Origin of the sequence: Curtobacterium sp. ME26 (assembly GCF_903970945.1) — a bacterium.
GTDB classification, from domain to species: Bacteria; Actinomycetota; Actinomycetes; order Actinomycetales; family Microbacteriaceae; genus Curtobacterium; species Curtobacterium citri.
The window spans coordinates 1-56,168 of sequence record NZ_CAJCKG010000010.1 but is presented as its reverse complement, the minus strand read 5'-3'; the positions used below and the strand labels follow the sequence as shown (position 1 = coordinate 56,168).

Sequence of the window (56,168 nt, the reverse complement as noted above, 5' to 3'; positions counted from 1 at the left end):
CGGTACCCGGCGGTCGTGGCCGAGTTCGCGGAGGCCTTCGCCCGGCGGTACGCCGGCGTGGTCGACCACGTCACCCCCCTCAACGAACCGATCACGACGGCCTCGTTCGCCGGGCTGCGGGGCGTGTGGCCCCCGGGCCTCACCGGCTGGGACGGGTGGACCCGGGTGGTGCTCGGCATCGTCGACGGCATCCAGCGGACCGTCCGCGCCGTCCGGGCGGCGAACCCGCACGCCGTGATCGTGCACGTCGAGGCGAGCACGCTCGTCCGACCGGTGGACGGCGGCACCGCGGTGGTGGCGGAGGCAGCCCTGCTCGAACTGCTCGGGACCGTCCCGACCGACCTGGTGCTCGGACGGGTCACGGCGGAGCACCCCGCGCACGACTGGCTCCTCGGCCACGGGGCGACACCCACCGCGCTGCGGGCGCTGGTGGAGGGCGCGGTCGCCGTCGACCTGCTCGGCGTGAACTACTACCCGGACCTCACGCCGCGGCAGCTCACTCTCGAGGACGGCCGGGTCGTCCAGCACGCGCACGACCGGTGGACCGCCGGGCTCGTCGAGGCCCTCCGTCGGTTCGACGACCGGTACGGGATCCCCATGGTCGTCACCGAGACCTCGATCGAGGGCGACGACGACCGTCGCTCGGCCTGGGTCGCGGACGCAGCCGACGCGGTGCACGGGCTCGTGGCGGACGGCGTCGACCTGCGCGGGTTCACCTGGTGGCCGCTCTTCGACTTCGTCGACTGGTCGTACGCGGCGGGTGGGCGGAACGTCGAGGAGTTCGTGCTGCCGGCGGACGTCGTGGCCGACCGCGCGGCGAGCGACCGGAAGACGCCGTACCTGCGCCGCATGGGGCTCGTCCGGCTCGAGGAGGCGGCGGACGGAGTGCTCGACCGTGTGCCGACCCCGGCGGCGGAGCGGTTCCGGGAGCGGGCGACGGCCGAGGTCGGCGCGGCACGGACCCCGTGACCGGCTGACCCTCGGTGCGACCGCCGCGCTCGCCGTGGGTGCGGCATGATGCTCGGTGACCGGTTCCGCGTGGCACCGGCCGAGGACGGCGGTGGACGCACCGCCCCTGACGAGGGAGTCGAGATGGGGACCGTGTTCAGCGAGGCGGAACGCGCCGCGATGCAGCAGGCCGCCGACGAGCGCCGGGCGACGAGGGGTCTGAAGGGTGCGGCGAAGCGGGACGCCGAACGCGAGGCCTGCACCGTCGCCATCGAACAGCTGACCGGCTTCGACCGGACCCTGGCCTCCCGGTTCCACGTCCTGGTGACGGAGGTCGCGCCGCACCTCGACCCGAAGACCTGGTACGGCTTCCCGTCGTACGCCCGGGACGGCAAGGTGGTGACGTTCGTGCAGCCGGCCGCGAAGTTCGGGTCCCGGTACGCCACGGTCGGGTTCCAGCAGGACGCGGCGCTCGACGACGGCGCGATGTGGGCCACCTCGTACGCGGTCGTCGAGTGGACAGACGGCGTCGAGGAGCGGCTCCGCGACCTCGTCCGCCGGGCCGCGGGATCCGACCCGGGCGAGGACCGGTGACGGCGGTCGGCTCCGGTCGGGGCGGCGACCGGTGACGGCGGTCGACGAGGGCCTGCTGTACGACCTGTGCAGCCGCGCGCGGATCGTGCAGGTGCGGTCCGTGTCGTCGGAGGCCGGCCTGCGCGGGCTGACGGACCTGGTCCGACGCGCGACGGGGTGCACGGACACTCACTCCCACGAGCGCGTCGCCGCGATGATCGAGTCCGCCCCGCGGCCCGTCGGGTTCCGGTACGGAGTCGAGCGCGTCGAGCGCGTCAGCACCGCCCGGACGACCCCGCCGGAGTCGTGGTCCGAGGACGAGCGGCACGACCACCGGGCCGCGCAGGACGCGTTGCTCCGCGCGGTGGGGCGGGACTCCGGCGAGCCCGTCGCCGGACCGCTGGGGATCGCGCGGAACGTCGTGGAGCAGCTCCTGCTCCGCTGGTTCTAGCGCTCGCACCGCCGCAGCCGCCCGGCCGCCCCGGCCCCGCTCCGCCTACTCGTACCGGAGCGCCGCCACCGGGGCTGCCCGGACGGCCCGTGCGGCCGGACCGAGCGCGGCGGCGAGCCCGGTCGCCGACGCCCCGACGAGCACGACGACCACCAGCCACCCCGGCACGACGGGGGCGATGAGCGTGGCACCCTTCGTGGCCCCGAGCAGCGTGTACGCCCCCGCCCAGCCGTAGGCCGTGCCGAGCAGGACGCCGAGCACGACGGCCACGGCGATGGTGATCGCCGTCTCGACGAGCACGAGCGCGCGGACCTGCTGCCGGGTCGCGCCCACCACCCGGAGCAGGCCGAGCTCACGGCCGCGCTGCGCGATCGTCAGCGCGGTGACCGCGACCACGCCGGCGGCGGCGATGACCCCGGCCGCGCCGACGAGACCGGTGAACATGACCGCCAGTTGGTCGAACTGCTCCTCGATGCCGCGGTAGTACTCCGGGTCGCCGGCGGCCTGCTGCGAGAGCATGCTCGCGTACGTCGCGAAGCCCACCGCGAACGTCGCCATGAGCGTGACGGCGATGAGCAGGCCGACGGTCGCACGGGCGGTCCGCCTCGGTGCACGCAGGGAGTTGCGCGCGGCCATGGCGGGGACGACCGAGCGGGCGGTCGCGGCAGCCACCAGGCGGAGGACGGCGGGCAGCAGGACCGGCGACGCGACGACGACCCCCGTGAACGACAGGGCACCGCAGCCCACGGCGAGCAGCAGCGCGTCGACGGTCGACGCCCCGAGGACGACGGCGACGCCGAGCCCCGTGGCGCCCGACAGGAAGAGCGCCGCGGCGGTGACCGTGCGTCCCACGGACCGGGTCGTGCCGGGCGGCGGCTCGACACCGGACTCGAGCGCCCGCAGCGGCGGGATGGCGAGGACCGCCCGCGAACCGATGCGGAACGCGAGCGTGGTGATCGCGGCGACGAGCAGCCCGACCGGCAGGAGTACCGGCGGCGCGAGCACGCCGAGCGGCGGGAGCGTCCCGGCCGCGGCGGCGACGGCGAGGGCGGCGTCGGCGACGAGCGTGCCGAGCACGGTCCCGACGACGGCACCGACGAGTCCGCTGACCAGACCGGTCCGGGTGACCTGCCGGCGGAGCCGGGCGCCGGTCGCGCCGAGCAGGCGTTGCAGGGCGAGGGACCGGGCCTGGCCGGCGATCACGGTCGCGCAGGTGTTCGACGCGACGACGGCGCTGACGTACAGCGCGACCCCGATGAACACCCACGCCACGACGGGCAGGATGAGGGCGACCGTGGCGCTCGACCCGGTGCGGTCCCCGAGCTCGACGATCCGCCGTGCGGCGGCCGCCCCGGTCACCACCAGGGCGCCGAGCCCGGCTGACAACGCGGCGACCGAGACGGTGGCGGGGTCCTCGACGAGGAGCCGGAACGGGAGGCGGTGGTCGCCTCGCCGACGCCGGCCGCGGTGACGGGGCACGCTCAGGACCCGCCGTCGCCCGGGTTCGGCGTCCACGCGACCCAGCGGTCGCCCTTCGCGGTCATCGACCAGCCGCCGCACTGCAGCACGGACGTCGCCTTGTAGACGTCGGGCGCGCCGTCGGCGTCCATGGTCGGCGCCGACTTCCGCGGGGTGGTCCGGCAGCCGTCCGCGGTCACGCCGGCACGGCTCGTGAAGACCAGCGTCGTCGGTGCGGTGTCGGAGGGACCGCCGCCGGTGCCCGTCACGGAGGTGATCGCCGTCGCGTCGTCCGGCAGCCACGCGGGAGCGGACTCCAGGTCGGCGCGGCTGGACGCCTCGGAGGTCAGGCGGTCGTGGGCGGCGTCGCCGAGGGCGGAGCAGCCGGTCAGGGTGACCGCGGCGAGCGCGAGCGCGCCCACGGTCAGGACGGTCGTGGTGGTGCGGGGCATGTCGGGCCTTTCGTGGTGTGTGCTCTGATCACATCGGACCGCGCCGGCGCGGGGATCGGCTCAGAGGAGGACCGTCGTGCTCCTGCGGGATGACATCGGCGGACCGTGCTACTCGAACATCGATGCGACCGCCGCGTACGGGTCGCCGTCGACGACGTGTGCCGACCGCCGCGCGGGCCAGTGCGTCGTACCGTCGTCCGACCAGCACGGCACGACGTGGAAGTGCAGGTGCGGCACGCTCTGCCCGGCGTCGGCGCCGGAGGCCTGCAGCAGGACGGTGCCGGTCGCGTCGAGGGCGCCCCGCATCGCGCGGGCCACCCGTCGCGCGAGCGCCGTGCACGCGGCGAGCGAGGTGGGGTCGGCGCTCAGCAGGTCCGCGGTGTGCGCGACCGGCACCACGAGGGTGTGCCCGGGGGCGAGGGCCGAGTCGGGCAGGGGTGCGAACGCGACCGCGTGCTCCTCGCGCTCGACCCACGTCGCGGGGGCGCTGCCGTCGATGATGCGGCAGAACGGGCAGGTGTCCATCGGCCCAGTCTGGGGCAGTGGGGGACAGCGACCGCACATCCTGCGGACCGCGGGGAGGGGTCGGCCTAGCGTGGGATCGTCATGGCAGCCGAACACCGCAGATCCGTCGAGCCCGATGGGGCTCCCACCGTCGCGCACCACACCGCGCACCACGCCGCGACCGCCGAGCACCCCGAGGCGGAGCAGGCCGAGCAGCACCCCACCGAGCAGTCTTCCACCCAGCAGGAGCCTGCCGACCGGCGCGGCGGCCCTGGGGGTGGCGGCGACGAGCCGGACCCGAACCGCTGGAAGGCGCTCGTCATCTGCCTGCTCGGCGGCGGCATCGTGCTGCTCGACGTGTCGATCGTCAACGTCGCACTGCAGTCGATCTCGAGCGGCCTGCCCGGCGCCTCGCCCGAGGCCGTGCAGTGGATCCTGTCCGGCTACGCCCTGGCGTTCGGTCTGCTGCTCGTCCCCGGCGGTCGTCTCGGCGACGCCTCGGGCCGCCGGCGGATGTTCGTCATCGGCGTCGGACTGTTCACGGTCGCGAGTGCGCTGTGCGGGTTCGCGCCGAACGGGCTCGTCCTGGTGATCGCTCGCCTCGTGCAGGGCTTCGCGGGCGGTCTGCTCACACCCCAGGTGACCGCGCTCATCCAGCAGCTGTTCCGCGGCAAGGAGCGCGGCACCGCGTTCGGGCTGTTCGGTGCCACCGTCGGCATCGCGACCGCGATCGGCCCCCTGATCGGCGGGCTGCTCATCACCGCGTTCGGCACCGAGAACGGCTGGCGCTTCGTCTTCTTCGTGAACCTGCCCGTGGGACTCGTCACGATCCTCCTGGCCTTCCGCTACCTGCCCGCCGCGGCGACGAAGGAACGCGGTCGCCGGCACGACTTCGACCCGGTCGGCATCGTGCTGCTCGGTGCCGCGGTGGTCGCCCTGCTGCTGCCGTTCGTGCAGTCGGAGCAGTGGAAGAGCAACGCGAAGTGGTGGCTGGTCGTCGCCGCAGTCGTGTTCGCCGTCCTGTTCGTGCTCTGGGAGCGCCGCTACGGCCGGACGAAGGAGCCGGTCATCGACCTCGGGCTCTTCCGCCGTCGGTCGTTCTCGCTCGGCGTCGGCCTGGCCACGGTCTACTTCGCCGGCTTCACCCCGCTGTTCTTCGTCCTGACGCTCGCGCTGCAGTCCGGCCTGCACTACTCGGCCCTGCTCGCCGGCCTGGCCTCGGTGCCCTTCGCGATCGGTTCCGGCGTCGCCTCGACGATCGGTGGACGGGTCGTGCACCGATTCGGCCGGCAGCTCATCGTCGTCGGCACGGTCCTGGTCCTCATCGGGCTCGGCGGTGTCGTGTGGGTGGTCGCGAACCACTACGGACCGAACCTCGGCTGGTGGCTGGTGCTGCCGCTCCTGGTCGGGGGCATCGGCTCCGGGCTCACGATCTCGCCGAACCAGACGCTCACGCTCTCCGAGGTCCCGGTGGAGCAGGGCGGCTCGGCCGGCGGTCTCATCCAGGTCGGCGCCCGCGTCGGGTCGGCGATCGGCATCGCGGCGGTCGGCAGCGTCTTCTACTCGGCGCTCGCGAGCACGAAGGGCGACTACGCGCAGGGGCTGCCGCTGGGGCTCGGGGTGTCCCTGGCGTTCGTCGCGGCCGCGCTCGTGGCGGGCATCGTCGACGTCGTGGTCGGCAAGGTCCGGCACACGGAGGCGACCGTCTGACCAGCCGTCAGTCCGCAGTCGGGAGGCGGTACTTGAACCCCACGTGCGAGTCGACGAACCCGAGCCGCCGGTAGAACCGGTGCGCGTCGACGCGCGCGGCGTCCGAGGTCAGCTGGACGAGGGACGCCCCGAGCTCGGGCGCCGCGCGGTCGACGACCCAGCGCATCAGCGCGCCGCCGATCCCGAGGGACCGACGGCTGCTGGACACGCGGACCGCCTCGACCAGCAGCCGGGTGCTGCCGCGACGGGCCATGCCGGGAATGCGTGTCAGCTGCAGGGTCGCGACGACGGAGCCGTCGGCGTCGACCGCGACGAGGAGGTCGTTACCGGGGTCGCGGATGACCTCGTCGAGCGCCGACGCGTACGCCCCGACGTCGTCCGTGGCCGCCGTGTCACCGCGTCCGGCACTCACCGGGTCGTCGGCGAGCAGCCGCACGATGGCACCCAGGTCGTCCGACGTGGCGCGACGCAGGACCGTCGCCCGGTCGGGGACCTCGAGCGGGGCGGGGAGACTGAGGTGTTCGATCACGGTGACCAGTCTGGTCGGCGACCGGGTCCGGCGCTCCCGACGAGCGACGTCCCGCCTGCGCACCGGTAGCCTGCCCGGATGCGCTCCCGCCTCCGCCGACAGACGCCCGCGCTCGTGCTGGCCGCCCTCGCCGTCTGCGCGGTCGTCGTCGCCGTGCTGGCCGAGCGGACCGCGTGGCCGCTCGCACCCGCGTTCCCGTGGGCGCACTCCGGCGACTTCGCGCTCGTCGCGACGCGCAGCCAGTTCGACGCGGCGCAGGCCGCCCGGGTGGTGGCCTGGTGCTCGGCGGCGCTCGCCGGGGTGCTCGTCCTGGCGTCCGTGGTCGCCGCCCTGGCGCGCCGCTGTCGGTCCTGACCGCAGGGCCGTCACGGCGACCCGGTGGCGGACGGGAGGCGCGGCGCCGGCCCGGCACCGCGCCTCCCGTCCGTCGCGTCGCCCCCTCTGTCAGGCCAGCTGGCCGGACGGCGGGCGCGCGTCATCCCGCAGGATGATCCGCGGGGTGCTCCGCGCCCCCTAGGTTTCGGACAGCGGGGGCGTGTCCCCGCGGCCGAGCCAGGGAAGGCACCGTGACCCGACACACGAAGCGATCGTCCGCGATCCGATCCGCCACCGTCCTCGCGGTGACCGCCGTCCTGACGGGCGTGCTCGCCGCGCCCGCCCATGCCGCCCCCGCGGACGCGGCGGCGGTCGCCCCCGTGGCGCAGGGCGACGACTGGAGCGTGACCCCCTCCGCAGGCGGCTACGACGTCACGCTCGACCTCGATGCACCGTTGCCGATCCGGGCCGCGGCGCCCGTGCTCCTGGTCGACGGACACGACGTGGGCGTCGGCCGGACGAGCCTCGACCAACGACGGGTGACCGTGACCACCACCGACCCCGCGGTGGCCCGGGCCGACGACGTGTCGCTCGCGTGGACGAGCGACGTCGACCCGTCCGCGCCGTCGGGCACACCGAACGCCCCGCAGGCCGCGCCGTCCGGGACCCCTGCGCCGTCCGACGCTCCTGCGCCGAGCGACGCGGATCCCGCAGCGGCCGGCCCGTACACCGTGGCGCGCGCCGACTACGACCTCGGCGACCAGGTGGAGACCCTGCGCGGCTTCGGGGGCAACCGCAAGGGCGAGATGCGCGCCGCGGTGTTCCTGCCGGAGGACGCCCCGGGGAAGCGTCCGGTGGTCGTGTTCCTGCACGGCCGGCACGAGGCCTGCGTGGGCGGGACCCCGAGCAGCGCCGGGTGGCCGTGCGGCCGTCGGCAGACCGAGATCCCGAGCTACCGCGGCTACGACGCCGCCGCGACCGCGCTGGCGAGCAACGGCTACGTCGTCGTCTCGGTCTCCGCGAACGCGATCAACGCGCTCGACGGCACGTACGCCGACGACGGCGGAGCCCTCGCCCGCGGGCAGCTCGTGCTCGACCACCTCGACCTGCTCCGCCGTGCGGACGCCGGCCAGGAGCCGCGCCTGTCACCGCTGCTCGTCGGCAGGCTCGACCTCGGCGACGTCGGACTCATGGGGCACTCGCGCGGTGGCGACGGCGTCGTCCGGGCCGCCCTGCTCAACGAGCAGCGCGCGCAGCCGTTCGGCATCAGGGCCGTGATGCCCCTCGCGCCGACGGACTTCGGGCGGACGACCCTGCCCGACACGGACACCGCCGTCGTCCTGCCGTACTGCGACGGTGACGTGTCCGACCTGCAGGGCCAGCACTTCTTCGACGACTCCCGTACCGCGTTCGGGGACGACGTGCTCCGTTCGTCGATCCTCGTGATGGGCGCGAACCACAACTTCTTCAACACCACGTGGACGCCGGGGAAGTACCCGCTGGCCTCGTCGGACGACTGGTGGGACGACACCGACCCGGTGTGCGGGACGTCGTCGTCGACCAGCACCCGTCTGTCCGCCGATGCGCAGTCCGCCGTCGGCACGAGCCTGGTCAGCGGGTTCTTCCGACTGACGCTCGGCGGCGAGCAGCAGTTCCTGCCGTACTTCGACGGCAGCGGACGGCAGCCGGCAGCACTCGGGTCGGCCGACCTCCGCGTCAGCGCGTCGCTGCCCGGTGCGAGCCGCCGCGACCTCGCGCTGTTCACCGCTGCCGACCGGGCCGTCACCACGACCGGCCAGGTCACCGCGACGACGTGCGCCAGCGCCACGGCCGTGCAGGCGAAGCCGGCACTGCCCGCCTGCGTCGCGTCGTCGTCGAACGCACCCGACTTCACGCCTGCCTGGCTCGCACCGGCCGTGCCCGCCACCCCCTCGCTGCACGTCGTCCCGACCCGGACCCCGACCGGCGGCCAGGTGCACGTCGCGGTGCCCGCCGACCGCGGCGACCTGTCCGGGTTCTCGGCACTGTCCGTCCGGATCGCCCCGGACGACGGATCGCGCACGAACGCCGACGTGACGCTCAGCGTGCGGGACGCCGCCGGGCACGTCGCGTCGCAGCGGCTCGCCGACGTCAGCCGTTCCGGGCAGCGGCTGCCCGGGTCACGGAACGCCCCGCGGAAGACCCTGCTCCAGCAGGCGCAGGTCCCGCTCACCGCCTTCACCGGCGTCGACCTGACCGCGGTGCGCGAGGTCACGGTCGACGTCCCCGCGGGCAACGGCGGCGTGTTGCTCAGCGACCTGTCGGTGCTCCCGGCGTCGTCCGTCTGGCACCCCGCCGTGGTGGACCGTCCGACGGTCCGGATCGCCGACCGCACCGTCGACGAGGGTTCCGGCCGGGGCACCGTCCGCGCCGCCGTCGTGCTCTCGCGCCCCGCGCAGCAGACCACGACCGCGTACTTCGACCTGTCCGAGGTGTACGACGAGCACCTCACCCCGACCATGCAGCCCGTGGTGTTCCGACCGGGGGAGGTCTGCAGGGCGGTGAGCGTGCCGCTGCTCGGCGACCGTCGCCCGTCCACCGCGCCGACGACCGGCTACCCGATGACCGTGAGCAACACCCAGGGCGGCGCCGTGCTCGGCGACGGGGTCGGCACGCTGACCGTCCGCGAGGACGACGGCGTCCGTGACGACCGTGGTCGCACCGTCGCCTCGGCCGTCCCCGTGGGCACGGCCGGTGACGCCTGCGCCGAGGCCACCGCGGCCCCGACCACCGTGGGGACGAGTGCAGCGACCGTGCAGCGCGGGAAGCGGGTGACCTTCAGCGCCTCGGGCTTCCGCGCCGGCGAGTCCGTGCTGTTCCGGGTCGACCAGGGCGTCGCCGGTCGTGTGACGTCGGACGGTCGTGGTCGGGTGTCCCTCGCCTGGACGGTCTCGGCGTCGACGGCGGTCGGGAAGCACGCGGTCTCCGTGTCGGGTGCGGGGTCGAAGCGCGTCGGGTCCGGTAGCTTCGCGGTGCGGAGGTGACCCGGGCCGTCCCCGGGACCGGCGGAGGGGGAAGCATGGACGACGTGTCGGAGCAGCGTGGAGCACGGCGGCCGACGGTCGTGACCGTCGCGGTCGCGATCTGGTGGACGGTGCTCGCCGTGCGGACCGTGGAGGTCGTCGTCGGGATCGTCCGGCTCGACCGCGAGGACCCCGCACTCGTGCCGGCCGGGCTGGTCGGCGCAGTGCTCGGGATCGGCTTCTGCGCGCTGCTCGCGTGGGGCGCGCTGCGCACGGCACGTGGCTCCGGGACCGCCCGGTTCTGGCTCGCGCTGGTCAGCGCCTTCGCGGTGCTCAACGTGGTGATCGCCGTCTTCGCTGCGGAGCCGAGCTGGACCGTGCTCGAGCCGCTCGCGCTCGGCGTCGCCGCGGTCCTGACCTACCTGCCCTCGGCCCGGCCGTGGTTCCCGAAGGCCGAGCGTCGGCCGCGCCGGGTCGAACCGCGGACGATCGGGTGGGACCCGCAGACCGGGGAGCGGATCACGGAACAGCACGGGAGCGACGGCAGGGGCTGACCCGTCTGCCCGGTGACGGTCCGACACGCCGGACCGGGAACCCGTCGGCAGTCTGCGGACACCACCTGACATGAACCAGATCACGGGGGACCGGGCCGACTGGGCCCTGAGCCTCGCGGGCGACGGGCAGGCCTTCGGCAGGGTCTTCGACCGGCATGCCGCGAGGCTCCGGCGGCACGCGGTCGGCCTCGTTCCGACCTCGGCGGTCGCCGACGCGGACGACGTCGTCGCGATGACGTTCCTCGAGGCGTGGCGCCGCCGGGACACCGTCCGTTTCGTCGACGACTCCCTGCTGCCGTGGCTCCTCGTGACGGCGACGAACACGGCGCACAACGTCACCCGGTCGACTCGTCGGCACCGTGCCTTCCTCGGCCGGTTCCCGGTGCCCGAACCGGCGCCGGACCCCGCAGAGCAGTTCTCCGACGGCGGCGCGGTCGCCGCGATGGGTCGGCTCTCGCTCGACGACCAGCGCGTCCTGACGCTCTGTGTGCTCGAGGGGCTCGGCGAACGCGAGGCAGCCGCCGTCCTCGGCGTGCGGCCCGGGACGGTGAAGTCCCGACTCCACCGGGCGAAGGCCCGGCTCCACCAGCGGTACACAGCCACAGCGGAACCCCTCGGAGGCGCACTGTGAACGACGACTTCTCCCCACGCCTGACCGCGATGCGCGATGCGCTCGTCGCCGAGGTCGACCGGACCGGCGCTGCCGGCACCACTCCGGTCCGGCGCCGACGCCCGACCCGGGCCACGGTGCTGGCCGTCCTCGCGGCGTTCGTGGTCGGTGGCGGGCTCACCGGCGGCTTGACCGCGGCCGCGCTCCCCGGAGCAGACCCGGACGCCGCCGTCGAGAGCCAGCTGGCGACATCCGCGCGCTACCAGGTGGAGGAGAGCAACCACGCGACGGTGCTCGGGACCCCGACCTTCCTCGTCACGCACGGCGACCGGACCGTCACGCTGGACGACCGACCGCGCGGTGCCGACGCGATCACGGTGTCGTGGACGTGCCTGGACCGGGCGGACCTCCGGGTGGCGGTCGACGGGACGCGCGTGGACGTCGGCGACCCGTGCCTGCCCTCGACCGAGGACGTCGACCGCACGTCGTGGAGCATGACCCCCGTGGATGGCTCCGGCAACAGCACGGTCACGCTGTCGGGCTCCGGGCCGGCGCGCTACGCCGTGTGGGTGTCGTGGGTGCAGCGGGCGACGATCGCTGAGCCGTCGCCGCAGCAGGACGCCGAGACCGCCGACGGGGTCGTCACGCTGCAGGAGTACACCACGGCCTTCAACCGGCTGCAGGCGTGCATGGCGCAGGCGGGGCACCCGATGGGTGAGGTCCCGCTCACGTACTCCGCCGACGGGCTCTGGAGCTCGACGCCGGGCGGCGACGGACCCTGGTACCAGTACGGCATCGCCTCGGAGAGCGTGGAGGCGTTCGATACCCAGTGCTACCCGCGGGAGTTCGACGACGTCGACACGATCTGGCAGGGCGAGCACCCGATGCCGTACGAGCCACCCGTGGATCCGGCGCTGCGCGACTGACCGGCCGGCACCGCAACGGACGGGAGGCGCGGTGCCAGCTGGCACCGCGCCTCCCGTCCGACGGTCAGACCGTCCGTCGCCCGTTGCGACATTGCACTCGTCGAACGACAGCTGTTCTGTCGCACCATGCTCGTGCATCGGATGCGTGCGCATGATGCGACAAGACCGCTGTCGAACGACAGCGGTCTTGTCGCAGGACGCGTGCCGAACGGGCCGGCGTGCCCGCGCCGGCGCCTCACACCCCCGCGGGCACCGCCACCCGCGTCAACCGCACCGGCACCGCCTTCGACACCGGCGTGTTGCTGCCCTTCGCCGCGCTGTCGAGCGGCACGAGCACGTTCGCCTCCGGGAAGTACGCGGCCGCGCAGCCCCGGGCGCTCGGGTACGCCACGACGCGGTAGTCCCGCAGCACCCGCTCGACGTCGTCGTCCCACACCGTCGCGACGTCCACCCGGTCGCCGTCCTGCAGCCCGAGCTCGGTGAGGTCGTCCGGGTTCACGAAGACGACGTGCCGCCCCTTCTTGATGCCCCGGTACCGGTCGTTCAGGCTGTAGATCGTGGTGTTGTACTGGTCGTGGGCGCGCAGCGTCTGCAGCAGCAGGGTGCCCTCGGGGCGCTCGACGTGCTCCAGCTCGTTCACCGTGATCATCGCCTTGCCGGTCTTCGTGGCGAACGACCGCGAGTCGCGGGGACCGTTCGGCAGGACGAAGCCCTCCTTGCTCGCGGCGCGGCGGGAGTAGTCCTCGAAGCCGGGGACGACGTGGCTGATGTGGTCGCGGATGACGTCGTAGTCGTCACGCATGCCCTGCCAGTCGACGGCCACGCGGTCGCCGAGCGTGGCCTTCGCCAGCTCGCAGACGATCGCGACCTCGGACAGCAGGCCCGGGGCGACCGGCGGCACCTGGCCGTGGCTGCCGTGCACGGAGCAGACGGTGTCCTCGACGGAGACGAACTGCGGGCCCGCGGCCTGCACGTCGATCTCGGTGCGGCCCATCGTGGGCAGGATCAGGGCTTCGTCGCCGACCACGGCGTGCGAGCGGTTGAGCTTCGTCGACACCTGCACGGTCATCTCGGTGCCGCGGAACGCCGCCTCGGCGAGCTTCGAGTCCGAGATGGCGGCGACGAGGTTGCCGCCCATCCCCATCCAGAACTTGATCTCGCCGCGCTGCATCGCCTTGATGCCCTTGAGCGCATCGACCCCGTGCTCGCGCGGCGGCTCGAAGTGGAACTCCTTCGCCAGTGCGTCGAGGAACGAGTCGGGCATCTGCTCCCAGATGCCCATCGTGCGGTCGCCCTGCACGTTGCTGTGCCCGCGGATCGGCGAGGCGCCGGCGCCCGGACGGCCGATGTTCCCGCGGAGGAGCAGGAGGTTGATGATCTCCTTGATCGTGTCGACGGCCTTGGTGTGCTGCGTGATGCCCATCGCCCACGTGATGATCGTCCGATCGGAGCGCAGGTAGCGCTCGGCGAGCTCGTCGATCTCCTCGAGGGTGAGCCCGGTCGCGCGCACGACCTCGTCGTCGTCGACCTGCAGGACGTGCTCGACGAACGCCTCGTACCCGCTGGTGTGCTCGGCGATGAAGGCGTGGTCGACCACGGTGCCGGGGGCGGCGAGCTCGGCCTGCACGACGCGCTTCGACAGCGCCTGCAGCAGCGCCATGTCGCCGCCGAGCCGGATCTGCACGAACTGGTCGGCGATCTCGGTCCCGCGGCCGACGATGCCCCGGACCTTCTGCGGGTTCTTGTAGCGCTTCAGGCTCGACTCGGGCAGCGGGTTCACGGCGACGATCTCGGCACCGTTCTCCTTGGCGTCCTCGAGCGCGGTGAGCATCCGGGGGTGGTTCGTGCCGGGGTTCTGGCCCATCACGATGATGAGCTCGGTCTCCTCGAAGTCGTCGTACGCGATGGTCGACTTGCCGATGCCGACGACCTCGGCCATCGCCAGGCTCGTCGACTCGTGGCACATGTTCGAGCAGTCGGGCAGGTTGTTCGTGCCGAAGGCCCGGACGAACAGCTGGTAGACGAAGGCCGCCTCGTTCGAGGTGCGCCCGGACGTGTAGAACGAGGCCTGGTCGGGGGAGTCGAGCCCATTGAGCTTGTCGGCGATGATCCGGAACGCCCGCTCCCAGCTGACCGGCTCGTAGTGGTCCTTCCCCGCGGGCTTCCAGACCGGCTCGGTGATGCGGCCCTGCATGCCGAGCCAGTACTCGGTCTTGTCGGCGAGGTCGTCGACCGAGTGCTCCGCCCAGAACGACCGCGGCACGAGCACCGGAGTGGCCTCCCACACGACCGCCTTGGCGCCGTTCTCGCAGAACTCGGCGGTCTTGCGCTTGTCCGGGTCCGGCCAGGCGCAGCTCATGCAGTCGAACCCGCCCTTCTGGTTCAGGTTCAGCATGAGCTTGGCGGTGCGCGCGACGCCGAGCTGCTCGATCGCCGGGGTCATCGAGTGCAGGACACCGGGGACGCCGGCCGCCCAGTCCTTCGGCTCGCCGACCGTCATCTCGGCGTCGGTCACGTCGTCCTTCGGGGGCTGTTCGGTCACGGTGCGCTCACTGTCTCTCGCTGGGGCTCTGCGGTGCGGGCGGGCTCGACGATCCGCTCCGGTCGGCTGTAGACGACCATGCTCTGGCCGCGCAGGAAGCCGACGATCGTGATGCCGACCTCCTTCGCCAGGTCGACGGCGAGCGACGACGGTGCGGACACCGCGGCGAGCACCGGGATCCCGGCCATCGACGCCTTCTGCGTCAGCTCGAAGCTCGCCCGCCCGGAGACCATGAGGACGGAGCCGCTGAGGGGCAGCCGTCCCTCCTTCACCGCCCAGCCCACGACCTTGTCGACGGCGTTGTGCCGCCCGACGTCCTCGCGGAGGACGAGCATGCGCCCGGTCCGGCCGTCGAACAGGGCCGCCGCGTGCAGGCCGCCGGTCTTCTCGAAGACGTCCTGGGCCTCGCGGAGCCGGTCCGGGAACGTCGCGAGGAGGCCCGGGTCGAGCACGAGGTCGTCGTGCTGCACCGCGTGCTGCGAGGTGGTCCGGACGGCGTCGATGCTCGCCTTGCCGCACAGGCCGCAGGAGCTCGTCGTGTAGAAGGCGCGCTCGAGGCTCGGGTCCGGCGCGGGGACGCCCGCGGCCAGCGTCACGTCGAGCACGTTGTACGTGTTCAGGCCCTCGTCGGTCGCGCCGGCGCAGTACCGCGCGGCGGCGAAGTCGTCACCGCGGGCGATGACGCCCTCGGACACCAGGAACCCGGCGGCGAGGTCGACGTCGTTGCCCGGGGTCCGCATGGTGATCGCGAGCGAGTTGCCGCCGACGCGGATCTCGAGCGGTTCCTCGACCGCCAGCAGGTCGTCGCGCACGGAGCGCGACGTCGCGACCGTGATGCGGGTGACGCGCTTCCGCGCGGTGATCCGGCTCATGGTCCGGGTCTACCATCCAGGTCCGACTGCCGCCAGGGCGGTGCGGATCTCGCCGTCCTGCCTGTCCCGGTCCTCAGGTCCACGGCAGTCGGACGGGAGGCACGGCATCGCCCGCCACGCGGCCCCCGGACCCGACGACCAGCAGACCGTCCGCGTCGGCCAGGCCGCGCAGCATCGCCGACGTCTGGTGGGACGCCGGCACGGCACCGTCGGGCGTCGCCCGGTACGCGAGCACCAGTCCTCCCGGACGGTCGTTCGGCACGTCGACCGCCAGTCCGACCGACCCGGTCGGCTCGAGCGGGCGTCCGAGCAGCCCGGCGACGAGCGGCCCGCCGAGCAGCACGAGGCCGACCATCGCGGCCATCGGGTTGCCGGGCAGGCAGAGGTACAGGGTGGCGCCCCGGCGGGCGAGGAGCATCGGGCGTCCGGGGCGCACGTCCACCCGGTCGACGAGGAGCTCGGCGCCGATGCGGTCGAGCGCACCGCGGACGTGGTCGGTCGACGACCCCGCCGTGCCGCCGGTGGTCACGACGAGGCGCTCGCGGGCGGTGTCCAGGACCCGGGCGGTGTGGTCGGCGTCGTCGGACACCCGCTCGGTGGCCACCGGCTCGGCGCCGAACGAGCGGAGCACCGCGGGCAGCGTGTGCGTGAAGACGTCGCGGACCTGCCCCGGGCGCGGCACGCCGCTGCCGACGATCTCGTCCCCGAGCACCGCCACCCGGGCGGTCGGGGCGGGCGCGACGAGCACGTCGTCGACGCCGGAGGCCGCGGCCAGTGCTGCGCGCGGCGGGGTGAGCACCGTGCCGCCGGCGAAGAGCACCTGCCCGAGCGCGACCTCCTCGCCCGCCGGTCGGACGTGGCGACGCGTCGAGGGCGTGTGCCGGACGAGGAACCCTGCGTGGTCGACCGCGGCGTCCTCGGAGCGGACCACGGCGTCGGTGCCCGGCGGCACGGGGGCCCCGGTCGTGATCGGCCGAGCGTGCCCGGGCGTCAGGCGTTCGTCCGACGGCACCGCACCGGCGACGATGGCCGCCCCGAGCACCCACGGGCCGTCACCGGCGACCGCCCAGCCGTCCATGGCGGCACCGTCGTGCCCGGGGACCGCGCCCGGTGCGAGCAGGTCGCCGACGAGCGTCCGTCCGAGCGCACCGGCCAGGTCGAGCCGCACCGGACCGGCACCGAGGTCCCGGACGGCGGTGTCCGCGGCGAGCCGACCGCCCTGCTGGTGGGCCTCGGCGCGGGCGTCGTCCCAGGGGAGCAGGACCGCCGTCACCGGGCGTCGGGCTCGGAGGACCCGGAGGGCTCGGGGGATGCGGAGGGCTCGGAGGATGCGGGGGCCTCGCCGCGGGCCAGGGCCAGGCGCGTGGCGGTCGCCGCGGCGTCGCTGACGTCGGCGCTCGACCCGCCCCGGAGGCCCGCGGCGTACCCGACCAGGAAGGTGGTGAGCGGGGCGGCCGGACGGGCGACCCCGTGCGCGGCGTCGCGGGCGAGGTCGAGCACGACGTCGCGGTCGAGCGTGAAGTCCTCGGGGAACCCGAGCGCCTCGGCGAGCTCGGCGGTCCATGCGGCGAGGACGTCGTCAGTGGTCATGCGGTCAGTCAAGCAGCCCCGACCCGTCGGTGACCCGCCTGGCATCGGCCGGTTCGTCCACGTCCGCACAGAGTCCGGCATCCAGCGGGACCTCGACGATCCTGAGGTCCGCGGTCAGCCGCCGGACCGCCGCACCGTCGGGGTCGCCGAGCGCCCGGACCGCCGCGTGCAGCGCGTCCGAGCGGTACAGGGCGAGCAGCGGTTGCCGGCGCCCGCCCTCGTCGACCGCGACGAGCCCGTCGGCGTCGTCACCCGCGTCGTCGGCCGCGCCGAGCAGCTGCGCGACGGCGGCCTCGGGGCGGACCAGGTCGCACGCGAGCACGAGCGTCCACGGTGCCGGGTCGGCGACGGCGGCGAGGCCCGCGGCGATCGCGGCGACCGGTCCGCCGAAGGGCGGGTCCTCGCGGGCGTGGACGACCCCGTCGGGGGCCGAGCGCCCGTCGCGGAGCCCGACGAGCACGACCGTCGCTGCCCGTCCGGCCGCGGCGACCGCGTGGTCCGACAGTGTCAGGCCCCCCGAGACGAGCGCCGTCTTGTCGGCCCCACCCATGCGCGACGCCCGCCCACCGGCGAGCAGGACGGCGTCGTGCGCCACGCTCACCGTCCCGGCCATGCCTGCACCCTAGCCACGGCGGCCCGCAACCGACGGCCCGAGCGGGACCACGGGGTCAGGAGCAGCGCTCCAGCGTGGAGGCCGACCCGCCCCTGCTCTGCCATGGCTGCGACTGCCCCAGGGCGGACCCCCACCGCTGCACCACCCGGCACCCGAGGTCCGTGGCGGCCTGGCGAACGGGGTCGGTCGGAGGCGTCCCGGCCGCGACGACCAGGAGGCGGGTGCGACCCGACCGCACGAGGGACTCGACCTGCGCCGTGGTGAACACCGGCACCTGCCCGGAGAACCCGCCGTCCGTCAGGACCTCGTCCCCGGTGGCACCGATGACGTCCGCGGCGAGCCGCCAGGAGTCGGTGAGGAAGAGCGGTGCGCCGTCCCGGCCGCCCCCGTCACGCCGTGCAGCGGCGACGAGCTCCCGGTCCTCGCCGGGCAGGGTCGTCTGTCCGCCCCACGGGTCCGGCGCGGAGACCGAGAAGCCGGTGGTGTCCGTGTGCCCCGGTCCGCGGCCGACCGGCGAGCGGCCGATGGCGAGCGCCCGTGTCGGGGCCCCACCGGAACGGGCGAACGCCCCTTGCGCGACACCGACCGAGGCGTCCGACCCGCTGCCGTCGCGGGACGCGTCGAGCACCTGCAGCGAGAAGCACGCGGGTCCCAGCACCACGGCGGCGACGAGCAGGCCGGCGGCGGCCCTCCGGCTGCCGACGACCCGCGTCGAGGGCGCACCCGCCGCCCGGCGCCACCGCACGAGGAGCGCGACGAGGGCGGCCACCGTGGCACCGACGGCGAGGACGGCGAGGAGCGTCGGCTCCGAGGACGCGCGCGCGAGCCACGCCCACCACGCGCCCTGGACGACGAGCAACGCGACGGGCACCAGCCGCAGCCGGCGGTCGGGTGCGTCGACGAGCCTCGCGGCGCTCCACCACCCGAGCGCCGCGAGGGCTGCGAGCTGGACGCCGATGCCGGCGACGTACGCGGTGTGCGGGAGGGTGAGGGCGGACAGCACCACGAACCCGGTGCCCAGCCACACGACCAGGGTGAGGAACGTGGCGGTGGGGACCCGGGCCTCCCGGACGGTGCGCCCCGGCCACCAGCGGACCGCACCCACGACGATGCCGGTGAGCGCTGCGGGCCACGACCAGCCGACCTGCGAGGCGTAGGGCGGTGTGACGAGCTGCAGCAGGGAGTGACCGGGCCGGTGCCCGGCGACGGCACGCCACGCATCCGCGGCGTGGGCCGAGGCGTGCCCGAGCGCGCCGACCGCACCGGGCCACGCGCCGGGCAGGAACCGGTCGACGCCGTTGTAGCCGAACACCATCGCGAAGACGCTGTCGTCGGTCGACCCGTCGACGTACGGGTGGTCCGCCGTCGGCAGCAGCGCGACGACCACCGACCAGCCGAGGCTCGCGACGACCGTCGCGCCGACGAGCACCGCGACGTACCCGACGGCGCGGCGCCGGCGCGGCCCGGGACCGGTGGTGGCGAGGACCGTGCCGAGCACCAGCGCGGGCAGCACCATCCACGCCTGCAGCATCTTCGCCTGGAAGCCGACGCCGACGGCCAGTCCCGCCGTGAGCAGCGGCCACCACGTCCGGGTGAGCGCGGCCCGCTGCCACCAGACCAGGGCGACGGCCAGGGCCGCCGTGAGCAGACCGTCCTCCATCGGGTGCCCGAACATCGACACGAAGATCGGGGTCCCGGCGGCCAGGGCGGCCGCGACCAGGCCGGCACGGGCGCCGAGCCACCGGAGCACGACGACCGAGACCGCGAGGGTGGTGACGGCCCCCTCGACGACCTGCGGCAGCGCGAGCGAGGCCGTGGACATGCCGAACAGGTGGATGCTGATCGCCTGGGGGACCGCGAAGCCCGCGAGCTTGTCGAGCGTGACGGTCGCGCCCGGGTCGAACGAGCCGGACATCAACGCGGGCAGGGACTCCGACATCGACCGCGCAGCGGCCGCGTAGAAGGACAGGTCGCCGCCGCGCCCGAGGTTCCAGCTCGAGAGCACCGCGCCGAGCACCACGATCGCGGCGAGCGTGGCACGCTCCCCGCGGGTCTGCCGCCACCAGCGGGCGGGGTCGTTCGTCGTCATGCGGCGAGCGTCCCGCCGGAGTCGATGGAGGAGCCGTGCACGGGGAGGCCCGGTACCGCGGGTTCGTTCAGGTGCGGTACCGGGTGCTGGTGCGGGTCGCGGTCGCCGGACGATCTGCACTCGGGGCTGGGCAACCGGCCGAGCACCCGCTATGTTCGGCCGCACAACAAATCCTGGACAGACGATGACGTCGTAAGGAGCACCATGACCGGAGCGACCACGAGCACGGGCGGGTCCCCGCAGCAGGCCGTCGCACACCGCACGGGCGAGACGGTCCTGACCGTCGTCGACCACCACGGGACGCCGCTGGCGGACACCGAGGTCACCGTCGAGCAGACCCGCCACGCCTTCGGTTTCGGCAACATCGGCTTCGACTTCCTCGAGCTGGCGAACGGTGAACTGACCGGGAGCGCGGCCGCCGCCGCCGAGCACCTCGCCGACCTGTACACCGACGTCTTCACCACCGCGACGCTGCCGTTCTACTGGGGTCGCTTCGAGCCCGAGCGCGGCCGACCCGACACCGCCCGGCTCCGGCGCACCGCCGAGTGGTTCCGCGACCGCGGTGTCGCGCTCAAGGGGCACCCGCTCGTCTGGCACACCGTGCAGCCGGACTGGCTGCTCGGTCTGCCCCTCGACGAGGTCGAGCGGCTGCAGCGCGAGCGCATCCGCCGCGAGGTCGGCGAGTTCGCGGGGCTCGTCGACACCTGGGACGCCATCAACGAGGTCGTCATCATGCCGGTGTTCGACAACGGCGACAACGCGATCACTCCGCTCGCCCGGGCGAAGGGGCGCATCCCGACGATCCGGATGGCCTTCGAGGAGGCGCGCGCGACCAACCCGCACGCGACCCTGCTGCTCAACGACTTCGACCTGTCGAGCGCGTACGAGTGCCTGATCGAGGGCGTGCTCGAGGCCGGCGTGCAGATCGACGCCATCGGGCTGCAGACCCACATGCACCAGGGGTACTGGGGCGAGGAGACGATGCTCGCGATGGTCGACCGGTTCGCCCGCTACGGGTTGCCGCTGCACCTGACCGAGACGTCGCTCGTGTCGGGTGACCTCATGCCCGCGCACATCGTGGACCTCAACGACCACCAGGTCCCCTCGTGGCCGTCGACGCCCGAGGGTGAGGCCCGGCAGGCCGACGAGGTCGAGCGGCACTACCGGAGCCTGGTCGGGCACCCGGCGGTCGAGTCGGTCACGTACTGGGGGATCACCGACGCGGGCGCGTGGCTCGGTGCGCCGATCGGCCTGGTGCGCGCGGACGGGTCGCCGAAGCCGTCCTACGAGGCACTGCGGCGGTTGATGAAGGACGAGTGGTGGACGGCGCCGACCGTGCTGCGCACGGACGAGCGGGGCCGGGTGTCGGTGCGGGGGTTCCGGGGGGAGTACCGGGCGGACGTGCGTGGTGCGTCGACGGCGTTCGCCGTCGGTCGTGCACCGGGGCAGCAGGAACTGGTCGCGCCCGCCGGGTGAGCGGACGGCGGACGGGAGGCGCGGGGCGGGGCCGCCACGCGCCTCCCGTCCGCCGGGTACCGGGTCCTGACTGCGCGATCCGTACCGGACCGGTCGTACCGGGCCGCCGCCGCGCTACGCTGCTGCCACCCACCACCGGCGGCCGTCGACGAGCGCCCCGAGGACAGCGACGTCCTCCCTCCGCGCGAGCGGCCACGTGTCTGCAAGGAAGCAGGTCAGCGTGTCCTCATCCATCAACTCGTCAGCCGGGAGGACCCGCACGGCGGGTCGCGCGCTCGGCATCGTCGCGGTCGTCGGCGCCGCGGCACTCGGCGTCGTCGGCCCGGCGCAGCTCGCCGTCGCGGCACCGCTCACGCCGCCGCCCACCGACCTCGGTCCGAACGTCCTCGTCTTCTCGCCCGACATGCCCCAGGCCGACATCCAGGCGAAGGTCGACGCCGTCTACGACCGGCAGGTCGACGACGAGATGGGCACCGGCCGGTACGCGCTGCTGTTCCGGCCCGGCGTCTACGGTTCGGCGTCCGACCCGCTCGACGTCCGCGTCGGGTACAACACCGAGGTCGACGGCCTCGGGCAGGACCCATCCGGTGTCACGATCAACGGCGGCGTCACCGCGACGGGTCGCAACGGCAGCGGCTCGCTCGACACCTTCTGGCGGTCGGTGTCGAACCTCACGATCAAGGTCGTGCCGACCGCGGACGCCTGCCACACCGGCAACGAGATGTGGGCGGTGTCCCAGGCCGCGCCGATGCGGCGGGTGGACGTGAAGGACTACACGACGTTCATGCCGTACTGCGAGAGCCCGAACTACGCCAGCGGGGGCTTCGTCGCCGACTCCCGGCTCGAGGGCGGGGCGCTCAACGGGTCCCAGCAGCAGTTCTACGTCCGCAACACGGACCTGGGTGCCGGCTGGTCGAACGGCGTCTGGAACCAGGTGTTCTCCGGCGACCTGAACGCCCCGGCGCAGTCGTTCCCGGTGCCGCCGTACACGACGCTCACCGCGACCCCGGTCTCCCGCGAGAAGCCGTACCTGTACGTCGATGCCGCGGGTGCCTACCGGGTCTTCGTCCCGAGTGCGCGGACGAAGTCGGTCGGCACGAGTTGGGCGGACGGGCACACGGCCGGTACCTCGCTGCCGATGAGCAGCTTCTTCGTGGCACACCCGGGTGACCCGATCGCGCGGATCAACTCCGCACTCGCGCAGGGGAAGAACCTGCTGATGACCCCCGGTGTGTACGACGTCGCGCAGAGCATCGCGATCAAGCGGGCCGACACCGTGGTGCTCGGACTCGGCCTGGCGACCCTCACGGCGCAGAACGGCGCCGTACCGATGACGGTCGCCGACGTGCGTGGGGTCGACATCGCCGGCCTCACCTTCGACGCCGGGACCGTGGACTCGCCGACCTTGCTGCGCATCGGAAGCGGCCACGACAAGGGCGGTCCGCACGTCGCCAGTGCCGCCGACCCGACCGCGCTGCAGGACGTCTTCTTCCGTATCGGCGGCCCGCACGTCGGCAAGGCGACGACGAGCCTCGAGGTGAACTCGGACCACACGATCCTCGACGACGTCTGGGCCTGGCGCGCCGACCACGGGGTCCCCGGATCCGTCGGATGGACCGTGAACACCGCCGACACGGGAGTCGTCGTGAACGGCGACGACGTCACCGCAACCGGGCTGTTCGTCGAGCACTACCAGAAGTACAACGTTGTGTGGAACGGCGAGCGCGGACGGACCGTGTTCTTCCAGAACGAGCTACCGTACGACGCACCCGACCAGGCTGCGTGGCGCCACGGGAAGGTCGACGGCTGGGCCGCGTACAAGGTGGCGGACTCGGTCAGGACCCACGAAGCGTGGGGCCTCGGCAGCTACATCTACACGAACGTCGACCCGAGCCTCCACGCGACGCAGTCGTTCGAGGTGCCGGACCGACCGGGTGTCGTCATGCACGACCTGACGACGGTCGCCCTCAACACGAACGCGGGGACGATCGACCACGTGATCAACGGCGAGGGGACCGCCGCGACCGGGGCGGTGTCGGGACAGCCGCAGACCGTGACCACGTACGCGAACGGGGTCGCGCAGTAGCGGGAGTCCGTCGCTCGTCGGCGGACCGGCGGCCGGGGCCTTAGCGGTCGTCGACCCCGAGGAAGCGCAGCGCTCGGCGGACCGTCTCCTCCTGCGGGCGGGTGCTGTCCACGACGAGTCGGTCGTCCGTGCGGGGCTCGTACCGGTCGGCCGTGCGCTGCACCTGTTCCCACGTCGGGAGCGTGAAGCCGGGAAGGTCGTTCGCCCGCTGCTCCACCCGTCGGCGGTGCTCGTCGAGGTCCGGGCAGACGACCTCGATGACGCGGAGCGGCACGCCGGCCTCGCGGGCGGTCGCGACCCAGCCGGCGCGGGCGGCCTCGACGCCGCTCACGGCATCGGCGAGCACCGTCCGTCCCCGTCGGAGGTTCGGGATCGCGACCGCGTGCATCACCGAGTACGCGGCGATCCCGGACTGCTCAGGCGGGATGTCGTACCTCCACATCGCCGCCTCGATCGCATCGACCCGCAGCGACAACGCGGGGAGCACCGCGGCGATCGCCGCGGAGAGCGTGGACTTCCCGGCTCCCGGGAGCCCGCAGACCTGGACCAGCACGGTCGACCCCTTCGTCGGTGTGGACCCACTCTCCACCAGGGGCGATCCGTCCGCGCGGGCACCCGCGTGCCGTCAGTGTCCCAGCGGAGCGACGATCGACTGCGCGGCGGCGCGGGCTGCTGCCGCCCACGGCCGCGACGGATCGGCCTGCGCGCTCGCCATGGCGCCGTCGTAGAGCAGGCAGAGCTGCAGCGCGGTGGCGTCCGGGTCCGGTGCGTGTGCCTCGGTCAGGAGGCCGCTGAACAGGCTCCGGACCCAGTCGCGGTGCTCGAGCGTGACGGCGTGGCTCGGGTGGTCTGCCCCGTACTCCGCTTCCACGTTGATGAAGGGGCACCCGCGGTAGCCGGGTTCGTCGAACCACTCGCCGAGCATGTCGAACACGGCCGCGATGCGCTCGCGGGGGTCCTGCCCGCGGCTCGGGAGTTCCTGCGCAACGTGGTCCTGCCACGCGGTGCTGCGATCCCGCAGGTACCGCAGGACGAGGTCGTCCTTCGTCCGGAAGTGCGTGTAGAGACTCGCCTTCGAGATGGACGCCTCGGCTGCGACCTGGTCGACACCGACCGCGCGGATGCCCTGTTCGTAGAACAGCCGGTCGGCGGTGGCGACCGCCCGCTCGTAGGCAGGTCGGCGGCGCTTCGGGGCGGTCTCGGTCATGGTTTGACTTTACTGCACCGATCTGTACAGTTTCCAGTAGGTAAACCAAACAGATCTGTTCAGTCAAGGAGCAACGGCATGAAGAAGACCGCACTCGTCACCGGATCGACCAGCGGGATCGGCCGCGCGACAGCCGAGCGACTCGGCGCGCAGGGGATGCACGTGATCGTGTCCGGCAGGCACGAGGAACGGGGTGACACGGTCGTGGCGGCCATCCGCGCTGCCGGCGGGACCGCGGACTTCGTCCGTGCCGACCTGCGCGACGCCGACAGCGCCCGTGCACTCGCGACTGAGGCGCTCCGCATCGGCGACGGTCGCGTCGACGTCCTCGTGAACAGCGCGGGCATCTTCCCGTTCGGCGCCACGGCCGACACCTCCGAGGAGGGCTTCGACGCCGTCTACGGCCTGAACGTGAAGGCTCCGTACTTCCTCGTCGCCGAGCTCGCCCCGGGCATGGCCGAGCGGGGTGAGGGGGCCGTCGTGAACATCACGACGATGGTCGCCGAGTTCGGCGCCTCAGGTATGGGACTGTACGGCTCGACCAAGGCGGCCCTGGTGCTGCTGACCAAGTCGTGGGCGGCGGAGTTCGGTCCGTCCGGCGTGCGGGTCAACGCGGTCAGCCCCGGGCCGACCCGGACGGAGGGGACTGCGGCGATGGGCGAGGCGCTCGACCAGCTCGCGGCAGCCGGTCCGGCCGGTCGCCCCGGCACCGCGGACGAGGTCGCGGAGGCGGTCGTCTTCCTCGCGACGGACGCTGCGTCGTTCGTGCACGGCGCCGTCCTGCCGGTCGACGGCGGGCGGATCGCGGTCTGACCGCGCGGTGTCGGACGGGAGGGGCGTGGCGGACCGCCGCGCGCCTCCCGTCCGATCCTGTCGGCGACCACCGGTTCGGAGGGCAGTCAACGGGGTGTTGCGCGATCCCGGGCGGACCCGGCGACCTCGGCTTCCCAGAGGACCTCGCCGTCGACGATTGTCGTCGTGGGCGTGAGTCCGATCCGGCGCGCCACCCGTGACGACGCCGTGTGGTCCGCCCGGATGGACGCCCTGGTCCGTCCGACGCCGAGCGGCCGCAGCCACGACGAGACCGCGGTCGCCGCTTCGACGGCGAAGCCGTGCCCCTGGGACGCCGGGGTCACGAGCCAGGCCAGGTCGGCCGTGAGCGAGGCGGCCTCCCCGGTGACCGTGGCCTGCACGAAGCCGATCGCCGGCTGCTCGTTGCCGGTCGGTCGGAGGACCCAGTTCAGCCACCCCGCGCTCCCGTCCGCGGACCGGCCCCGAACCTGTCGCGCGTACCGGGCGCGGAGTTCGCGCAGCGTCGGCGGTCCACCACCGGTGAACCGGTACAGGTCGCGGTGTTCGAGCACGCCCGCCAGCTCGTCCGCGTGCTCGACCGCGAGGGGTTCGAGCGCGAGGCGGGGAGACCACAGGGTACCGCGACGGGCCAGGACACACCTGGAGCTCGCAGACGGATCGGCCTCGCGTGACGCCCGTCCGGGCTCGCCGCACCTCGCCGCACCTCGCCTCGGGAGGTCGCCGGTCAGCCGAGGTCGAGCGTGCGCCCGAACGTCCGGGTGACGGGCGGTCCGGCGAGCACTGCACCGAGAGCGTTCGCAGCACCCTCGGGCGTCGCACGCCACGCGACGTAGGCGTCGTGGTCCGCGGCCGTCGCCCAGCGCTCCAGCACCACGGCGCGGTTCGTGTCGGCGTCGTCGACCAGCACCTCGAGCGACTCGTTGCCGGGGAAGCCTGCCGTCTGGGCGAGGGTCTCGCGGACCGCCGCGTCGATGGCGTCCTGGTCGACGTCGTCGCGGAACTGGACCTCGAGGAAGACCGTCTGGGTCACGGGTGCACCTTTCGTCTGCGGTGGCCGGCTGTCGGCCACCCGTCGAGCCAACCGCGTGGTGCCCGCCGGTGTTCCGAGGCTGCTCGTCGCCCGCTCCCGCAACACGCAACGTCGGCGGTCGCTCGCAGCGCGATCGCGCTGCGAGGAGCCGCCGAGGTTGCGTTTCGCGAGCCGGTCGCGACTCCGGACGACGAAAAGCTTCCGAAGGAAGGTTTTGCGTGCTACCGTCCTCTTCACCTAGCACCGCTAGGTATTCAGAGGGCCCCCGCCCCCGATGACTCGAGGAGGAGTCATGTCGACACCGACGTCGAAGGAAGAACCGCAGTCCGGTCTCGCCGGTACCGCGAACCCGCCGGTCACCGCCGCCGCGGGAGCGACGAGCTCCGACCCCGCCGCCGCGTCGCGTGCGTTCTCGGTCGAGGGCCTCACCCAGTCGGTCAGCACCATGCGCGTCGGTGCCGGCTACCTGTGGGCGCTCAGCCTCGCCCAGTTCGGCCTGTTCGCCGCACTGCTCACCCCGGTCTTCGTGAGCATGTCGATCAAGGCGACGCAGCTCAACCCGGACAGCCCCGAGACGATCGTCGGTTCGGTCCTGCCGTTCGGTGCCCTCGGCGCACTGCTCGCGAACCCCCTCGCCGGGGCGCTCTCCGACCGCACCCGCACCCGCTGGGGCCGCCGCCGGCCCTGGATGGTGGCCGGTGTCGTCGTCTTCGTCGTCGCCCTCGCCTGGCTGGCGTTCTCGCCGGACGTGCTGCAGCTCACGCTCGCGTGGGTCCTCGCCCAGGTCGCCGCGAACGCGGTCCTCGCGACGCTGACGGCGAGCTTCGCCGACAACGTGCCCGAGTTCCAGCGCGGCAAGGCGTCGAGCGTCATCGCCCTCGCGCAGAACACCGCCATCCTCGCCGGCCTCTACCTGGCCGTGTACCTGGTCGGGAACCTGCCGGTCCTCTTCATCGCCCCGGGCGTCCTGGCGATCGTCGTGATCCTGGTCTACGCGTTCGTCGCCCGCGACGACCTGCCGTCGACCACGAAGCCCTTCAGCTGGTTCACCCTGATCGCCTCGTTCTGGACGAACCCGATCAAGAACCCCGACTTCGGGCTCGCCTGGTGGGGCCGCTTCCTCATCACCTTCGGCACGTTCATGTTCACGACGTACCGACTCCTCTACATGCAGGAGCACCTGGGCATCGAGAGCCTGCAGGAGGCCACGGCGACCGTCGCGTTCGGTGTGCTCCTGTACACGGTCGCCCTGCTCATCAGCGCCGCAGTCTCCGGCTGGGTCTCGGACCGCGTGCGCCGCCGCAAGGTGTTCGTCTGGGGCTCGACGGCCCTCACCGCGGTCGGCCTCGTGATCCTCGCCCACATCGACACCGTCGGCGGGTTCTACTTCGCCGAGATCGTCCTCGGGTTCGCCTACGGCATCTACGCCGCCATCGACACCGCGCTCGTCGTCGACGTGCTGCCCGACCCGGAGCGTCCCGGCAAGGACCTCGGCGTCATCAACATCGCCAACGCCCTGCCGCAGTCGCTCGCCCCGGCGGTCGGCCTGTTCCTGCTCGGCATCGGCGGCGGCCAGAACTACACCCTCATGCTCTGGGGTGCCGGCGTCGCCGTGCTCCTCGGTGCGCTCGTCATCCTCCCGATCAAGAAGGTCCGGTGACCCCCGTGCGCCCCACCGTCTCCCTGCAGCTCTACACGGTCAACGCCGCGCTGGAGCCCGACCTCGACGCCGGCGTCGCCCGGCTCGCCGCGATCGGCTTCGACACCGTCGAGGCGTTCGCCTTCGTCGACCGGGCCCCGCAGCTGAAGCAGGCCTTCGACGCGCACGGCATCAGCGCGAAGACCGGTCACGCCTTCCTGGTCGAGGAGTCCGTCCCGCTGCCGGACGGCACCTCGATGACCGCGCCGTCGCACGCCGACACCTTCGCCGCGGCGCAGGTACTCGGCATCGAGATCGTCATCGACCCGTTCGTCGGACCCGCCGCCTGGACCACCCGCGAGGGCGTCGAACGTGTCGCCGCTCGCCTGAACGCCGCTGCGGAGGAAGCCGCCGCCCACGGCATGCGCGTCGGCTACCACAACCACGACCACGAGCTCCGCCCGCACATCGACGGCAAGCCCGCGCTGCAGGTGCTCGTCGAGCTGCTCGACCCCCGCGTCGTGCTCGAGCTCGACCTGTACTGGGCGACCGCCGCCGGCATCGACGTGGTCGCGTTCGTCCAGGAGCTCGGGGACCGCATCGTCGCCGTGCACGTCAAGGACGGGCCGATGCGCGACGGGATCTCCACCGCACAGGTGCCGACCGACCAGACCCCGGCCGGCCAGGGTGACGTCCGCCTGGCCGACGCGCTCGCCGCGGCCCCGGCCCTCGAGTACGCCGTCATCGAGTTCGACGGCTTCGACGGCGACGTCTTCGACGGTGTCGAGCAGTCCTACCGGTGGCTGCGCGCCACCCTCGCCGGATCCGACGAGACGGCCGCGACCGAGGTGTCCGCATGACCCGCACCGGCCGCGTCGGCGTCGGCTTCATCGGCGCCGGCATGATCAGCGAGCAGTACCTGACCAACCTCACCACGTTCCCCGACGTCGAGGTCGTCCGGATCGGCGACATCGACACGGAGCGTGCCGCAGCATCGGCCGCGAAGTGGGGCGTCGCGGCCTCCGGCACCGGTGACGAGGTCCTCGCCGACCCCGACGTCGAGATCGTCGTCAACCTGACGTTGCCCGCCACCCACGTCGAGGTCTCGACGGCCGCACTCCGTGCCGGCAAGCACGTGTGGAGCGAGAAGCCGATCGGTGTCGACCGTGCCAGCGCGGCCGGCCTGGTGGCGCTCGCCGACGAACTCGGCCTCAAGCTCGGCATCGCGCCCGACACGGTGCTCGGCACCGGCTGGCAGACCGCCAAGCGCGCGATCGAGGCAGGCGCGATCGGCACGCCCCTGACCGCCGTCACGAGCTTCCAGTGGCAGGGGCCCGACGTGTTCCACCCGAACGCGTCCTTCCTCTACGCCAAGGGTGCCGGGCCGCTGTTCGACATGGGCCCGTACTACTTCACAGCGCTCGTGCACCTGCTCGGCCCCGTCGAGTCGGTGGTCGCGACGGGCACGAGGTCCTGCGACACCCGCCAGCTCGTGGTCGGCCCCAACGCCGGTCAGGAGTTCCCGGTCGAGGTGCCCACGCACCTCTCCGTCCTGACGTCCTTCGAGCAGGGCGGTAACGCCCAGTCGCTGCTGTCGTTCGACACCCCGCTGTTCCGGCACGGCGTCTTCGAGGTGAACGGCACCGAGGGCACCATCGTGCTCCCGGACCCGAACACCTTCGGCGGCGGGCACCCGATCCGGATCGCTCGACCGCTGGGTGCGGACGTGTCGTTCCCGATCGAGCAGGAATGGGAGACGCTGTCCGACGAGGAGCCCACGGTCGGCCGCGGGCTCGGCATCCTCGACATGGCGCGGGCCATCCGCGGGGGCGGCTCGCACATCGCCACGGGCGAGGTCGGCTACCACGTGCTCGACACGATGGTCGCCGTCGAGGAGTCGGTCGAGCGCCGTGCGTTCGTGCCCGTCGAGTCGACGGTCGCGCCGATCGCGTCGCTGCCCGAGGACTTCGACCCGCTCGCCGCGACCCTGGAGGGTGCGTCCGCCGCGGTGTAGGTGACCGGGTGACGGACGGGAGGCTCGGTGTCGGCTGGCACCGGGCCTCCCGTCCGTCGTGTGGCCGGTCCCGCGCGTCGCTGCCGGGAGTCCGATCAGGAGCCGGCGCCGTCCGAGGGAGTCGAGGACGGGGTCGCTCCGGGGACGTCCGGAGGCGTGTTCGTGTGGCGCTCCGCGTACTTCTCGGTGTTGAGCGCGGTGATGTCGCCCGGCGTGCACGGCGTCTGCAGTTGCAGCGTCGACCCGTGCTCGGTGGTCCCGAACTCGACGAAGAACCCGTCGTCGAGCGACCGCGTTGCCGGGTAGCGCAGGCGCTGGCCCGGCGCGTCACCGGTGATGGCGGCACGCACGGGCTGCCATCCGAGCGCTGTCCAGCGACGTTCCAGGTCGTCGAGCACCCTGGTCCGCTCCGCCCCGGTCGTCGCCGGGCCGTAGCGATTGATCACCCACTGCACCCCACGAGTCCCGCATGCACGCGCAGCCGTGTCCGACGCGAGCCACCCCGACCCGACGACGTCCTGCGACGATTCGACCTCGGCGTTCATCGTCCGCCAGACCTCCTTTGCGGCGTCCTCATCAGTGTCGGACGCGGCCGTCCCCTCCTGCGCGGGTGAGGACGAGCACGCTGCCAGTGCGACGATGCCGGCGGTCGCCAGGGCTGCGCGCAGGGTCCGGGCTCGCCGGACCGTCACGGCGTCGCTCCGTCCGTCGCTCCAGGGACGTCCGGCGGCGTCGTCGTGTGGCGCTCCGCGTACGCCTCGGCGTTGAGCGCAGCCACGTCACCAGTGGCGCAGGGCGTCTGCACGGTGATCGTGGTCGCGTGGGCGTTCGTGGTGAGCTCGACGAAGAACCCGTCCTTCGTGCTCCCCACGCTCGGGTAGCGCAGCCGGTCGCTTGGCGCATCGCCGCCGATGGCGGAGCGGACCGCAGACCAGCCGAAGCCGGACCACCGTTCCTCGACGGCCGCGAGCAGACGCGTCCGTGAACCTGGGTCGGAACCCGGGCCGATGCGACTCACCAGCCACTGCGCGCCGGTCGAGCCACACCCGCGAGCGGCGGTGTCGTACGCGAGCCACTGGCCCTCGAGGAGCGCCTGTGTCGTCTCCACCCGCTCGTTCGTCGCGTCCCAAACCCGTTCCGCGGGATGGGATGGACCGTGTGACATCTCTGCCTCCTGAGGCGATCGGGTCGAGCAGCTGCTGAGGGCGAGACCGAGCGCCAGGACGGCGACGGTAACGCGGAGGCGGTGGTGGCGAGGCCTCACGGGATCCTCTCTCCGTCGGGCGTGTAGCCGAGGCTGGTGGCTGCGGTGTTCCGCAGCGACGTCGTGCCGGCGTCGAGGTAGCCCGACGCTTCCGGTTCCGATCCTTGCAGTGCAGCCTCCACAGCGGGTGTCGCGCCGTGTCCGTCCGAACCGGCGAACGGGACACCGTCGACCACGCTGTCGTTCGATGAAAAGGTCCGTCCTCCCCAGTCGGGGTCGCCCGGGTTCAACCGGTGGGTACTGGGCAGGGTCGCGACCAACGACCGGTTCGCCGTGAAGGGGTTCCCCGTGTCGATCGGTTGGTCGCCGCCGAAGCCCGGGCGTGGCAGCTCGACCGCGCCCCGGCCGACGTTGGCGACGAGGTCGTCCTTCGCCTGGGACGCCCACACGTGGCCCGCCGGTACGTCGAGGGCGTGGACGTCGGGGACGCGCGGATCGACACCCGCCGAGGCCAGCAGGACGAGGTCGGACACCGGGGCCCTCGATGCGGCGAGGGTCGCGGTCGTCGTGCCGTACGAATGTGCCACGACCGAGAGGTGTTCGCCGTGCGACCAGCCGCGACCACCGGCGACCCCTTCCGTGAACGCCGTGAGCCGCCGCGCTCCGGCTTCCGCCTTGGTCGATCCGAGAACCTCGATGCTCGGCGGCATGGCCGGTGTGTCGTAGCCGATCCAGGCGACCGTGGCGAGGTTGCGATCGGCGCTCGCTCGTGCGGCGACCTTGCGCTGCTCGACCAGGAGGTTCTCGGCGCCGCCCGCCCACGCCTCCATGCTGTCGGCGACGGTGTTCCCCATGCCCGGCACGTTGACCGTGACGTGCGAGGCGGTGTCCAGGTCGCCGACCGCGACCGCCGCGAGGGGAGGCTGACCCAGCGTGAGCGCGACGATGCTCCTCGGATTCGCCGGGGACGCCTCCGCGAGCGTCCTGTCGAGTGCTTCGAGTGCCCGCGCGCGTTCGAGGACGCGCTCGTACTCGTCGACCTCCGAGGCGAGCAGCGGCTCCCCGGCGCGGAACCGCGCGAGGAAGACCTCCCGTGCCGCCTGCGCCTTCGGCAACTCGACCTCGAGCGTGTGTCGGTTGGCCCGACCACGGTCGGCGTAGCGCACGCCGTTCAGGTTGCCGATCACGGCCGACAGCCCGGTGACCAGGGCCGTCCGCTCGTCGCCGTCGAGGGCGGACCACCAGCGCCGCACGGACCCGGCCGCCGGCGGCTCGTCGAGCAGGCGCCGTGCGTCGTCCGGGTGTTCGGCCGCCCAGTGCTCCAGAGCACCCGGCCCGTCGGCGGCGAGCGCCGCGAGCATCGGGAGCCGGAGCGCGTCGTCGAACCCCTGTGCGACGCCGGCCAGGTCGACCATGAGCAACGGCGGGGCGAACGTTCCGCCGTCCGGTCCGGGCAGGAGGAGCGATCCGCCGCCGACCTGTGTGCGGACGGCCTGCGAGAGGTCCTCCTGCGCCTGGTCCCACCGCGTGTGCAGGCGACGTGCTCGGCCGAGGAGGTCGTCATTGTCGGCGCGGTACTCGTCCGGGACCACGTCGTCCGAGTCGGAAGCGGCGACGCGAGCGCGGAGTTCCTCGACGTCCGCGAGCAGGGCGCGCCGGCGACGCCGCACCGTGGAGACCTCGTCCGCGAACGCCTCGAGCGCCGCAGCGACCGCGCCACCTGCGGAGGCCAGTCCGTCCGCCGTCGCTCCCGCGTCGTCCATCGCCCGCGGGAGTGCGTCCGTCGCACCCGGGGCGCGGAGGACCGACCCGATGCCGGCCCACGCGGCGGCGGCGTCGCGGGCAGCCGACCGCACGGCTTCCGTCGCCCTCCGGAGTGCGACGGCTCCGTCGGACACGGCACCCGGGGTCGGACGGACGTGCGGCAACGCCGACTCGTCGATCAGGGCCGGGGTCACCGGGTCAGGGCTCCGGTGGTGGCCCCCGCTGCGGTGGTGGTCGCAGCGGCCATCTCGACGTCCGCCACCGCGAAGGCGTCCGCTGCCCCGGTCGCGGCCTCCACCCCCGCCACGACCGCTCGGACCGCGGCGGGCGCGTCGTCGCGTCGCGCGGAGCGGAACGCCCGCGCAGCCCGAGCCGACGCGGTCCCCGCCAACGAATCGACGACGGCGTGCAGCGCCGTGTCGACGTCGATCGCCGCCGTCCGCATCGACGAAGCGGCGTCCACCGCACGCTCGACGATCGCCTTCGCTCCCGCGATGTCGACGTTCCATCCCTGTGCCATCACCTGTGCCATCAGCCCCCCTCGGTCCTGCAGCAGGCTAGGGAGCCGCCGCAGCGGCCGCACGTACTCCGTACATCGCTGTGGACGACGGCAACGGGCGGACATCGTGTGGAGGACGTTCGCACCCCGGGACACGACGACGCCCCCGCCGCTGCTGCGACGGGGGCGTCCGGTGACCCCTGATCCCGTGGTGGCCACCGCTCTCGTGACGGACCGTCCAGCACCGGACGGAACGTCGACGGGTCAGCGCGCGGTACGTCCGGCGCGGGGGAGGACCAGGCCGAGCACGATCATCGCGACGGCGAGGAAGGCGTGCAGCACGTTGTCGGCGCTGTTCAGCGGCACGAAGTTCGCCGCGCCGGCCATGTTCGCGACGAACAGGCCGAAGACGAACAGCACGGCGTAGATGATGCCGCCGATGAGGAGGTAGGAGCGGGACCCACCGGCGGTGCGTGCGGCGAGCAGGCCGACGATGCCGAAGAGCAGGTGCACGATGTTGTGGAGCGCCGAGACCTGGAACAGGCCGAGGAGCATCGCCATCGACCCGTTGCCGGCGAAGGACATGGTGCCCATGTCCATCGTCAGGCCCGGGATGAAGCCCGCGATGCCGACGATCAGGAAGACCACCCCGAACAGGAGCGCGCCCTTCTGCGTCAGCGTCGAGCCGTAACCGGTGGTGCGTGTTGCTGCGTTGCTGGTCATGATGCCAGTCCTTCCGAATGTGTCGCCTGACGACGTTCCCGGGCCACCGCGCGATGGTGGTGGCGTCGTCTCTCAGGTCTTTCGTAGCAGTTGTCCAGCCGGATTGGTCAGATCCGATCCGACTTCGTCCCTCTCGACACGCAATCCGGCGTCCTCCTCGGGGATGAGGCGCGGTCTCCTCCCGTGGGGGGACGCGGCCGGACCGGACACGGCAATAGCGTTGCCGTCGTGATCGAGATCGAGCATCTGTCCAAGCGCTACGGCGCCAAGACCGCCGTCGACGACGTCTCCTTCGTCGTCCGTCCCGGCATCGTGACCGGCTTCCTCGGGCCGAACGGTGCCGGCAAGTCCACGACCATGCGGATGATCATGGGCCTCGACACCCCCTCCGCGGGGAGCGTGCGGGTGAACGGGCAGGACTACCGCTCGTTCCGCGACCCGCTCCGCCAGGTCGGTGCCCTGCTCGAGGCGAAGGCCGTCCACTCCGGACGCAGTGCCTTCAACCACCTGCTCTCGCTGGCGGCCACGCACGGCATCCCGAAGTCCCGGGTGCACACGGTCATCGAGCTCACCGGGCTCGAGTCGGTCGCGAAGAAGCGCGTCGGGGGCTTCTCCCTCGGCATGGGGCAGCGGCTCGGCATCGCGGCGGCACTGCTCGGCGACCCGAAGACCCTGATCCTCGACGAGCCGGTCAACGGCCTCGACCCGGACGGCGTCGTGTGGGTCCGCCAGCTCGCGCGGCACCTGGCGTCGGAGGGGCGCACGGTGTTCCTTTCCAGCCACCTGATGAGCGAGATGGCCCAGACGGCCGACCGCGTCGTGGTGCTCGGTCGGGGCAAGGTCCTCGCCGACGCCCCGATCGCCGAGTTCGTCGCCGGCAGCGGCCAGGGTGGGGCAGCGCGGACGCTGGTGCGCACGCCGCACCCGGACCAGCTCTTCACCGCGGTCGGGTCGGCGGCGACCTCGATCACCCCGCGCGAGGACGGCGCCTTCGTGGTCGTCGGCCCCGATGCCCAGCAGATCGGCACCGTCGCGGCGCAGACCGGCGCGGTGCTCCACGAACTCACCCCGATGGGTGCGAGCCTCGAGGAGGCGTACATGGCCCTCACGAAGGACGAGGTCGAGTACCAGGCGGAGGTCACCCGATGAGCGCCGCGACGACCACCGCGATGCCCGGCCGGGTCGGGCTCGGCGCCGGCCGACTGGTCCGCAGCGAGTGGATCAAGTTCCGCAGCATCCGTTCCACGTTCTGGTGCTACGCAATCATCGTCGCGCTGACGATCGGGCTCGCGGCGATCATCGGCCTCAACGCACCGGTCATCGGTCTGCCCGAGGGTGCCGAGGTGACCCAGGAGGTCGCGAACCGCCAGATCGTCATGCTCAGCACCTCGTCCGTCGGGTTCACCGTCCTGGTGGCGGCCGTGCTCGGGGTGCTCATCATCACGGGCGAGTACGGCACCGGTCAGATCCGGTCGACCTTCACCGCCGACCCGCGCCGCACCGGTGCGGTCCTGGCCAAGGCGGTCGTCCTGGCCGTGGCCACCTTCGTGGTCAGTGCGGTCGCGACCTGGATCGGCGTGGCGCTGGTGGCGCTGTTCCAGGCGGACAAGGGCGTGCACGCCGACCTCGCCGACCCGTCGGTCTTCATGCCGATCCTCGGGTCGTCCGTGTTCGTGACGCTCATCGCCCTGCTCGCGTTCGGCATCGGACTGCTCGTGCGGTCGAGCGCCGGCGGCATCGCGATCGCCCTCGGCGTGCTCCTCGTGCTCCCGATCGTGCTGCAGCTCGTCGCCAGCCTGGTGAACCAGCAGTGGCTGCTCGACGTCTCGCGGTTCCTGCCCGACCAGGCGGGCGGTCAGCTGTACACGTACGAGTCGTCCGGCACGCAGCAGACCGAGGGCGTCGTCCTGGACGGCTGGGCCGGCTTCGGCGTCCTCGCCGCCTGGGTCGTCGCGCTGGGCGCGCTCGCGCTCGCGACGGTCAAGCGACGCGACGTCTGACGCGACGACCTGACGGACGGGAGGCCCGGTGCCAGCTGGCACCGGGCCTCCCGTCCGTTCCGTGGTCCAGCCCGGTGTCAGGCCGCCCGGGTGAACAGCGCGCGCAGCGCGCGCCCGAGCCGACCCCCACGTTCCGGCCGGTCGACGACCTGCACGGCGCGCGTCGGCATCCGGAACGCGAGGTCGTGCAGCATGTTCCGCTTCGACCCGTCCCAGTTCGCGAAGAGGTACGAGCCGCCGATGAACGACATGCTACGCACGGGGGTGCGCTTCCACGAGTCGGCGGCGACGTAGTAGCCGGCGTGGCCCGCGTGGATGTGGTCGATGACGGTGTCGACGTCGACGACGCCGGTCGTGGTGACGACGGCGGTGATGCCCGTGCGGTCGCGGGCGACGTACTCGATGAGGTGTTCGGTCACGGCGTGCTCTGATCTGGTCTGCTCGACCCGGGCCCTCGGGTGTCAGGGCGTCGGGGAATGACTGGAACCGCCCTTGCTTCCGGCTGCATGGTACGCCTCGCCCGGGTGTCCATCCAGGGCACGGTGCGCCCGGTGGACGGACATCCGGAGAGCGCGGCGAGCATCCTGGTCCCATGCGCACCACCAGCACCGTCCGCACCACCGGCCTCCTCGTGCTCGCGGTCGCCGGCACCGTCGCCCTCGCCGGGTGCACCGGTGGTGCCGGCTCCGACCCGACCGCCACCGTGACGCGGACCGTGGCGGCCTCGCCGACGTCCGCGACCGGAGCGGAGTCGTCGTCCACCCCGTCGTCCACCCCGTCGTCGACCCCGTCGTCCACCCCGACGTGCGGTCCCGCCGACGGTGCCGCTGCGGCTGCGGGACCGATCGCCGACCTGCCGGTGCCGGCCGGGCTCGAGGGCGCCAGGTGGGACGCGTCCCGTGCCGACACCACGGCGTACGACGGGTGCGCCGCGCTCTCGGCGGTGACGGTCTCGGTGGTCGACGCCACCGCCAGCTCGCCGGTCGCGGTCCTGCTCTTCCACGACGGCACCTACCTCGGCACCGCGACGAAGGAGCAGTACGCCTTCGTGCCGGGTGTCACGCGCACCGCGCCGGACGCCCTCCGGGTCGAGTACCGCTACGCGATGCCCGCGGACAGCAACGCCGACCCGACCGGTCGCGCGACGGCGACCTACACGTGGGACGACGGCGCCGGTCGCGTCGAGATGACCGGCGACGTCCCGCCGACGCCCTGACGATCAGGGGCGCAGGGACCGCAGCACCCGTCGGAGCGTGTCGAGCTTCGGCTGGCCCGCCTCGAACGGCCGCCCGAGGGCGGACCGCGGCTGCAGCACCACCGCCCCGTCGGTCGTCGTGAGCCAGAGCCCGTAGTCCACGCGACGGCCGCGGTCGTCCTTCGTCGCCAGGTCGATCCGCTCGATGCTCGACCACGGGATGGTCATCACCGGGTCGGGCGAGACGGCGGTCCAGCCGAGCAGCCCCGAGCCGTCGACGGTGAACAGGGTGATCCGCCGGTCGGGCAGGTCCTGCGGTGCACTGATGCCGCGTGCGCTGACCGGCAGGTGGAACGCCGGCTGCCCGTGCCGGTGGGCGTGTGCGAGGGCTCGGCGGTCCTGCCGGGTGTCGCGCCACGCGCTGATCGGCACGACGACGCAGAACACGGCACCGAGCAACGGCACGATGACGACGACCGACACCCGTCCGACGGACGCGATCGCGTCCGCGTGCAGCGCCTCGAACACCAGCACGCCGACCGAGAGGGCGAGCAGACCGACGGCTCCGAGCACGAACGGCCGGAGCGGCGGGATCACCCCGTCCCGCAGCCGCTGCACCCACGGGGACGACTCGACCTGCACGGCGCCATCCTGCCCGTGTCCCCTGGACGCACCACAGTGGGATGCTGGTCGTCATGCCCCTGTCCCGCCCGGCGGTCGTCGCCGCCCTGCCCGGTGTCGCGCTCGCCGTCGTGATCGGCCTCGCCGCGACCCTGGTCGGCCGCGCCGTCCCCGTCGTGGGCGGACCGGTGCCGGCCGTCCTGCTCGGGGCGGTGGTCGGGTGGCTCGTGCGGCGTCGGCGGCAGGAGGACGGCGGTGCGGCGGACCTCGGTGGGATCCAGCCGGGTGTGAAGTTCGCGTCGAGCCGGGTCCTGCAGGCCGCGGTCGTCCTGCTCGGGGCGCAGCTCTCGATCGGCGAGGTCCTGCGCATCGGCGGCGAGACCCTCCCCGTGATGCTGACCACCCTCGTGGTGTGCCTGGTCGCCGCGTGGGGGATCGGACGGCTGCTCCGGGTCTCGAGCACGCTCCGCACGCTCATCGGCGTCGGGACCGGGATCTGCGGCGCCTCGGCGATCGCGGCGGTCACGCCCGTGGTCGGTGCCGCGAGCGCCGAGGTCGCCTACGCCCTGTCGACGATCTTCCTCTGCAACATCGCCGCCGTCTTCGTCTTCCCCCTGGTCGGCCACGCCCTCGGGCTGTCGCAGCACGCCTTCGGCGTCTTCGCCGGAACCGCCGTGAACGACACCTCCTCCGTCGTCGCCACGGCCACGATCTACGGGCGCCAGGCGACCGACACCGCGGTCGTCGTCAAGCTGGTCCGGACCCTCATGATCATCCCGATCGTCGTCGGGCTCGCCGGTCTGGAGGCCCGCCGCACCGCCCGCTCGCAGCCCGCCTCCGTCGACGGCTCGGGTCGCGCCGGGGGCGTCCGCGTGTTCCGGTTGGTGCCGTGGTTCCTGGTCGGCTTCCTCGTCGTGGTGCTGCTCCGGACCGTCGGGGTCCTGCCGGCGTCGGTGGCCCCGGCGTTCTCCACCGCGGCCACCTTCCTCATCACGGTGGCGCTCGCCGCGGTCGGGGTCTCGACGGACTTCGCGGCGCTGCGCCGTGCCGGGTTCCGGCCGATGCTGCTCGGCATCGCGCTCTGGGTGCTCGTCGCGGTCACGAGTCTCGGGGTGCAGGCGGCCTTCGGGCAGCTCTGACGCGGGAGCGGGAGCGGGAGCGGGGCCGGGCGCTGGCGGCCGCGCAACGCGGGTCGCTCCCGCGCAACCGGAGGCACGTCGCGCCACGCGATCCCGTGGCGCGACGTGCCGAGCGTCGTGCGGCGCGCCCCGCGCCCGCCCCGCCCACACGACGGACGGGAGGCGCGGTGCCAGCCGGCACCGCGCCTCCCATCCGTCCGCTCGTCCGTCCGGCGGTGTCAACCCCGGATCGCCTCCGCCAGCTTCACCCGCCCGCCGGTCCGCAGCAGCGCGTTCTCGTAGATGCGCGCACCCACGGCGACCACGACGACGACCGACGCGGCGACGACCACGAGCGACAGGATCGGCTCCCACCACTCGGCGGTCCCGAGGAAGATCCGCATCGGCATCCCGATCGGCGCACTGAACGGGACGTACGACATGATCCCCACGATCGTCTCGTTGTCCGCCGCCGAGACGATGAGGATGTACGGGATCATCACGAGCAGCATGACCGGCATCGTCACGCTGCCGACGTCCTCCTGGCGGGAGACCAGCACGGCGGACGCGGCGAACAGCGCGGCGATGAGCACGAACCCGACGGCGAAGAAGCCGACGAACCAGAGCACGCTCGGACCGAGCATCGAGAAGTAGTTCGTCTGCCCGGTCACGGCGAGTGCCACGGCGCCGGCGATCGCGATCGCGATGATCTGCGCGAAGGCCATGATGCTGCTGCCGAGCACCTTGCCGGCCAGCAGGGCCCGGGCGGGGATCGCGGCCATGAGGATCTCCACGACCCGTGTCGACTTCTCCTCGACGACGCTCTGTGCGATCGACGATCCGAAGGTCACCGCTGAGGTGAAGAAGACGACACCGAACAGGATGCCGATGGCGGACACCAGACCCGCCGACAGGGCGCCGGGCTCCAGGAGCTCCACCCTGGGCGCGACGCTGAGGGCCTGGACGACGTCGGTCGGGGCGTCCTCGAGACCGACGACCTCGTAGCCGATCGCGTCGTCCGACGGCACGATCGCGGCGTCGACGTCACCGCTGCGCACAAGGCGTTCGGCCTGCGCGACGGTCCGGGTCGGTGTGACCGACAATCCGTCGTCGGAGCGGAGCGAGACGCCGTCGACCACCGCGACCGGCGTGGTGTCGTCCGCGGTCGCCTTGCCGACGATGCCGGCGATCACGACTGACGCGACGACGGCCAGCACCAGGATCGCGGCCGAGACGACGAAGGCCTTGCTGCGGACCCGCGCCTGGATCTCGCGGACGGTGACGAGCCGGACGGCGTCGACGAAGTGGCTGGTCATCGGACGACCTCCCGGAAGACCTCGCTGAGACGGGGGACCCGCGGGGCGAAGGACCCCACGGTGCCGTGCTGGACGGCGCGCTGCAGGACACGCTGCGCGGTGTGGTCGTCGGCCTCGAACACGGCGTACCCGCCGTCGAACTCGCGGACGGTGACACCGGCCTCGTCGCGGAGCCAGGCGACGTCGCCGTCGACGAGGAGCTCCCACGCGGCCGGTCCGGCGTTCCGGCGGAGTTCCTCCTGCGGCCCTGCGGCGCGGATGGTGCCGTCGGCGATCACGACCACGTCGTCGCAGAGCCGTTCGACGACGTCGAGCTGGTGGCTCGAGAAGAGCACCGGGACACCCTTGGCGGCGTGCTCGCGGAGGACGCCGAGCACCGTGTCGACGGCCATCGGGTCGAGGCCCGAGAACGGCTCGTCGAGCACGAGCACCTCGGGGTCGTGCACGAGCGCCGCGGCCACCTGCACGCGCTGCTGGTTGCCGAGCGAGAGCTTCTCGACGGCGTCGCCGGCGTGCTGGCCCAGGTCGAGACGCTCGAGCAGCGCGGTCGTGCGCTGACCGGCGGTCCGCTTGTCGACGCCGTGGAGGCGCGCGAGGTAGGTGATCTGCTCGGCGACCGGCATCTTCGGGTACAGCCCGCGTTCCTCGGGCATGTAGCCGAACCGCCGACGGTCGGCCGGACCGACCTCCGTGCCGCCGATCGACACGCGACCGGCATCGGCCTGCAGGACGCCGAGCAGGATCCGCATGGTCGTCGTCTTGCCGGCGCCGTTGCCGCCGACGAACCCGGTCAACCGACCGCTGCCGACCGTGAACCCCACGTCGTCGAGCACCCGGCGGTCGCCGAAGTGCTTCGTGACCCCTTCGATGGTGAGCATCGCCCGTTTCCCTTCCGCCGGCGGTCCTCGCCGACGTCTCGACGCTACGGGCCGGGAGGCGCGGCCCACCTCCGGCGGGAGGCGGGACTTCCCGACGCCCCGACTCCACCGCACGGGGGAGCGGGGTCCGTCAGCTCGCGGAGGCGACGCCGCGCTCGAAGGCCCAGACGACCGCCTGGATCCGGTCGCGGACCCCGGTCTTCTGCAGGACGTTCGACACGTGGGTCTTCACGGTGGCCTCGCCCACGAAGAGCTCGCGGGCGATCTCGGCGTTGCTCAGCCCCCGGGCGAGCAGCCGGAGCACCTCGGCCTCCCGCTCCGTCAGGCCCGCCGCGGCGACGGGGTCCACACCGGCGGTCACGGGCTCGCCGCCCGACGGCGCCCCGGCGTGGCCGCTGCCCGGACAGCCGGGGCCGTGGCCGGCGGTCGCACGGCTGATGACCCGTCGGGTGACGTCCGGGGCGAGCAGGGCGTCCCCGGCCGCGACGGTGCGGACGGCGTCGATCAGCCGTTCGGGGGAGGCGTTCTTGAGCAGGAAGCCGCTCGCCCCTGCCTCGAGCGCCGCGAAGAGCGCGCCGTCGTCGTCGAAGGTGGTCAGCACCAGGACGGCCGGCGGCTCCGGGAGCGCACCGATCCGCCGCGCGGCCTCGAGCCCGTCGACGCCGGGCATCTGCACGTCGAGGCAGACGACGTCGGGTCGGAGGGCGACGACGGCCTCGACGGCGGCGGCTCCGTCCGCGGCCTCGCCGACCACCCGGAAGCCGGGTTCGGACTCGAGGATGACGCGGAAGCCCGCCCGGACCAGGTCCTGGTCGTCGGCGAGCACGATCGTCAGGTCGTCGGCAGCCATGCCCGCACCAGGAACCCTCCCCGGGCGCGGGGCCCGATCTCGATCCGGCCGCCGACCGCGGCCACGCGTTCGCGCATGCCGACGTGCCCGAGTCCGCTGCCGCTCGTGTCGCGCGCCGCCCCGGCCCCGTGCCCGTCGTCGGCGACCTCGACCTCGATGCCGTCGTCGAGGTACCGCAGCCGCAGGTCGGCCCGCGCCGTCGGCCCGGCGTGCTTGAGGACGTTCGTGACGGCCTCCTGCGCGATCCGGAAGGCGACGGCCCCGACGGTCGGTGGGACCGGACGCTCCGCGCCGACCACGACGTACCCGGCGGCGTGGCCGGCGGTGCGGGCCGCCTCGACGAGCTCCGGCATCCGTCCGAGTCCGGCGGTGCTGGGTGCCGTGTCCGCCGGGCCCGCGGTCCGGTCGTCCTCGCGCAGGGTGCCGAGCATCCGCCGCAGTTCCTCGACCGCCGTCCGGGCGCTGTCCTCGACCACGCCGAGCGACACCGTCGCCTGCGCGGGGTCGCGGTCGACCACCCGTCGGGCGGCGCCGGCCTGCACGCCCATCAGCGAGACGTGGTGCGCGACGACGTCGTGCAGTTCGCGGGCGATGCGGACGCGCTCGAGCGTCACGGCCTGGGCCGCCGTCCGCTCTCGCTCCGCCGCGAGCTCGTCCGTGCGCTCAGCCAGGTCGTGCTTGGCGAGGGCGGCCGACCACGCCCGGTTGCCGGCGTACCAGGCGCCGCCGAAGTACAGGACGTTGATGAGGACGTTGACGAGCGAGTACGCGACGTAGGGCGGGATGAGTGCGTCGTCGTCGTTCGGCAGGGCACTCGGCACCGACCACCCGAACGAGATGGCGAGGAAGAGCCAGGCGAACATGCCGCCGATCACGACCCAGCGGACGACCTCGGAACGGACGCGGTCCGAGCACCACGCGCCGACCGTGTAGAGCGCGATGAAGAGGGTGAAGTTGACGAGGACGACCTCGGGCACGTGGAGCAGCTGCGTCGCCGTGAAGGCCAGCGCGGACACGACGGCGACCGTCATCGGCCAGCGGCGGCGGAACGCGATCGGTGCGGCGTTCGCGACCACCATGAGCGCGGAGACCCACCACGCTGCCTGCTCGTCACCGTAGACCCCGGCGGCGCCGTACAGCGTCGTCGTCAGTGCGAGGCCGACGCCGAGGACGAGTGCGAGCAGGGCGTCCTGCCGGTGCTCACGGCGCCCGACGGGCAGCCTCGACCACTCCTCCGTCGTCCGCCCCATGCGGTCCACGCTAGCGGGTGGCGACCGCCGTCCGCAGGTCCCCGGTGCGGAGCGAGAGCCCCGACGACACCGCGACGAGCACGCCCGCGGCGACGAACGTCGTGGTCGTCCCGACCGTCCCGACGAGCACCCCGGCCACCGCGGCGCCGACGGCCTGCCCGGCGACGAGCACGACGAACAGGACCGAGGTGCCCGCTGCGACCTGCTCGGGATCGATCGCCGCGGTCCAGGCGATCAGCGCGCCGGTCGCCGCGGTGTACCCCCAGCCGAACAGGGCGCAGGCCGCGAGTGCGACCTCGACCGACCCCGGCAGGAGCCCGAGCGCGAGCACCGCTCCCGCGGCCACGGTCGTCGTCAGCACCCACTGACGTCGAGGTGCCATCGCACTCGTCCACCGCGCCGTCGCGGCGACCGTCGAACCACCGACACCGAGCGCGATCCACGCGACGACCGTCGCCGTCGTCGGGACCCCGGCGTCGACCAGCGTCGACCGGCCGTAGGTCCAGACGACGGCCGACCCCGCGCCGAAGAGCAGCGCGACGACGACCGGGACCGTCTGCGCGACGAACCACGACCTCCCGGGGAGCGCCGGGGTCCTGCCGCGCTCCGGACGGCCCGCGGCGAGGAACAGCACGGCGCCGACGGCGAGCGTGAGGACGCCGGCCACCGCCCATGCGGTGCGCCAGTCCGGCAGCAACACGAGGGCGAGGACCCCGGCCGCGACGAGTCCCGGCCCGGTCCCCGAGTTCACGACCGCCTGCGCCCGCCCGCGACGGTCCGCCGGGATGCGGTCGGTCACGAGCTGCACCATCGCTGGTGACGCCAAGCCCGCCCCGGCCGAGGCGACGACCGCGGCGGTCCCGAACACCGCGGTCGTCGGGCTCGACGCCATCACGAGCGCCCCGGCGCCGGCGGTGACGGTCGCGGCGACGACGAGCCACCGCGCCGCCCGTGCCGCGAGCACGGACCCCGCCACGGCACCGACGCAGTAGACGACGGAGGCACCGGACGACACCGCGCCACCGACGTCCGCGCCGAACCCGAGGTCGTGCTGCACGTCAGGCAGGAACAGTCCGTACGCCAGGCGCACGAGACCGTAGGTCGCGGCGACGAGTCCGAGTCCGGCGGCGAGCAGGACGCGGTCCGACAACGAAAACGATCGTTTCACTTCTGCGACCCTAGGCTGGCTGCGTGGTGATGCGTCCAGGGACCGAGCAGCGGGTGCTCGACGCCGCCGAGGAGCTCTTCTTCACCCGGGGGATCGCGGCGACCCCGATCGACGCCGTCCTCGAGCGCGCGGGGGTGTCGTCGGCCACGCTCTACCGGGGGTACCCGAGCAAGGAGGCCCTCGTCGCCGCGGCCCTCGACCGCCGCCACGACGAGTGGACCGCGGCCTGGGACCGTGCGGTCGAGCGGGCGACGGACGACCGCGCTCGGTTGCTCGCCGTGTTCGACGCGCTCGACGCCTTCCGGTCCACCCCGTCGGGCTCGCGCTGGTGCGCCTTCCTCGGCACCGCGGCCGAGTACGTGGACGCCCCGCAGGAGCTCCGCACCGTCCTCGACCGCGAGACCGACACGCTCCGACGGCGGCTCACCGAGGCGGCCCGCCCGCTCGTCGGCGACGGCGCTCCGGCGCTCGCCGCACAGCTGCTGCTCGTCGTGTCGGGATCGCTCGCGATGCGCCTCCGCGACCCGGGCGCCGACTCCTCGACCGCCCGCGCGGTCGCGGAGGCGCTCCTTCCCTGAGCGTTCCCGCGGCTCCGTCCGGGCGGATCCGCAGCGGGGCACCCCTCCCGCCCGACACGATGAGCACGTGTCGACCCCGTCCCGCGCCACGACGATCACCCGTCGCGCGCTCCTCGCCGTCGGCGGCTCGCTGCTCCTGGCCGGTGGGGCGTTCGAGGCGGTCGACCAGCGGCTCCTCCCCGGTCGGTCGACGATGTACCGCGTGCTCGGCCTCGACGGTCCCGCCGGCAGGATCCCGGACGTGCCGCCGGTGCCCTCGACCTCGGGCACGTTCGTCTCCGCGGCACGGGGCGGTCGGACGGTGGGCTGGACGATCACCGCGCCGCACTCGGCGACGCCGCTGCCCGTCGCGGTCGCCCTGCACGGGTACGGCGGCGACCACCGCACCTTCTCCGGGAACGCGCTCGGGTACGACCGCTTCCTCGCCGCGCACCTGCGCAGCGGGGGCGCGCCGTTCGCCGTCGCGGCGGTCGACGGGGGCAACCGGTACTGGCACCGCCGTGCCGACGGGGACGACCCGGCGTCGATGGTCGTCGACGAGTTCCTGCCGCTCCTGGGTGATCGCGGCCTCGACACCACGCGGCTCGGCCTGACCGGCAACTCGATGGGCGGCTACGGCGCACTGCACCTCGGCGGCGTGCTCGGCGCCGAGCGCGTCCGGGTCGTCGCAGCGCTCAGCCCGGCCCTCTGGACGACCGCCGGGGACACCGCCCGCGGTGCGTTCGACGACGCGGCGGACTTCCGGACGAACACCGTGCTCGGTCGGCAGCGCGCACTCGACGGGATCGCGGTGCGGGTCGACTGCGGCACCGGGGACGGCTTCGAGCCCGCGGTGCGGGCCTACCGACAGGGCTTCCGCGTCGCCCCGGCCGGCGGCCTCGAGCCCGGCGGCCACGACCGCGCCTACTGGCGCCGGACGGCGCCGGACCAGATCGCGTTCCTGGGTCGACACCTGACCGCCTGAGCGAGCCGTGGACGGACGGGAGGCCCGCCCGGGGTGACGCACGCGCGTCACCCCGGGCGGGCCTCCCGTCGGACCTGCCCGCGCCTCGCAGGCGGGGTCAGCTCGCCGGAGCGAGCTGCTCGTCGACGGCGGCGAGCACCTCGGCGACCTCGGTCCGGGTCGTGTAGTCGACGTGCACGTCCGCGAACCGGACCGTGCCCGCGGCGTCGATGACGAACACGGACGGGAACGGGATCGCCGCGGTGTCGTCCGCGTTGCTGTCGGCGACGTCGAAGCCGAGCCGGGTGTGCGCCCCACGGGCGGCGTCGCTCGGTGCGGTGACGATGCCGAAGCGGCCCGCCAGCACGTTCTCGGGGTCGGTCAGCACCGGGAAGGCGAGCTCGCCGTTCGCGATCGACTGCTCGGCCGCCTCCGGCGTCTGGGGCGACACGGCGACGAGCTGCACCCCGCGCTCCCGCAGGGCCGGCAGGAGTTCCTGCTGGTAGGTGCGCAGCGTGATGTTGCAGTAGGGGCACCAGGCGCCGCGGTAGAACACGAGGACGGTGGGGGCGTCACCGCGGACGTCCGCCAACGAGGTCGCTGAGCCCGTCGGGGTGACGAGCGGGGCGTCGGGTGCGTCGTCGCCGACCGCGACGACCCCGTCGGGCACGCCCGCGGCGCGCAGGTCGGCCTGCTCACCGTCGAAGACCGCGGACAGCTCCGGGCCGATCTGCGCGGTGAAGCCCGCGTTGAACTCGTCCACCTGGCGGGCGATGGTCTGGTCGGTCACGTCGTTCTCCTCGGGTCCGGGACGCATCCGGCGACGGCGCCGGTGGGGTGAGCGTAGGCACCGCGGCGCGCCGCCGGTACGGGTGGCGTCACGCGGCGTCATCGACGAGCCGGGACCGCCGCGGCGCCGCCGTGCAGCCGCGACCGCTCAGGCGCGACCGCGGTTGCGCCGCCGGATCTCCTTCGGCGCCCGCCCGGCCAGGAACGACCGCGCGGGGTCGACCAGGAACCCCTGCCGGAGCGCCTCGCGGCCGACGAGCATGCGGAAGCCCATCTGGTCGCGGTTGCTCAGCGTGACCTCGGCGTCGATCGTGCGACCGGCCAGGGTGATCGGCGTGAGGACGACGATCCGCTCCTGGGTGTGCCCGGTGGAGCTCCGGACGGTGCGTCGGTCGTGCACGGCGCACTCGTGCGTGACCGCGTCGGCGTCGGTGTCCTGCCACGGGTGCACCGAGAACCGCACCCGGTCGCCGGGCAGCTCCTCGAGGTCGAACGCGTGGAGCGCCGAGCTGCGTGCGCCCGTGTCGAGCTTCACCTTGATCCACGGCAGGTCCAGCCCGGGCAGGGCAGCCCACTCACGCCAACCTGCGATCGTCGTGTTCCGGGCCATGGCCCCATCCTGTCGCATGCTTGGATGGGACGTCGCCGTCGTCGTCCTCGAACCCGTGGAGCACCCCGATGAAACTCGCCATCCTGTCGCGCGCCCCGCACGCGTACTCGACGCAGCGTCTCCGCGCGGCGGCGATCGACCGCGGGCACGACGTCAAGGTGCTGAACACCCTGCGGTTCGCGATCGACCTGACCGCCGACGAGCCCGACCTGCTCTACCGCGGCAAGCTCCTCAGCGACTACGACGCGGTGCTCCCGCGCATCGGCAACTCGATCACGTACTACGGCACCGCCGTCGTCCGGCAGTTCGAGCAGATGGACGTCTACACGCCGAACACCGCGACGGGCATCACGAACTCGCGCGACAAGCTCCGGGCGAACCAGATCCTGTCCCGGCACCACATCGGCATGCCGGCGACCACGTTCGTCAACAGCCGCGCCGACGTGCGCGGGGCGATCGACCGGGTCGGCGGCGCGCCCGTCGTCATCAAGCTGCTCGAGGGCACGCAGGGCATCGGCGTGATCCTCGCGCCCGAGGCGAAGGTCGCCGAGTCGATCGTCGAGACCCTGCACTCGACGAAGCAGAACGTGCTCATCCAGTCGTTCATCTCGGAGAGCCGCGGGAAGGACATCCGCGCGCTCGTCGTCGGCGACCGCGTGGTGGCCGCGATGCGCCGGAGCGCCAGCGGCGACGAGTTCCGCTCGAACGTCCACCGCGGCGGCACCGTCGAGAAGGTCACGCTGACGCCCGAGTACGAGGAGGCGGCGGTCCGCTCGGCGCAGATCATGGGCCTGCGCGTCGCCGGCGTCGACATGCTCGAGGGCAACGACGGTCCCCTCGTCATGGAGGTCAACTCGTCGCCCGGTCTCGAGGGCATCGAGCGCGCCACGGGACTCGACGTCGCCGGCGCGATCATCGACTTCATCGGCAACCAGGTCGCGTTCCCGGAGATCGACGTCCGGCAGCGCCTCAGCGTCTCGACCGGGTACGGCGTCGCCGAGCTGCTCGTGCACACGAACGCCGACCTCGTCGGCAGGACCATCAAGGAGTCCGGCCTCTGGGACCGGGACATCACCGTGCTGACCCTGCACCGCGGCGCGTCCGTGATCCCGAACCCGCGCAGCGGCGTCGAACTGCAGGCCAGCGACCGCCTGCTCTGCTTCGGCAAGCTCGAGGAGATGCGGTCGATGATCCCGGACCGGCGGCGACGCCGATCGAAGGTCCGCAAGCTCCCGAAGGACGCCTGACCGGTGCCGCCCAGCGCACCCGGATCGCGCACCCAGGTCGGATGCGGAAGTATGTGTCGGTGACGATCATGACGGAACGGCCGGTCGACCAGGCGACGAGCAGCGAACCGGAGCGCCCCGGCAACGCCACGGCGAAGCACCAGAACGTGTCGCTGCTGTCGGTGGCGACCACCACCGCCGAGCGTGTCACGACGTCCGCCGACATCGAGGAGCGCCTCCGTGGGGCCCTCCGTCGGCTCCGCCTGCCGATGGGCCTGCTCGAGCGGGTCGCGGGTGTGACCGAGCGCCGCAACTGGGGCGAGGGGCAGACCTTCCAGGACGCTGCCATCGACGCGGGCCGTCGGGCGATGGCCGAGGCCGGGGTGCGTCCGGAGGAGATCGGGCTCCTCATCAACACCTCCGTCACCCGTCCGCACCTCGAGCCCTCGGTCGCGGTCCGCCTGCACCACGGACTCGGGCTGCCGACGTCGGCGATCAACTTCGACATCGCGAACGCCTGCCTCGGGTTCGTCAACGCCATGAGCGTCGCCGCGGGCATGATCGACTCCGGGCAGATCAAGTACGCGCTCGTCGTGGACGGCGAGGACGCCGACCAGGTGCAGCTCAACACGATCGACCGCCTGAACCAGGGCGGCCGGAACCGCAAGGACTTCATGAGCGAGTTCGCGAGCCTGACCCTCGGGTCGGGTGCCGCGGCCGCCGTGCTCGGCCCGAGCGACGTCCACCCCGAGGGGCACCGCATCGTCGGCGGCGTCACCCGTGCGGCGACGCAGTGGTACGACCTCTGCGTCGGCAGCGTCGACGGCATGTTCACGGACGCGAAGATGCTGCTCAAGGGCGGCATGGAGCTCGTCGTCGCGGCCTGGAACGAGGCCCGCGCGCACTTCGACTGGGCGGACATGGACCGCTACGTCCTGCACCAGGTCTCCGACGTGCACACGAACGCCTTCGTCGAGGCGATCGGTGTCCCGCGCGACAAGGTCCCGACGACCTACCAGCGCTTCGGTAACGTCGGTCCGGCGTCGATCCCGATCACCCTGGCCGACGAGGTCGCCCGCGGCGGCATCACCCGCGGCGACCGCGTGTTCCTGGGCGGCGTCGGCTCGGGCATCAACACGGCGATGATGGAACTGCGCTGGTGAGGTCCGGCCTCCCGCGCGTCGCCGCCAGCACGGCTCCGGCGACGCTCCCGCCGCCCCTGCCCGGACTCGACCCGGCGTGGTCGCGACTGGTCACCGTCACCGGTGGCCAGGACCGGCCGGGAGGCCCGTCCCACGCCACGCGGACGTGGCACCTCCTCGACACGGCCGGCTCCCTCGAGGCGCTCGGCGTCACCCCGGTCGGCACCCTGCTCTGCGTGCACGGCAACCCGACCTGGTCGTACCTCTGGCGGTCCGTCGCGGCCCGCACGCTCGATGCCGCCCGCGCGGGAGGCCCGGCTTGGCGCGTGGTCGCCGTCGACCAGCTCGACATGGGCTTCTCGGAGCGCACCGCTGAACAGCACCTCCTGGCCGACCGCGTCCGTGACCTCGGCGCCCTGACCGACGAACTCGGGCTCACCGGCCCCGTCGTGACCCTCGGGCACGACTGGGGCGGCGTGGTGTCGCTCGGTTGGGCGGTCGACCACCTCGACGTCGTGGTCGGTGTCGCGACGTGCAACACCGCCGTGCACCAGCCCGACGACGCCGCGATCCCGGCACCCCTCCGGCTCGCGCTGCGCCCGGAGGTGCTCGGCCGCGGGACGGTCGTGACGCCGGCGTTCCTCGAGACGACCCTCGCGATCGCCCACCCGCGGCTCGACCGCGCGACCGCCGACGCCTACCGTGCGCCCTACCGCGGTGCGGCTCGTCGCGGCGGTATCGGGGGCTTCGTCGCGGACATCCCGGTCGACGCGTCCCACCCCAGCGCGGCCGAGCTCGACCGGATCGCCGCCGGCGTCGCCGCGCTCGAGGTGCCCGCGCTCGTGATGTGGGGGCCGCGCGACCCGGTGTTCCTGGAGCGGTACCTCGACGACCTGGTCGACCGGCTGCCGCACGCCGACGTCCACCGCTTCGAGGGTGCCGGCCACCTGCTGCCCGACGACGCCGACGTCGTCGGGACGGTGCTCGACTGGCTGGGCGACCGCCTGCCGGACGGGACGACGACCCGCGGGGACGACCCGCGCCTCCCGGACCGCGTCGAGGCCGAGGCCGAGGCGGAGGGGACGCACCCGTTGTGGGCCGCCCTCGACGGGCTGCGCCACTCGGAGGAGCCGGCGCTCATCGAGATGGCCGCCGCCGGCGGTCCCCGGACGATCAGCTGGCGACTCCTGGCCCGACGCGTCGACGAGGTCGCCGCCGGGTTGCTCGACGTCGGCGTCCGTCCGGGCGACCGCGTCTCGCTCCTCGTCACGCCCGGCGCGGACCTGACGGCCGCGCTCTACGCGAGCGTCCGGATCGGTGCGGTCGTGGTCGTCGCGGACGCCGGACTGGGCCTGCGCGGCCTGACCCGCGCCGTCCGCGGTGCGCGTCCGGACTGGGTGATCGGTGCGCTGCCGGGCCTCGGTGCCGCTCGGGCCCTCGGGTGGCCGGGCCGACGCATCGCGACCCTCGCGCTCCCGGCAGTCGCGCGCGCGGCGCTCGGTGTCGAGCACACGCTCGTCGAGGTCGCTCGTCGCGGTGCCCGACGGCTCGCCGCGGGGGCCGCCCTGCCCGTCGCACCAGCGCCGGACGCCCCCGCGGCCGTCCTGTTCACCTCCGGGTCGACCGGCCCCGCGAAGGGCGTCGTCTACACGCACGGGCAGCTCGCCGCGGTGCGTGACGTCCTGGCGGCGCAGTACGACGTCGGTGTCGGCACGGGCCTGGTCGCCGGCTTCGCGCCGTTCGCCCTGCTCGGCCCCGCCCTCGGCGCTCGCTCGGTCGCACCCGACATGGACGTCACCGCACCCCGGACCCTGACCGCCCGCGCGGTGGCGGACGCCGTCGCCGCGGCCGACGCGACCGTCGTGTTCCTCTCGCCCGCGGCCCTGGCGAACGTGGTCGCGACCTCGTCGGCGCTGACCGACCGCGACCGCGAGGCGCTCGGCCGGGTCCGCCTGTTCCTGTCCGCCGGCGCGCCGGTGTCGGCGTCGCTCCTGACCGCGGCGACCGCGCTCATGCCGAACGCGTCGGCCCACACCCCCTACGGCATGACCGAGGGGCTGCTCATGACCGACGTCGACCTGGACGGGGTGCGTGCCGCAGCCACCGACGGTGTCGACGAGCAGGGGATCTGCGTCGGGGCCCCGGCCACCGGCGTCCGCGTGCGGATCGCACCGCTCGACGACGACGGTGCACCGAGCGGTGCCCCGACCGACGCCGCCGGGGTCACCGGGGAGGTCGTCGTGGCGGCGCCGCACGTGCGCGACCACTACGACCGTCTCTGGCGCACGGACCGGGTCTCCCGCATGGGCGTCGACGACCCGCGCGGGCACCGGACCGGTGACGTCGGCCACCTGGACGCCGAGGGGCGCCTGTGGATCGAGGGGCGGCTGCAGCACGTCGTGACCACGGCGGAGGGCGTCGTGACACCCGTCGGTCCCGAGCAGCGCATCGAGCGGGTGGCCGGCGTCGGACGCGTCGGCATCGCGGGCACCGGGCCGCGTGGGACGCAGCAGGTCGTGGCGGTCGTCGAGACCGTGCCGGCCGCGCGTCGTCCCGGACTCGCACCGGCCGCTCTGGCCCGTGCGGTGCGTGCAGCAGCCGGCGTGCCGGTCGCGGCGGTGCTCGTCGTCCCCGTGCTGCCGACCGACGTCCGGCACAACTCGAAGGTCGACCGTGCACGCCTGTCGCGGTGGGCGACCACGGTGCTCGGCGGCGGGCGGATGGTGCGTCCGTGAGGGTGCTCGTCACCGGCGCGAGCGGGTTCCTCGGCCGCGCGACCGCCGCCGCCGTGCGCGACGCCGGGCACGACGTCCGGACGTTCCAGCGCCGACCCTCGGGCGTCGACGGGGTGGAGGACTCCCTCGGCACCATGACCGATGCCGCCGCGGTCGAGCGGGCCGTGGCCGGGGTCGACGCGGTCGTGCACCTCGCCGCGAAGGTCTCGCTCGCCGGCGACCCGGCCGACTTCGCCCGGGTCAACGTCGACGGCACCCGCACGCTGCTCGCCGCAGCGCGGACCGCGGGCGTCGGCCGGTTCGTCTTTGTCTCGTCGCCGTCGGTGGCGCACACCGGCTCGTCGCTCTCGGGCGCAGGAGCGGACCCCGCCGAACCGACGGCCGCGCGCGGGCACTACGCCCGGACGAAGGCCGCCGCGGAGCTCCTGGCGCTGGCCGCCGACGAGCCCGGGTTCGCGGTCGTCGCGGTCCGGCCGCACCTGGTGTGGGGGCCCGGGGACACGCAGCTCGTGGGCCGCATCGTCGCGCGTGCACGGGCCGGACGGCTGCCGCTGCTCGACTCCGGCGCAGCGCTCATCGACACGCTCTTCGTCGACAACGCCGCCTCGGCGATGGTCGCGGCCCTCGAGCACGCCGCTGACGACGCCGTGCACGGCAACGCCTACGTCGTGACCAACGGCGAGCCGCGACCCGTCGCCGAACTGCTCGCCGGCATCTGCACGGCGTCCGGGGTGCCGGCACCGCGACTGCACGTCCCCGCCGGGCTCGCCCGGGTGGCCGGCTCGGTCGTCGAGGCCGTGTGGCGGGTGCGGCCCGGGGCGGACGAGCCGCCGATGACGCGGTTCCTCGCGGAGCAGCTCTCGACGGCGCACTGGTTCGACCAGCGTCGCACCCGGCGGGACCTCCACTGGTCGCCGGCGGTGTCCGTCGACGAGGGCCTGGACCGCTTGGCGGCGGCGACCTGCTGACGCGGCTGCGACCGCTGTCCCGCGCCGCGCTGCACGCGCTGTCCCTCGCCTCGATGTCGTCGGCCCGGGGTCAGCCGCAGAACTCCGGGGGAGCCTGCGCGACCGAGCTGACCCAGACGATCCCGACCGTCCGTCCGTCCTCACCGGTCACGAAGGTGACGTGGTACCCGTTCCGCTCGATCGTCCACTGGGCGGAGGGCCCGTCCGGTTCGGGACCGTAGCTCGAGGGGACGAACGTCAGGTCCGGGTAGGCGGCGCGTAGTTCCTCGACCGTGCTGCCCGTCCCGAACCCTTCGGCGGTGGTCGGACCGGGATCGTCCCCGGCGGGGCCGGAACCGATGGCGACAGCACTGACGGTCCCGTCGTCCCCCTCGATGACCGTCAGGCCAGGGCTGTCCGGGCGGTTCCAGTTCGTGACCTCGGGAGCAGGGCACGCGTACTCGACCTCGCGCGTGTAGGCGCTCCCGAGGTCGTCCAGCTCCCCGGCGATCGGCGCCCCGAGGGCGATCGGACCGACCTCGTTCCCCGAGATCGTCCAGGTGGACGGGTCCGCGACCGAGTAGGGCGCACGGGTGGAGGTCGGCGTCGAGGTCGGCGTGGGCCGCGGCGTCGGGCGTCCGATGACGGGCGCACCGGACGGTGTCTCGGAGGCCGTCTGCTCCGGAGTGCTCGTCGCCGTCGGGGTCGGTTCCGCGGTGAGCGACGTCGGGATGAGCCCGAGCGCGACCCCGCCACCGGCAGCGCCGAGGAGCAGGACCGACACGACGCCGATCGCGATGCCGGTCAGACGGCGTCGACGCGGCCGGGACTCCGCGCGCTCCAGCACGTGCTGCTTCATCGACACGAGCATGCGCTGCAGCTCGTCTCCCACGGGGGGCTCAGTGTTCATCGTGCGTCACCGCCTTGCGCAGTCGTCGTCGGGACCGGGAGACGCGCTGCGTCACCGAACCGACGCCGAGGAGCTGCGCGGCCTCGGCGTAGGAGTACCCGCGAACCAGGCAGAGCTCGCAGATCAGCCGGTCGGCCTCGGGCAGGGCCGCGATCTCGTCACGGACCCACCGGAGCCCGTCCGCTCCCTCCGACGGACCGGCCGACGCGGCGAGTTCCTCGGGCAGCTCGTCCCCGGCGTGCTCCGCGCTGCGCCGAGCCAGGTTCCTGGCGTGGTCGCGGCACACCACGAGCAGCCAGGGGAGCAGCTCCCCGGTCGGCAGCTGCACGCTGTCGGCCTTCTGCCAGAGGGTCAGGAACGTGTCCTGCACGAGTTCCTCGACGTCCTGCTTGCTCCCCGCGATCGCCCAGGCGTACCGGGTGAGCGTCGGCGCGAAGCGATCGAAGGCGATCGCCAGTGCTGCTCGGTCCCCCGTCGCGAGGCGCCGTGCGAGGCCGGTGTCGTCGTCTGCGGTGTCGTCCACGGTGCTCCCTCCACCTGAACGATGTCGGCAGCGCGCGGATCCTGACACGACGCGCCGGATCCGTCACCGATCCGTGATGAGCGCCGTCCGTCCCGCCGGTGGTGGTGGTCAGCCGGTGAACCGCTGCCAGAGCTCGGTCACGACGGGCCAGACGTCGCCAGCGCGGTCGGCGGAGGCGACAGCGATCGTCACCACCGGGTAGGCGGTCACGGCGAGGCTGACCAGCACCGCGACCACGACGGCGACCACCGACGTCGCGGTGTGGCGGCGGGTGATGGCGAGCAGCAGCAGGGCGACGACCACGACGACCCCGAGCAGCGTCACGAGGGTGATGCGGACGACGGGGAAGGGCACGAGCCCGGCGGTCGTGGCGGTGACCCCGCCGAGGAAGCCGACGAGCGGCAGGTACGCGCCGAGGGCCACGACGAGCACGAGCACGATGCCGGTGCCCGACGCGACCCAGACGCCGCGCGGGCGGGGCCGCCGGGACGGACCCCGCCGTCCCGCCCACGCGGTCATCACCGTGCGGCTCCGCCGTCCCCGTCCGGCTGGCGGGCGGCGGCCTCGTCGCGGACGACGTCGGCTGCGTGCTCGATCCGGTCCGCGGCGTCGTCGAGGGCGTCGGCGACGCGCTCGTCAGCGACACGATCGTCAGCGACACGGCCGTCCTCGGCCGGCGACCCGGTGTCGTGCGCGGTGGGTGCACCCGAGTGCGCGTCCGGGCTTGCGTCCGGGCTCGCATCGGCGGTCGCGGCCTGCGTCGCGGTGACCGCCGAGTCGGTGGCGTCGGACGCCGCTGCCCCGGCCTCGGCCGCCGCGTCGGTCGCGGCAGCAGCGGCACCGGACGCGCGGTCGCGCACCTCGGCGGTCGCGTCGGCTGCGGCGTCCTTCGCGGCGCTGACGGCGTCCTGCGCCGCGTCACCTGCTTCCGAGGACTTCCGCGCCGCGTGGTCCGCGGCGTCGGACGCCGCTGCCCGGGCATCCTGCACCGCGTCGGCGGTGCGGGTCCGAGCGGCGTCGACGGCGTCGGCGGTCGCGGCGCGTGCGGTGTCGAGCGCGTCCGCGGCGCGGTCGCCCAGGTCGGCCGCCGTGGCGCGGGTGGCGTCGACGGCGTCACCCGCTGCGTCCTTCGCCTTGCCGGCGGCCTCACGCGTGGCGGCGGCGGCGTCCTGCGCT

General features: G+C 73.5%; 56 protein-coding genes and 1 pseudogene (1 of these 57 running past the window's edge). 25 read left to right on the top strand and 32 right to left on the bottom strand.

Going from position 1 to position 56,168, the window contains the following annotated elements; translation table 11 throughout:
- The 3 genes in view from H7A69_RS06190 to H7A69_RS06180 are tightly spaced (at most 45 nt apart) and all read left to right on the top strand, a layout consistent with a single transcriptional unit that may run on beyond the window.
- Window positions 1–969, top strand: partial view of a family 1 glycosylhydrolase gene (locus H7A69_RS06190; protein WP_182046251.1) — the 3' portion only. It extends 348 nt beyond the left edge of the window; the window shows 969 of its 1,317 coding nt (coding positions 349–1,317); its start codon lies beyond the left edge, outside the window; the stop codon is at window positions 967–969.
- Between the two features lie 45 nt (window positions 970–1,014).
- Entirely contained in the window at window positions 1,015–1,542 is a 528-nt protein-coding gene (locus H7A69_RS06185; RefSeq protein WP_411469351.1) for a hypothetical protein, read from the top strand.
- Between the two features lie 31 nt (window positions 1,543–1,573).
- Window positions 1,574–1,972 carry a hypothetical protein gene (locus H7A69_RS06180; RefSeq protein WP_182046250.1) on the top strand — a complete coding sequence of 133 codons (399 nt, stop codon included), beginning with the start codon at window positions 1,574–1,576 and terminating at the stop codon, window positions 1,970–1,972.
- A 45-nt stretch (window positions 1,973–2,017) separates the two neighbouring features.
- On the opposite strand, the gene H7A69_RS17615 is transcribed toward H7A69_RS06180, so the two are convergent.
- From H7A69_RS17615 to H7A69_RS06165, 3 genes are all read right to left on the bottom strand, one after another.
- Window positions 2,018–3,451 (bottom strand): FtsX-like permease family protein, encoded by a 1,434-nt coding sequence (locus tag H7A69_RS17615; protein ID WP_182046249.1) that lies wholly within the window; start codon window positions 3,449–3,451, stop codon window positions 2,018–2,020.
- 2 nt (window positions 3,452–3,453) lie between these two features.
- On the bottom strand, window positions 3,454–3,882 hold the full coding sequence (locus tag H7A69_RS06170) for a hypothetical protein (RefSeq protein ID WP_182046248.1): 429 nt from the start codon (window positions 3,880–3,882) through the stop codon (window positions 3,454–3,456).
- A 108-nt stretch (window positions 3,883–3,990) separates the two neighbouring features.
- Window positions 3,991–4,407 (bottom strand): HIT family protein, encoded by a 417-nt coding sequence (locus H7A69_RS06165; protein ID WP_182046247.1) that lies wholly within the window; start codon window positions 4,405–4,407, stop codon window positions 3,991–3,993.
- Window positions 4,408–4,488: 81 nt separating this feature from the next.
- Here H7A69_RS06165 and H7A69_RS06160 point away from each other — a divergent pair, with 81 nt between their 5' ends.
- Window positions 4,489–6,096, top strand: a complete 1,608-nt coding sequence (locus H7A69_RS06160; protein WP_182046246.1) for an MFS transporter — start codon at window positions 4,489–4,491, stop codon at window positions 6,094–6,096.
- A 7-nt stretch (window positions 6,097–6,103) separates the two neighbouring features.
- Here H7A69_RS06160 and H7A69_RS06155 read toward each other — a convergent pair whose 3' ends face one another.
- Window positions 6,104–6,625, bottom strand: a complete 522-nt coding sequence (locus tag H7A69_RS06155; protein WP_182046245.1) for a GNAT family N-acetyltransferase — start codon at window positions 6,623–6,625, stop codon at window positions 6,104–6,106.
- A 78-nt stretch (window positions 6,626–6,703) separates the two neighbouring features.
- Here H7A69_RS06155 and H7A69_RS06150 point away from each other — a divergent pair, with 78 nt between their 5' ends.
- The 5 genes from H7A69_RS06150 (at window position 6,704) to H7A69_RS06130 (ending at window position 12,032) form a co-directional block, all read left to right on the top strand.
- Window positions 6,704–6,979: a hypothetical protein gene (locus H7A69_RS06150; protein WP_182046244.1), complete on the top strand. Its 276-nt coding sequence runs from the start codon at window positions 6,704–6,706 to the stop codon at window positions 6,977–6,979.
- A gap of 212 nt (window positions 6,980–7,191) precedes the next feature.
- On the top strand, window positions 7,192–9,963 hold the full coding sequence (locus H7A69_RS06145; protein WP_182046243.1) for a hypothetical protein: 2,772 nt from the start codon (window positions 7,192–7,194) through the stop codon (window positions 9,961–9,963).
- A gap of 35 nt (window positions 9,964–9,998) precedes the next feature.
- A complete protein-coding gene (locus H7A69_RS06140) occupies window positions 9,999–10,496 on the top strand; it encodes a hypothetical protein (RefSeq protein WP_182046242.1) in 498 nt (165 codons plus the stop codon).
- Between the two features lie 70 nt (window positions 10,497–10,566).
- Window positions 10,567–11,127: an RNA polymerase sigma factor gene (locus H7A69_RS06135; protein WP_182046241.1), complete on the top strand. Its 561-nt coding sequence runs from the start codon at window positions 10,567–10,569 to the stop codon at window positions 11,125–11,127.
- Window positions 11,124–12,032 (top strand): hypothetical protein, encoded by a 909-nt coding sequence (locus tag H7A69_RS06130; RefSeq protein ID WP_182046240.1) that lies wholly within the window; start codon window positions 11,124–11,126, stop codon window positions 12,030–12,032. Before H7A69_RS06135 ends, H7A69_RS06130 begins: the two co-directional genes overlap by 4 nt.
- A gap of 235 nt (window positions 12,033–12,267) precedes the next feature.
- On the opposite strand, the gene H7A69_RS06125 is transcribed toward H7A69_RS06130, so the two are convergent.
- The 6 genes from H7A69_RS06125 to H7A69_RS06100 form a co-directional block, all read right to left on the bottom strand.
- Window positions 12,268–14,532, bottom strand: coding sequence for an FdhF/YdeP family oxidoreductase (locus H7A69_RS06125; protein WP_182046298.1), 2,265 nt, complete (start codon window positions 14,530–14,532; stop codon window positions 12,268–12,270).
- A 38-nt stretch (window positions 14,533–14,570) separates the two neighbouring features.
- Window positions 14,571–15,446 (bottom strand): formate dehydrogenase accessory sulfurtransferase FdhD, encoded by an 876-nt coding sequence (fdhD, locus tag H7A69_RS06120; protein ID WP_182046239.1) that lies wholly within the window; start codon window positions 15,444–15,446, stop codon window positions 14,571–14,573.
- Window positions 15,447–15,519: 73 nt separating this feature from the next.
- Entirely contained in the window at window positions 15,520–16,719 is a 1,200-nt protein-coding gene (locus tag H7A69_RS06115; RefSeq protein WP_182046238.1) for a molybdopterin molybdotransferase MoeA, read from the bottom strand.
- Window positions 16,716–17,036: a DUF6457 domain-containing protein gene (locus H7A69_RS06110; protein ID WP_182046237.1), complete on the bottom strand. Its 321-nt coding sequence runs from the start codon at window positions 17,034–17,036 to the stop codon at window positions 16,716–16,718. Before H7A69_RS06110 ends, H7A69_RS06115 begins: the two co-directional genes overlap by 4 nt.
- 4 nt (window positions 17,037–17,040) lie before the next feature.
- Complete coding sequence (locus H7A69_RS06105; RefSeq protein ID WP_259346110.1) at window positions 17,041–17,649, bottom strand: molybdenum cofactor guanylyltransferase; 609 nt, start codon at window positions 17,647–17,649, stop codon at window positions 17,041–17,043.
- 55 nt (window positions 17,650–17,704) lie between these two features.
- A complete protein-coding gene (locus H7A69_RS06100) occupies window positions 17,705–19,738 on the bottom strand; it encodes a glycosyltransferase family 39 protein (RefSeq protein WP_182046236.1) in 2,034 nt (677 codons plus the stop codon).
- A gap of 204 nt (window positions 19,739–19,942) precedes the next feature.
- Here H7A69_RS06100 and H7A69_RS06095 point away from each other — a divergent pair, with 204 nt between their 5' ends.
- Together H7A69_RS06095 and H7A69_RS06090 are read left to right on the top strand one after the other, a co-directional pair.
- Window positions 19,943–21,214 carry an endo-1,4-beta-xylanase gene (locus tag H7A69_RS06095; protein ID WP_182046235.1) on the top strand — a complete coding sequence of 424 codons (1,272 nt, stop codon included), beginning with the start codon at window positions 19,943–19,945 and terminating at the stop codon, window positions 21,212–21,214.
- A 220-nt stretch (window positions 21,215–21,434) separates the two neighbouring features.
- Window positions 21,435–23,300 carry a glycoside hydrolase family 55 protein gene (locus H7A69_RS06090; RefSeq protein WP_220456198.1) on the top strand — a complete coding sequence of 622 codons (1,866 nt, stop codon included), beginning with the start codon at window positions 21,435–21,437 and terminating at the stop codon, window positions 23,298–23,300.
- A 40-nt stretch (window positions 23,301–23,340) separates the two neighbouring features.
- On the opposite strand, the gene H7A69_RS06085 is transcribed toward H7A69_RS06090, so the two are convergent.
- Both H7A69_RS06085 and H7A69_RS06080 read right to left on the bottom strand, forming a co-directional pair.
- Window positions 23,341–23,853, bottom strand: a complete 513-nt coding sequence (locus H7A69_RS06085) for an AAA family ATPase (protein WP_182046234.1) — start codon at window positions 23,851–23,853, stop codon at window positions 23,341–23,343.
- 72 nt (window positions 23,854–23,925) lie between these two features.
- Window positions 23,926–24,507 (bottom strand): TetR/AcrR family transcriptional regulator, encoded by a 582-nt coding sequence (locus H7A69_RS06080; protein WP_182046233.1) that lies wholly within the window; start codon window positions 24,505–24,507, stop codon window positions 23,926–23,928.
- A 78-nt stretch (window positions 24,508–24,585) separates the two neighbouring features.
- Between H7A69_RS06080 and H7A69_RS06075 the strand changes: the two genes are divergently transcribed.
- Window positions 24,586–25,320, top strand: a complete 735-nt coding sequence (locus H7A69_RS06075) for an SDR family NAD(P)-dependent oxidoreductase (protein ID WP_182046232.1) — start codon at window positions 24,586–24,588, stop codon at window positions 25,318–25,320.
- 86 nt (window positions 25,321–25,406) lie between these two features.
- Here the strand turns inward: H7A69_RS06075 and H7A69_RS06070 are convergent, their stop codons facing one another.
- Both H7A69_RS06070 and H7A69_RS06065 read right to left on the bottom strand, forming a co-directional pair.
- Window positions 25,407–25,934: a GNAT family N-acetyltransferase gene (locus H7A69_RS06070; protein WP_259346112.1), complete on the bottom strand. Its 528-nt coding sequence runs from the start codon at window positions 25,932–25,934 to the stop codon at window positions 25,407–25,409.
- 110 nt (window positions 25,935–26,044) lie between these two features.
- Complete coding sequence (locus H7A69_RS06065; RefSeq protein ID WP_182046231.1) at window positions 26,045–26,350, bottom strand: putative quinol monooxygenase; 306 nt, start codon at window positions 26,348–26,350, stop codon at window positions 26,045–26,047.
- 292 nt (window positions 26,351–26,642) lie between these two features.
- On the opposite strand from H7A69_RS06065, the gene H7A69_RS06060 reads away from it, so the two are divergent.
- The 3 genes from H7A69_RS06060 to H7A69_RS06050 are packed head-to-tail and all read left to right on the top strand — an operon-like array spanning window position 26,643 to window position 30,003.
- On the top strand, window positions 26,643–28,010 hold the full coding sequence (locus H7A69_RS06060; RefSeq protein WP_182046230.1) for an MFS transporter: 1,368 nt from the start codon (window positions 26,643–26,645) through the stop codon (window positions 28,008–28,010).
- Window positions 28,007–28,849, top strand: coding sequence for a sugar phosphate isomerase/epimerase family protein (locus tag H7A69_RS06055; protein ID WP_182046229.1), 843 nt, complete (start codon window positions 28,007–28,009; stop codon window positions 28,847–28,849). Before H7A69_RS06060 ends, H7A69_RS06055 begins: the two co-directional genes overlap by 4 nt.
- Complete coding sequence (locus H7A69_RS06050; protein ID WP_182046228.1) at window positions 28,846–30,003, top strand: Gfo/Idh/MocA family protein; 1,158 nt, start codon at window positions 28,846–28,848, stop codon at window positions 30,001–30,003. Before H7A69_RS06055 ends, H7A69_RS06050 begins: the two co-directional genes overlap by 4 nt.
- Before the next feature lie 95 nt (window positions 30,004–30,098).
- Here H7A69_RS06050 and H7A69_RS06045 read toward each other — a convergent pair whose 3' ends face one another.
- From H7A69_RS06045 to H7A69_RS06025, 5 genes are all read right to left on the bottom strand, one after another.
- Window positions 30,099–30,695, bottom strand: a complete 597-nt coding sequence (locus H7A69_RS06045; RefSeq protein WP_182046227.1) for a hypothetical protein — start codon at window positions 30,693–30,695, stop codon at window positions 30,099–30,101.
- The gene (locus H7A69_RS06040) at window positions 30,692–31,111 is read right to left on the bottom strand and encodes a hypothetical protein (RefSeq protein ID WP_182046226.1); all 420 of its coding nucleotides are present in this window, start codon (window positions 31,109–31,111) and stop codon (window positions 30,692–30,694) included. The genes H7A69_RS06045 and H7A69_RS06040 overlap by 4 nt, the downstream gene beginning before the upstream one ends.
- A 152-nt stretch (window positions 31,112–31,263) precedes the next feature.
- Window positions 31,264–33,165 carry an alpha/beta hydrolase gene (locus H7A69_RS06035; protein WP_182046225.1) on the bottom strand — a complete coding sequence of 634 codons (1,902 nt, stop codon included), beginning with the start codon at window positions 33,163–33,165 and terminating at the stop codon, window positions 31,264–31,266.
- Window positions 33,162–33,503: a hypothetical protein gene (locus H7A69_RS06030; protein WP_182046224.1), complete on the bottom strand. Its 342-nt coding sequence runs from the start codon at window positions 33,501–33,503 to the stop codon at window positions 33,162–33,164. The genes H7A69_RS06035 and H7A69_RS06030 overlap by 4 nt, the downstream gene beginning before the upstream one ends.
- A gap of 231 nt (window positions 33,504–33,734) precedes the next feature.
- On the bottom strand, window positions 33,735–34,193 hold the full coding sequence (locus H7A69_RS06025; RefSeq protein WP_182046223.1) for a DUF4383 domain-containing protein: 459 nt from the start codon (window positions 34,191–34,193) through the stop codon (window positions 33,735–33,737).
- A gap of 228 nt (window positions 34,194–34,421) precedes the next feature.
- On the opposite strand from H7A69_RS06025, the gene H7A69_RS06020 reads away from it, so the two are divergent.
- Window positions 34,422–35,342, top strand: coding sequence for an ABC transporter ATP-binding protein (locus H7A69_RS06020; RefSeq protein ID WP_182046222.1), 921 nt, complete (start codon window positions 34,422–34,424; stop codon window positions 35,340–35,342).
- Window positions 35,339–36,193, top strand: a complete 855-nt coding sequence (locus H7A69_RS06015; protein WP_182046221.1) for an ABC transporter permease subunit — start codon at window positions 35,339–35,341, stop codon at window positions 36,191–36,193. Before H7A69_RS06020 ends, H7A69_RS06015 begins: the two co-directional genes overlap by 4 nt.
- 77 nt (window positions 36,194–36,270) lie before the next feature.
- Here H7A69_RS06015 and H7A69_RS06010 read toward each other — a convergent pair whose 3' ends face one another.
- Window positions 36,271–36,612, bottom strand: a complete 342-nt coding sequence (locus H7A69_RS06010; RefSeq protein ID WP_182046220.1) for a hypothetical protein — start codon at window positions 36,610–36,612, stop codon at window positions 36,271–36,273.
- A 173-nt stretch (window positions 36,613–36,785) separates the two neighbouring features.
- Here H7A69_RS06010 and H7A69_RS06005 point away from each other — a divergent pair, with 173 nt between their 5' ends.
- Window positions 36,786–37,409 carry an LppP/LprE family lipoprotein gene (locus H7A69_RS06005; RefSeq protein ID WP_182046219.1) on the top strand — a complete coding sequence of 208 codons (624 nt, stop codon included), beginning with the start codon at window positions 36,786–36,788 and terminating at the stop codon, window positions 37,407–37,409.
- Window positions 37,410–37,412: 3 nt separating this feature from the next.
- On the opposite strand, the gene H7A69_RS06000 is transcribed toward H7A69_RS06005, so the two are convergent.
- Complete coding sequence (locus tag H7A69_RS06000; protein WP_182046218.1) at window positions 37,413–38,030, bottom strand: hypothetical protein; 618 nt, start codon at window positions 38,028–38,030, stop codon at window positions 37,413–37,415.
- 53 nt (window positions 38,031–38,083) lie between these two features.
- Between H7A69_RS06000 and H7A69_RS05995 the strand changes: the two genes are divergently transcribed.
- The gene (locus H7A69_RS05995) at window positions 38,084–39,148 is read left to right on the top strand and encodes a YeiH family protein (protein WP_220456197.1); all 1,065 of its coding nucleotides are present in this window, start codon (window positions 38,084–38,086) and stop codon (window positions 39,146–39,148) included.
- Between the two features lie 218 nt (window positions 39,149–39,366).
- Here the strand turns inward: H7A69_RS05995 and H7A69_RS05990 are convergent, their stop codons facing one another.
- From H7A69_RS05990 to H7A69_RS05970, 5 genes are all read right to left on the bottom strand, one after another.
- A complete protein-coding gene (locus H7A69_RS05990; protein WP_182046216.1) occupies window positions 39,367–40,443 on the bottom strand; it encodes an ABC transporter permease in 1,077 nt (358 codons plus the stop codon).
- Window positions 40,440–41,321 (bottom strand): ABC transporter ATP-binding protein, encoded by an 882-nt coding sequence (locus tag H7A69_RS05985; RefSeq protein WP_182046215.1) that lies wholly within the window; start codon window positions 41,319–41,321, stop codon window positions 40,440–40,442. Before H7A69_RS05985 ends, H7A69_RS05990 begins: the two co-directional genes overlap by 4 nt.
- A 130-nt stretch (window positions 41,322–41,451) precedes the next feature.
- Window positions 41,452–42,171 carry a response regulator gene (locus tag H7A69_RS05980; protein WP_182046214.1) on the bottom strand — a complete coding sequence of 240 codons (720 nt, stop codon included), beginning with the start codon at window positions 42,169–42,171 and terminating at the stop codon, window positions 41,452–41,454.
- Window positions 42,153–43,421, bottom strand: a complete 1,269-nt coding sequence (locus H7A69_RS05975) for a sensor histidine kinase (RefSeq protein ID WP_259346109.1) — start codon at window positions 43,419–43,421, stop codon at window positions 42,153–42,155. Before H7A69_RS05975 ends, H7A69_RS05980 begins: the two co-directional genes overlap by 19 nt.
- Window positions 43,422–43,431: 10 nt before the next feature.
- Window positions 43,432–44,571, bottom strand: a complete 1,140-nt coding sequence (locus H7A69_RS05970) for an MFS transporter (RefSeq protein WP_182046213.1) — start codon at window positions 44,569–44,571, stop codon at window positions 43,432–43,434.
- A gap of 47 nt (window positions 44,572–44,618) precedes the next feature.
- Here H7A69_RS05970 and H7A69_RS05965 point away from each other — a divergent pair, with 47 nt between their 5' ends.
- Both H7A69_RS05965 and H7A69_RS05960 read left to right on the top strand, forming a co-directional pair.
- Window positions 44,619–45,167, top strand: a complete 549-nt coding sequence (locus H7A69_RS05965) for a TetR/AcrR family transcriptional regulator (RefSeq protein WP_259346111.1) — start codon at window positions 44,619–44,621, stop codon at window positions 45,165–45,167.
- Window positions 45,168–45,234: 67 nt separating this feature from the next.
- Entirely contained in the window at window positions 45,235–46,131 is an 897-nt protein-coding gene (locus H7A69_RS05960) for an alpha/beta hydrolase (RefSeq protein ID WP_259346108.1), read from the top strand.
- Between the two features lie 97 nt (window positions 46,132–46,228).
- Here the strand turns inward: H7A69_RS05960 and H7A69_RS05955 are convergent, their stop codons facing one another.
- Together H7A69_RS05955 and H7A69_RS05950 are read right to left on the bottom strand one after the other, a co-directional pair.
- Entirely contained in the window at window positions 46,229–46,900 is a 672-nt protein-coding gene (locus tag H7A69_RS05955; RefSeq protein WP_182046211.1) for a peroxiredoxin-like family protein, read from the bottom strand.
- 147 nt (window positions 46,901–47,047) lie between these two features.
- Entirely contained in the window at window positions 47,048–47,509 is a 462-nt protein-coding gene (locus tag H7A69_RS05950) for an ATP-dependent zinc protease (protein WP_069712975.1), read from the bottom strand.
- A gap of 68 nt (window positions 47,510–47,577) precedes the next feature.
- Here H7A69_RS05950 and rimK point away from each other — a divergent pair, with 68 nt between their 5' ends.
- The 4 genes from rimK to H7A69_RS05930 all read left to right on the top strand — a co-directional run bounded on the left by rimK (window position 47,578) and on the right by H7A69_RS05930 (window position 53,580).
- Entirely contained in the window at window positions 47,578–48,756 is a 1,179-nt protein-coding gene (gene rimK / locus H7A69_RS05945) for a 30S ribosomal protein S6--L-glutamate ligase (protein WP_182046210.1), read from the top strand.
- 68 nt (window positions 48,757–48,824) lie between these two features.
- Complete coding sequence (locus H7A69_RS05940) at window positions 48,825–49,898, top strand: 3-oxoacyl-ACP synthase III (RefSeq protein WP_069713038.1); 1,074 nt, start codon at window positions 48,825–48,827, stop codon at window positions 49,896–49,898.
- Entirely contained in the window at window positions 49,895–52,612 is a 2,718-nt protein-coding gene (locus H7A69_RS05935) for an alpha/beta fold hydrolase (protein ID WP_259346107.1), read from the top strand. Before H7A69_RS05940 ends, H7A69_RS05935 begins: the two co-directional genes overlap by 4 nt.
- Entirely contained in the window at window positions 52,609–53,580 is a 972-nt protein-coding gene (locus H7A69_RS05930) for an NAD-dependent epimerase/dehydratase family protein (RefSeq protein ID WP_182046209.1), read from the top strand. The genes H7A69_RS05935 and H7A69_RS05930 overlap by 4 nt, the downstream gene beginning before the upstream one ends.
- Before the next feature lie 70 nt (window positions 53,581–53,650).
- Here the strand turns inward: H7A69_RS05930 and H7A69_RS05925 are convergent, their stop codons facing one another.
- The 4 genes and pseudogenes from H7A69_RS05925 to H7A69_RS05910 all read right to left on the bottom strand — a co-directional run.
- The gene (locus H7A69_RS05925; protein ID WP_182046208.1) at window positions 53,651–54,451 is read right to left on the bottom strand and encodes a hypothetical protein; all 801 of its coding nucleotides are present in this window, start codon (window positions 54,449–54,451) and stop codon (window positions 53,651–53,653) included.
- A 7-nt stretch (window positions 54,452–54,458) separates the two neighbouring features.
- Window positions 54,459–54,992, bottom strand: a complete 534-nt coding sequence (locus H7A69_RS05920; protein WP_182046207.1) for an RNA polymerase sigma factor — start codon at window positions 54,990–54,992, stop codon at window positions 54,459–54,461.
- 108 nt (window positions 54,993–55,100) lie between these two features.
- Window positions 55,101–55,511, bottom strand: a complete 411-nt coding sequence (locus H7A69_RS05915) for an MFS transporter permease (protein WP_259346106.1) — start codon at window positions 55,509–55,511, stop codon at window positions 55,101–55,103.
- Window positions 55,511–56,168: pseudogene (locus H7A69_RS05910) on the bottom strand (hypothetical protein); the annotation flags it as partial. The pseudogene H7A69_RS05910 and the gene H7A69_RS05915, both read right to left, overlap by 1 nt.

Bases quoted from the DNA above. Each gene is read 5' to 3' on its own strand.
- H7A69_RS06140 (WP_182046242.1), top strand. From the start codon at position 9,999: ATGGACGACGTGTCGGAGCAGCGTGGAGCACGGCGGCCGACGGTCGTG.
- H7A69_RS05980 (WP_182046214.1), bottom strand. From the start codon at position 42,171: ATGGCTGCCGACGACCTGACGATCGTGCTCGCCGACGACCAGGACCTG.
- H7A69_RS05940 (WP_069713038.1), top strand. From the start codon at position 48,825: ATGACGGAACGGCCGGTCGACCAGGCGACGAGCAGCGAACCGGAGCGC.
- H7A69_RS06075 (WP_182046232.1), top strand. From the start codon at position 24,586: ATGAAGAAGACCGCACTCGTCACCGGATCGACCAGCGGGATCGGCCGC.
- H7A69_RS05975 (WP_259346109.1), bottom strand. From the start codon at position 43,421: ATGGGGCGGACGACGGAGGAGTGGTCGAGGCTGCCCGTCGGGCGCCGT.
- H7A69_RS06050 (WP_182046228.1), top strand. From the start codon at position 28,846: ATGACCCGCACCGGCCGCGTCGGCGTCGGCTTCATCGGCGCCGGCATG.
- fdhD (WP_182046239.1), bottom strand. From the start codon at position 15,446: ATGAGCCGGATCACCGCGCGGAAGCGCGTCACCCGCATCACGGTCGCG.
- H7A69_RS06105 (WP_259346110.1), bottom strand. From the start codon at position 17,649: ATGGCCGGGACGGTGAGCGTGGCGCACGACGCCGTCCTGCTCGCCGGT.
- H7A69_RS06030 (WP_182046224.1), bottom strand. From the start codon at position 33,503: ATGGCACAGGTGATGGCACAGGGATGGAACGTCGACATCGCGGGAGCG.
- H7A69_RS05965 (WP_259346111.1), top strand. From the start codon at position 44,619: ATGCGTCCAGGGACCGAGCAGCGGGTGCTCGACGCCGCCGAGGAGCTC.
- H7A69_RS06185 (WP_411469351.1), top strand. From the start codon at position 1,015: ATGATGCTCGGTGACCGGTTCCGCGTGGCACCGGCCGAGGACGGCGGT.
- rimK (WP_182046210.1), top strand. From the start codon at position 47,578: ATGAAACTCGCCATCCTGTCGCGCGCCCCGCACGCGTACTCGACGCAG.
- H7A69_RS05995 (WP_220456197.1), top strand. From the start codon at position 38,084: ATGCCCCTGTCCCGCCCGGCGGTCGTCGCCGCCCTGCCCGGTGTCGCG.
- H7A69_RS06005 (WP_182046219.1), top strand. From the start codon at position 36,786: ATGCGCACCACCAGCACCGTCCGCACCACCGGCCTCCTCGTGCTCGCG.
- H7A69_RS06095 (WP_182046235.1), top strand. From the start codon at position 19,943: ATGACCGGAGCGACCACGAGCACGGGCGGGTCCCCGCAGCAGGCCGTC.
- H7A69_RS06060 (WP_182046230.1), top strand. From the start codon at position 26,643: ATGTCGACACCGACGTCGAAGGAAGAACCGCAGTCCGGTCTCGCCGGT.
- H7A69_RS06015 (WP_182046221.1), top strand. From the start codon at position 35,339: ATGAGCGCCGCGACGACCACCGCGATGCCCGGCCGGGTCGGGCTCGGC.
- H7A69_RS06160 (WP_182046246.1), top strand. From the start codon at position 4,489: ATGGCAGCCGAACACCGCAGATCCGTCGAGCCCGATGGGGCTCCCACC.
- H7A69_RS05915 (WP_259346106.1), bottom strand. From the start codon at position 55,511: ATGACCGCGTGGGCGGGACGGCGGGGTCCGTCCCGGCGGCCCCGCCCG.
- H7A69_RS06100 (WP_182046236.1), bottom strand. From the start codon at position 19,738: ATGACGACGAACGACCCCGCCCGCTGGTGGCGGCAGACCCGCGGGGAG.
- H7A69_RS06170 (WP_182046248.1), bottom strand. From the start codon at position 3,882: ATGCCCCGCACCACCACGACCGTCCTGACCGTGGGCGCGCTCGCGCTC.
- H7A69_RS05950 (WP_069712975.1), bottom strand. From the start codon at position 47,509: ATGGCCCGGAACACGACGATCGCAGGTTGGCGTGAGTGGGCTGCCCTG.
- H7A69_RS05990 (WP_182046216.1), bottom strand. From the start codon at position 40,443: ATGACCAGCCACTTCGTCGACGCCGTCCGGCTCGTCACCGTCCGCGAG.
- H7A69_RS06080 (WP_182046233.1), bottom strand. From the start codon at position 24,507: ATGACCGAGACCGCCCCGAAGCGCCGCCGACCTGCCTACGAGCGGGCG.
- H7A69_RS06110 (WP_182046237.1), bottom strand. From the start codon at position 17,036: ATGACCACTGACGACGTCCTCGCCGCATGGACCGCCGAGCTCGCCGAG.
- H7A69_RS05985 (WP_182046215.1), bottom strand. From the start codon at position 41,321: ATGCTCACCATCGAAGGGGTCACGAAGCACTTCGGCGACCGCCGGGTG.
- H7A69_RS06165 (WP_182046247.1), bottom strand. From the start codon at position 4,407: ATGGACACCTGCCCGTTCTGCCGCATCATCGACGGCAGCGCCCCCGCG.
- H7A69_RS06125 (WP_182046298.1), bottom strand. From the start codon at position 14,532: ATGACGGTCGGCGAGCCGAAGGACTGGGCGGCCGGCGTCCCCGGTGTC.
- H7A69_RS06150 (WP_182046244.1), top strand. From the start codon at position 6,704: ATGCGCTCCCGCCTCCGCCGACAGACGCCCGCGCTCGTGCTGGCCGCC.
- H7A69_RS06025 (WP_182046223.1), bottom strand. From the start codon at position 34,193: ATGACCAGCAACGCAGCAACACGCACCACCGGTTACGGCTCGACGCTG.
- H7A69_RS06135 (WP_182046241.1), top strand. From the start codon at position 10,567: ATGAACCAGATCACGGGGGACCGGGCCGACTGGGCCCTGAGCCTCGCG.